This is a genomic window from Thalassolituus sp. UBA675, from assembly GCF_002297765.1.
In the GTDB taxonomy this organism is placed as follows: Bacteria; Pseudomonadota; Gammaproteobacteria; order Pseudomonadales; family Oceanobacteraceae; genus Thalassolituus.
This window is the reverse complement of the sequence record NZ_DBNJ01000004.1, coordinates 4,802-62,472: the sequence shown is the minus strand read 5'-3', so window position 1 is coordinate 62,472 and position 57,671 is coordinate 4,802. Positions and strand designations below refer to the sequence as shown.

Genomic DNA, 57,671 nt, shown 5'->3' with positions numbered 1-57,671 from the left:
GGCAATGGTGTGCTATGTCTGCGCCTGAGCGCGTCCTTTGCGGGCCGGGGAATAGGTGGCGGATGATGGATGGTTTAACAGGTGCTCCAGCCGTTGTCTGAATTGCAGATGGCGGGTCAGGTGACGGTTGTCATCGATAGTGATATCGCTTAACCAGACAGGTTGGGCGTGGTCGTGGGCACGTGCAGCAATAATCGCTTGCCGTGCCTCCTGCAATAACTGAGTGCCTGACGTGGCTTGTGACAGCGTGACGCCATTGACGGATATTTCCAGAGCCGATTTTGTGTGCGATTTAGCGCTGACTTCAATGGTTGCAGGCTCACGGGCTTCCACGGGGATACGGCGACGTTCCGCACTGAAAGACAGGGTTTCGCCATCGAGCAGCAGTTCGCTCAGGTGCAGGGGCCAGCGCTCTTGTTGCAACTCATCAGCCCAGCGTTGATTCAGTCGGCGGATGAACCTCAGTAAAGGCACCAGGGTCGAACGAATATCCGAGCCACTTTGCTCCTGATAATGCAATGATCCGTACTGGTCCATCACATAAAGAAAAACTTTACCTTTCTGGCGCCAGTACCAGACGTGCCATTGGTCGCCTTCGCCCTGTTCCAGGATCAGGCGCAGAGGGCTGCTGGGCAAAGCATGACGGTCGAGGTGCCAGCGCCGGAAGCGTGGCCGGGGACGGGCGAGGAGCTTTATCAGCGCTTTGAGATTCTCAGCGTGGTGACTGACGACCTCTCTGCGACGGTATTCAATGAGATGAAAGCTGTCTCCTGTCTGCAGCAGATAAGGCGCAGGTTTAGTCTGTGACAGGTGATCAATCAGGTCGCTGAGTAATTGCTCGAGGCGTTTCTGAATCGCCACCGATCGAACCTGGCAATGACAGTGAATACGCCATTCTGGCCAGGCTTGGGTATCAGCTTTACTGCGGAAATTGAGTACCTGCAGCATCGCCTCGTGTACGGTATCAGCGCCAGAGTAGTAACTGACCTGCCATTCTCCCCAGCTGGTGATGGTGAGAAGCTCGACCGACTGAACCAGGTTCTCGCGACTCGAGCTGAAGCCCAGAGCATCGTCACGATTGCTTATTTTCTGCATGCCTCGCCGTGACAGTGACTGCTGCGGATTAACGCCCGGATTGACGAACAAATGCCAGCGCAGAGGCGTCTGGTCACTGGTGAAGTCGATGCTCTTTTTGCCCGGCAGGGGGATCTCCATGATGTCCTGCAGCAGAGATCTGAGCTCATATTGCGTCACTGGGTTATGCGCCGGATACAGTGCAACATGGGAGTGACTGGTGAGCATGCCGTTGCGCCGGGCAAATACCAGGGCCTCTATGATTGAAGGCGTCTGCATCAGTACCGCGCTGTCGTCTCCCGGACGCCAGCTGCCGGGTATCAGTTGCCAGATGCCTTCTTTGAGGTTGAGGGTGAGCTTTTCCTCTTCCATGTCGCTGCGGATTTTAGGGTTGATGTCGATGATCTTCCCTGGCTCGGCCCTGAACGCAGCAAACAGTTGATTGCCGAGTACCCTGAGGTCGCGTTCTTTAATGTGCAGGGATTGAGCGTGTTCCTGCGAGAAGGTCGCGAGCGCCCGATAGCTGTTCAGCATCTGTGTTACCAGTGCATTGCGCTCGTTCATCACTTTACGGGCGGGCCAGCTTTGGCGACTGTCCAGCTCGTCCAGATAAGTGTAGGTCCACCCCCATTCTTTGATCTGCTCTTCAAGCGCTTTCACCCGGCGCTGTTGGCGCTGGTTACCGAGGAGTCGCGTCAATTGAACGCCTGATTTGAAGTAGAAAGCCCTGCGCATGAGGTCACGCAGGTCGCCTTCATCTTCTCCGAGGTGGGATTCAAGCCGACGTAGCATAAGAAGGTAGGGGTCGGTATTTAAGAGGTCAGCGTTCCCCTCCTGAACCTGTTTGCGGAAATCCCAGGCTAGGGGGCGGATATCAGGGTATGCCGAAGCATATTCCCGGTTGAGCAGGAGTTTCAGCAGTGACTTATATGGGTTGGTGAGTCCTTTGTTGAGCTGCCATAGTCCGGCGCCAACGAACTCACCGGCGGGTATGGTTGGCAGGCTGCCGACATCCAGCCAGTCGGCGACATCGATGAGATGGTTTTCTGTGAGTTTCGTCCAGTAGCTGTCGGCTTGATACTCCAGTGCTTCAGGCGTTAACCACCAGCGCGGGGTTTTTCCTGCGAGCCACAGGGCGCTGCGGTAGAATTCATCCAACAATAGCAGGTGTTGGCTGCTGCCGCAGTCCTCGCCATCGGCCGACTGGCTCTGACCGTCGCGGAAGTCTTTAAGGTTCATCAGAAAGAAGTGGACTTCCGTGCCTTGTGAGTCGGCCCACTTTTCAATGCGTGTGCACTTTTCCTGAAGAGCGCTGACCTGATGATCTGTCATCAATTCGTCGTGGCATAACCACACATCAAGGTCGCTGTTGCGGCTCTGGGCAACACTGCCAAGGCTACCCATGAGGAAGACGCCTTCAATGCAGCGTTGCCCCGGGTCTCTGGGGATCTGAGCACCACGGGCAAACTGGTGCAATGCTGAATGGTGCTCAAGTGTCGGAGTGTACCCTGTGATTCCGCACGGAGTGTGAGGCGCGACATAGCCGGGTAAGCGGGAACCGTTGCAGTGCAACAGAAGCGGCAGAACATCCAGCACGGCCTGCTGTCGGGGAGAGAGTTGTTCTCGCGCGGACGCCAGCTTCTGAGCGTTGAGGTCGAGAAAGTTCTGACGCCAGCGATTCAGAGTGCTCTGGTCCGGAATAGAGTTGGCCGGGTTCATCACTTACTGCACAAATTGGGTGTGTGTTTCAGTATAGATGGCCCGGCGTTTTTCGCCGTTTTACCGTTTCTGTCAGAATCAGCTGATCCGGCAGCCCTCCAGAAACACCTGTGCGACTTTACCCGAGACAGTTCGGTTCAGCAGTGGGTGGTTGTGGCCCCCGGAGGCAATTTCTGACGCTGTAAGTGTGTACTCGCCTCGCGGGTCGTACAGGACGGCATTAAAATCCGCTCCTTCCGTCAGGGATTGTGACAGCCCGAGAACATTGGCCGGTGTTAGCGACAGAGCGCGCACGAGCTGTTCGACTGTTAGCTCTTCACGGCTGACAAGCGTCATGGCTTGTGGCAGGAAAGCGTCGTATTGACTCATGCCCGGCTCAGCATCTGAAAATGGCGCTTTTTTAGCGGCAATTTCATGAGGACTATGGTTTGAGCTGATGGCCAGTTCACCACGCGCTACGGCCTGCACCAATGCCTCACGGTCACGTTCACTGCGTAACGGCGGCTGTACGTTGTAAAGACTGTCATAGCCGGTGACCGCTTCGTGGGTGTAGAGCAAATTGGCCAGCGGCGTGTCTGCGGTAACGCGTAAACCGTTTTCCAGCGCCTGCTGCAGCATACTGACACTGCGGCGGCAGGTAATCTGGCTGATATGAGCGCGTACGCCGGTCTGCTCTACCAGGAGAAGAATCTGCGCGAGGGCGATGGTTTCTGCCGTTTCTGGTATCCCCGGCAGGCCCATACGGGTCGCCACAGGGCCTTCATGCATGCAACCGCCACCGGACAGGCTGAGATCATTGGCATTCAGGAACAGGGGAATATCGTACGTTGCTGCGTATTCCATCAGGCGGCGCAGCACGTAACTGTTTTTGACCGGGCGGCGGGCGTTACTCATGGCAACCGCGCCAGCTTCTGACAATGTGTATATGCTGGCCAGTTGCTCGCCGGCAAGATCCTGTGTCATAGCGCCCAGTGGCAGTACGCGACTGAAACCGGCTTTGCTGGCTTTTTCCAGAATCAGTTTGACCACCGCGGAGGTGTCCGCGACGGGTTTAGTATCCGGCAAGCTGCAGATATGAGTGAAGCCACCGCGGGCGGCCGCTTCTGTTTCGCTGGCAATGCTGCCTTTCTGGTTGTAACCAGGTTCTGGTATGTGACCGCCAAGATCAATCAGACCGGGCATTAACCACTGACCCGTGGCATCGATCGTGTGTTCAATTTCACCGGCATCGGGTCTACGACCAAGTGTCGCAATGCGGCCATCAGCGACAAAGACATCGGTGATCTCATCTGTCTGGGTCTGAGGATTGATTACCCGCGCATTCGCAATATGCAGATATCTCATCAGGCAGGCTCCTCACTGTTCACGGGTGTTTGCTGGCCACTCATGGCCATCGCCATCACGGCCATACGAACGGCAATGCCGTAGCTGACCTGATTCAGGATGACGGACTGGTTGCCGTCGGCGACGGCGGATTCAATTTCAACACCGCGGTTGATCGGGCCCGGGTGCATGACGATGGCATCCGGCTTGGCAAATGCCAGTTTTTCTTTCGTCAGGCCGTAGAGTTTGAAAAACTCACCTTCTGATGGCAGGAGTGCGTTCTGCATACGTTCTTTCTGCAAGCGCAGCATGATCACAACGTCGCAGTCGGCAAGGCCGGCTCTCATGTCGTAATAAGGAACAGCGCCCATGCTTTCGATATCCGACGGCAGAAGTGTTCCCGGACCAATGACCCTGACCTCTGCAGCCCCTAATGTGCGCAGCGCATGAATCTGCGAGCGGGCAACCCGGGAGTGCAGAATATCACCGACGATGGCGACGATTTTGCCCTCGATATCGCCTTTGTGGCGGCGGATGGTGAGCATATCAAGCATGGCCTGAGTCGGGTGCGCGTGGCGGCCGTCACCGGCATTGATAATGGCGACGTTCGGCGTTACCTGTTCGGCAATAAAATGCGCAGCCCCTGAGTCGGAGTGACGAACGACGAACATGTCGCTGTACATAGCCTCGAGGTTCCAGAGGGTGTCCATCAAGGTTTCACCCTTAGAAGTCGCCGAGCGTGCGATATCCAGATTAAGGATATCGGCGGACAGACGTTTTGCTGCCAGTTCAAACGTTGAACGGGTCCGGGTACTGTTTTCGAAAAACAGATTCACCACGGTTTTACCGCGCAGCAATGGAACGGTTTTTACGGCACGTTCCTGCGTACTGATAAAGGAATCGGCGGTATCCAGTATTTCTGTGAGTAGCTCGCGGCTCAGGCCTTCGGTCGTCAGAAAGTGCTTCAGGCGTCCGTCTTCGGTGAGCTGGACTGTGTTGGGATCAGTCATGTGGTGTTCCTGTTCAGGCCAGAGTCAGAACTAAGGGGCGCGGGCCGGTCAGCTTGACCAGCTGGCCATCGTTTAATGCCAGAGTTGCTCCGCAGAGATCTGGCTGAATCGGTAATTCGCGTCGGCCAATATCCAGCAGGCATACCAGGGTAATACTGGCTGGGCGGCCATAATCAAAAAGCTCATTCATGGCTGCGCGTATGGTGCGGCCGCTCATAATGACGTCGTCGATGAGGATAATGTGTCGGTCTTCAATCGAATCCGGCAGCTCTGACCCCTGAACTTTCGGGTGCAGGCCGTGGCGGGTGAAGTCATCACGGTAGAAGCTGATATCGAGCGAGGCGACATCGTCGGTACATTTCAGCGTGTCGTTGAGTCGCTCGGCTACCCAGACACCACCTGTTCGGATGCCAACCAGTAACGGGTCATCGAGTTGGCGTTCGGTTATTAGCTCAGTGAGCTGCTCTGCAAGGTCCTGAGTGATTTGTTCTATATCCGGCAGATTCATCATTGCTCTCCTGCTTTCGGGTGTTCTGACATCCAGCTTTCCAGAATCAGGCAGGCAGCGAGACCGTCTACCGAGTAATCACCGAAGTTCTGGTGTCCGGATTCTTCGATGACCATACCTTTTGCTTCGTAACTGGTCAGGCGCTCGTCCTGAGTGTACGAAGGACGATGGAAACGTCCTTCCAGACGACGGGAAAATTTTGCCGCTCTTCGACTCATTTCTGAAGGGGTGCCGTCCATATTCAGTGGCAGGCCAGTGACAAAGGCGTCAGGTTGCCACTCATTAATGATGCGTTCCAGTGCGTCCCAGTCGGGCACTCCGTCTTTCGCTTTGATGGGTTCGAGCGCATTGGCACTGTCGGTCAGGCGCTGGCCGATGGCGATGCCGATGCGGCGCGTGCCGAAATCGAACCCCATGACGGAAGTAATGCGATCAGGAATCTGAGGAGAATCAGGCATGGCCCGACTCGTCACTGAGAAATTCGGCGCTGACGCCCAGCTTGCTGAGTGCGACGTCGTATAAGTCGCGCTGATCGAGACGGAACAGGAGGTCGGGGGTGGCTTCCAGGGTGAGCCAGGCATTCTCACGCAATTCTTCGTCTAACTGACCGGCACTCCATCCAGCATAACCAAGGCCAAGACTATAATTCTGCGGGCCCGTGCCTTGAGCAATCGCGCGCAGAATATCCTGCGACGAGGTCAGGTGCGTTCGTTCCGTGATGTTCATGGTAGCGCCCCAGTCACCGGTTTCTTCGTGCAGGATGAATCCTTGCTCCGGACTGACTGGTCCGCCCTGAAGAATGGTGGGTGCAATATGGCTGCGGCGATCAATGTCCAGCTGTTCACAGATGTCACTGAACTCAATGCTGGAGGGTTTGTTGAGCACAAGGCCCATGGCGCCGTCGGCGTTGTGTTCGCACAGGTAGGTCACCGTGCCACCAAACCAGGAGCCATCAAGCCCCGGCATGGCTATTAACAGGTGATTGCGGAGGCTGTTCAGTTCAAGCATCAGTTTGACCCCGACAGGTAACGATCGCCGGTGAACTGCCAGGTACGGATGATTTCCAGTCGATCCATCTCGCGCCGCATTTCGTTGGTGAAGGGGGCGAACGGAGCCGCAAGTCGCACAATGCGAGTGGCGGCCTCATCGAGCACTCTGCGGCCCGAAGACTCCAGCACTGCAAGCTCGTGAATACTGCCATCAGGATTGATGGATACCAAAATCCGCAAGCGGCAATTGTCGTAGCAGTTTTCAGCTTCCCGAGGGTAGTTGATTGCCCCCATTCGCTCGATTTTCTGACGCCACAGGTTTACGTAGTAAGCGTCAGCGGCTTTCATAGTCGAAGCTGCGGTCAAACGGTGAACCCGTGGCATACGTGCATAGAGCTGTCGCTCGGTATCCAGTTTTGCCTGCAGGCTGGCAATTTCCAGGCTGCGCTCCAGCAGAGTTTGCTGAGGGCCCTCAGGAATATCGGGTGTCGGGGCTTGCGGATCTTCTATCTGCTGCTGTTGCTTGGTGGGACTGCGTGTTGTTGATACCACCTGAGTGTGCTGGCTGTCCTGAGTGCGCGGTGCTGTTGGCATCTGCTCTTCACGAACATTTTCGCGGATATCGTTGGCGTGGAAATCGGCCTCGACATCCGTGGTCTGCATCTCAGCTTCGTCCAGGGTGCCGCTGCCCTGCTGATTTTCCTGGGCCAGAAAGTCGGCATCCTCTGGGGCTTCTTCACTGCGGTAGCCCGCGAGTGTTACGTCCAGCGTGGAGCTGAAAGCCGGACTTTCTTCGGCACTGAAGCTGATGCCCAGTACAAGCATGGCATGCACCATGAGCGCGACAAATATCGCGAACATCATGCGGTCGTTGCTTGATACGGTCTGGGCACTCATGGTCTGTCAGGGTCTCCGTCTTTGTGCGCGCAAGTCTGCTCTCACCTTCAGGAATTGTCCACACTGGAACGGCGGATTTCCAGTAGTGTATCGATCAGTTGTCCGGCGACGTCGATGCCGCTGTCGCGCGAAATTTCGCGAACACAGGTGGGGCTGGTGACGTTAATTTCTGTTAAGCAGCTACCAATGACGTCGAGGCCAACAAAATATAAGCCGCGTTTTTTAAGCTCTGGGCCAATGATGCTGGCAATGCGACGATCATCCTCCGAGAGCTCCTGTGTCACACCGCGGCCACCGGCAGCCAGATTGCCACGGGTTTCACCTTGGGCAGGAATACGGGCGAGGCTGTAGGGAACCGGCTCGCCGTTAATCATCAGGATGCGCTTGTCTCCTGAGGTGATTTCAGGGATGAATTTCTGCGCCATAATCTGTTGGGTGCCGTGAGCGGTCAGCGTTTCAATAATTACGCTAACGTTGGGGTCATCTTTTTTCAGGCGGAAAATAGAAGAGCCGCCCATGCCATCGAGAGGCTTGAATATGACGTCTTCATGTTCTTTGTGGAATGCTTTAAGCAGGTCTGCGCGGCGCGCAACAATAGTTGGCGACATCAACTCAGGGAAGGCTGTCGCAAATACTTTCTCGTTGCAGTCCCGCAGGCTCTGAGGGCGGTTGGCGACTAATACGCCTTCTTCTTCTGCGCGCTCCAGAATATAGGTACTGTAGATGAACTCGCTATCAAAGGGCGGGTCTTTGCGCATGATAATGATGTCGAGCTCGGCCAGTGGGCGATCCTCGAACTCGCCAAGGTCGGCCCACTGCTCTGGATTCATTGCTACCTTCAACGATGCCATACGACCGTAGGAACGGCCTTTCTGTATGGAGAGGTCAGCCTGCTCCATATACCAGAGTTCGCAGCCGCGCTCCTGTGCTGCATTTAGTAACGCAAGTGAAGTGTCTTTCTTGAAGTGGATCTCCTGAATGGGATCCATGATTACGCCAAGTCTGATAGTCATTGCGTCTCCGCTGCGTGGTCAGCCGCCATTCTGGCGGGAATAATTAATCGTCCGATTGTAACGTATCCTATTTGGCTTTTTCAGCGTTTTGTCTGACCTTTGTCAGCGACAGTCTGTTGCATCAGGCAGGGTTCCCGGTATGCTCTCTAGCCTGTCCGGGCGGAGTGTGATACAAAAGCGAAGCGTCCCGGTGGCCCCGGGGAAACGACTGATTTTCTGTATTCTTTCTATAGGACAGTCGGGGGCTCTTGCCGGTCTGAGGGTTGAGTCACAGAACTCTCTGGCCAATCAGAGTAAAACAACAACAGATAATTGGATGGTGAAAGGCCTGTCGTATGGACGATAATTTTCAAGATGTAAAGGTCATGGTGATTGACGACAGTAAGACGATTCGTCGTACTGCCGAAACCCTGCTTAAGAAAGTTGGTTGTGAAGTGATCACTGCCACAGACGGTTTCGATGCCCTGGCTAAAATCGCCGATACCGACCCGGATATTATTTTCGTCGATATCATGATGCCGCGCCTGGACGGATATCAGACCTGTGCCCTGATTAAAAATAATTCCAAGTTTAAGTCTACCCCGGTCATCATGTTGTCGAGCAAAGACGGCCTGTTTGATAAAGCCAAAGGTCGCATCGTCGGGTCTGATGAATACCTGACCAAACCATTCAGTAAAGAAGAGCTGCTCGGTTCTATCCGTCAGCACGCGAAATAAGTAAGGGGTAAGTAGCATGGCACGCATTCTTGTGGTGGATGACTCACCAACGGAAACCGAGGCTTTCCGGGCGGTGCTCGAGAAAAACGGCCACGAAGTGTTGAATGCAGAAAACGGAGCTGATGGTGTCGCTGTTGCTCGTCAGGAGCTTCCGGATCTCGTTTTGATGGATATTGTCATGCCTGGCCTGAACGGCTTTCAGGCAACTCGTCAATTAACCAGAAGCCCTGAAACCAAGAATATTCCTGTTGTGATTGTGACTACCAAAGATCAGGAAACTGATCGGGTCTGGGGGAAACGTCAGGGGGCTTCAGGTTATCTGGTTAAGCCCGTTTCTGAAAGCCGCCTGCTATCAGAGATCAACGCTTTGATCGGCTCAGAAGAAGGCTGAAGCCATGACACCATTTGCTCTGCTCACCGAGATGGAAAATCGCAGCCGACGCTTCGCGTCGCCACTGCCACAGCAGGTTGAAACCGTTTCGACCTGGCGCGGAATCGGATTTCTGCTGGGTAACGAGCAATACGTCGCCAACATGGCCGACGTAGTGGAAATTCTGCAGATGCCAAAAGTAACCCGGGTGCCCGGTGTGAAAAACTGGGTGCTTGGTATTGCCAACGTCCGTGGGCGCATGGTGTCTGTAATGGATCTTAATGGCCTGCTCGGTCAGCCATCACGTGGTAACTGGCGTAGTCAGCGCGTGCTGGTGATTGAGCAGGATGAATACCTTACCGGCCTGCTCGTAGATGCAGTGCTTGGTATGCAGAGTTTTCCGGTAGACCGGGAGGTACCTGTCCCTCAGGTGCCTGAAGCGCTCGCACCCTTTGTTGCGAAAGCTTTTGAACGCGATGGCAGGAATTGGCCAGTCATGGAATTTGGTGAGCTGTTGAGGTCACCTGAGTTTATGAATATCGCCGTATAAACACGGAACGGAAAATAATAACAATTTACTGGCCCGACGGGTCGGATCAGCATGCAGCGAGTTTGGAGAGGACGGCATGAGTGGAAACACAGTAAATCAGGGGAAAAAGAGTAACTTCAGTGCCATTGTACTGATGTTCGTTTTCCTGATCGGTTTCATTGGTATCACCATTGGGGTCAATATTTTGGCCACAAAGGATGAGCAGTATCTTGAGCACTCGGGCGAGCTGCGGGTTCTGTCTCAGGAGTTGGCGAAGAACGCGGTAGAGGCTGCTGGTGGTAAACCAGATGCATTTACCCAGCTGCGCCAGGCGCGCGATAACTTTGATAAGCGTTGGGGATATCTTGTCGCCGGTGATGATTCGAAGAGTCTGCCCCCTTCAGAAGATGCCTCGCAGTCGGGTGTTCAGGAAACCTGGAACAGTGTTCGTGAAGATGCTGACCAGATTATCCGCTCTGAGCAGATCGTACTTTCGGTTCACGAAGTAGCCGAGCTTCTATCTGAAACCATTCCTCAGTTGCAGGTTGAGTACGATGAGATCGTAGACATCCTGCTTGAAAGCGGCGCACCTGCCGATCAGGTTGCGGTTGCTCAGCGTCAGTCCTGGCTTGCAGAACGTATTGTACGCTCGGTAAACAAAGTACTGGCGGGTGGTGATGATGCCGTTATGGCCGCCGATGCTTTTGGTCGTGACGCCTCGCTGTTTGGTCGGGTACTGAACGGTATGATTCAGGGCAACATCGCCATGAACATTTCTCAGGTAACGAACGAAGAAGCAGTTTATGCACTGGCTGAAGTTGCTGAGCTGTTTGAATTCGTATCTGGTTCGGTGGACGAAATTCTGGAAACCTCTCCTGAACTCTTCCAGGTTCGTGAAGCCTCCGACAATATTTTCCAGAACTCTCGTGTTCTGCTTGAGCAGACATCGGTTCTGACCAATGAAATTCAGAACAATGCCGAAGAGCGGAACATGATTCAGCTTGGTGGTTATGTTCTTGCGTTTATTGCTCTCTTGTTTGCCTATATTTACTTCCGTACCGAGTCAAAGAGTGCTCGTGAGCGTGAGGAAGAAGCCCAGCTGCGGGAGCAGGATACCCGTCAGACTAACGAACAGAACCAGGTTGCGATTCTGCGTCTTCTTGACGAAATTGCTGACCTCGCAGACGGTGACCTGACAGCATCAGCGACGGTAACCGAAGACTTTACCGGTGCAATCGCCGACGCGATTAACTTCGCGATCGACCAGATGCGCGTACTGGTATCCTCGATTAATGATACTGCGGTACAGGTATCGTCGGCGGCTCAGGAAACTCAGGCGACGGCAATGCACCTCGCTGAAGCATCTGAACACCAGGCTCAGGAAATTGCCGGTGCGTCGGCAGCGATCAACGAAATGGCGGTGTCGATTGACCAGGTATCCGCCAACGCCTCTGAATCATCTGCGGTTGCGGAGCGGTCGGTTGCGATCGCGAACAAAGGCTCTGAGGTTGTACAGTCAACCATCAGTGGCATGGATAATATCCGTGAGCAGATTCAGGAAACATCTAAGCGTATTAAACGTCTGGGTGAATCCTCGCAGGAGATTGGTGACATCATCTCCCTGATTACCGACATTGCTGACCAGACCAATATTCTGTCTCTGAACGCGGCGATTCAGGCATCGATGGCGGGTGACGCCGGTCGGGGCTTCGCGGTTGTTGCTGACGAAGTACAGCGTCTGGCAGAACGTTCTGCCGCGGCGACCAAGCAGATTGAAGCGCTGGTTAAAACGATTCAGAACGACACCAACGAAGCAGTTATCTCGATGGAGCAGACGACCACCGAGGTGGTACGTGGTGCTCGTCTGGCACAGGATGCGGGTGTGGCGCTGGAAGAAATTGAAAGCGTATCGAATAACCTGGCAGAACTGATTCAGAACATCTCCAACGCGGCACGTCAGCAGGCGTCGTCTGCGGGTCATATTTCCAATACGATGAACGTCATTCAGGAAATTACGTCGCAGACTTCTGCGGGTACCACCGCGACTGCGAAGTCGATTGGTAATCTGGCGGAAATGGCGAATATGCTGCGTGAATCTGTGGCCGGCTTTAAGCTGCCAGAGACAGTGACTGACGCAGAATTTCATGAAGAAACCGAAGAAGAGCAGAGCACTCTCTGAGGGCTCTGACGCAACGGTCTGATACATGAGCCAGTCAATCCGCAATGGTCTGAGTACGGTCCCTGAACTTGACGATGTGCAGTTTAATCGTTGGCAGGGATTGTTGGAGGAGCGCACGGGGATGTTTCTGCCCCAGCAGCGTCGCTCCTTCTTACAGACCAGCCTGGGTCTGCGCATGCTGGAACTCGGCATCCGCGATTACGGCGAGTACTACGAAAAGATTCAGGACGGCCCTTCCGGCGTGATGGAGTGGTCGACTCTGGTCGACCGACTCACCGTCCAGGAAACACGTTTTTTCCGCGACCCGGATGCGTTGCAGCTGGTTGTCGAGCATATGCGTCGTCAGCGTCCGCGTTTGCAGGCTCGTGAAGAGACCATGGAGTTCTGGAGTGTTGGTTGCTCCTCGGGTGAAGAGGCCTACACCCTGGCCATGCTTGCCGAGGAAAACCTCGCTTCAACCGGCCTTAAGTACTCCATTACCGGTACGGATATCTCCACGATTGTTCTTCGTAAAGCACGTAGCGGCCGTTACCCGTTGCGAGCGCTTGAACGTATTCCGGTTGAGTACCACAACTGGGCCATTGCGCCGCTGTCTTCACAGCAGGTAGAAGTGGCCGCTCAGTTACGCCGTCGTTGCTGCTTCAGTCAGGTAAACATTCTTAATCTGAAGAACTGTCCTCTGCAGTCGCAGCATGTGATTTTCTGTCAGAACGTTCTTATTTATTTCCGTCGTTGGCGTCGGCGGGAAATTCTTGATGCTCTCGCGCAACGTCTTGCGCCGGGGGGCTTACTGGTTATCGGGCTCGGTGAAATGGTGGACTGGGAGCACCCGCTATTAGAATCGGTGCACAGTGGTCAGGTGACCGCGTTTGTCCGCAAACAATCCACATCGACAGGGGAGAGTGCAAGGCGATGAGTCAGGACTACATCGCCCTGGAATGGGTAAAAGGGGAAATTCAGGATACGCTGCAACAGGCTCAGCAGGCACTTGAAGCGTACGTTGAACATCCCGAAGACAGAAGTCGTCTGCGCTTCTGTTTAAGTTACCTGCACCAGGTGCATGGAACATTGCAGATGGTGGAGTTCTACGGAGCTGCGCTGCTGGCTGAAGAGATGGAAGCGGTTGCTCTGGCATTGACTGAGGGCTCCCTGAGTAATGAGCGGGATGGCCTTGAGGTACTGATGCAGGCCATTATTCAGTTGCCGCATTATCTTGAGCACGTGAAGGTCGGGCGTCGTGACCTGCCTGTGGTGCTGTTGCCAATCCTGAATGAACTGCGGTCTACCCGCGGTGAAAACTTCCTGTCTGAAACGTCACTGTTCACGCCTTACGTCGAGCACAACGCCCCGTTGACGGGAGCGCAGAAAAACCTGTTTACCCAACCCAATTTTTCGCCATGGCTGCGCAAAACGCGTCAGATGCTGCAGGCGGCGACTCTCCAGTTGCTGCAGGATCGCGACCCGGACCTGGCGAAACACTACATTAATAAGCTCTTCGCTAAGCTCAATAAGTCCATGGGTGGTACCCCTCAGGGGATTGTCTGGTTGCCTGCTCTGGCATTCAGTGAGTGGTTGCTGAACCAGGACAGCCTGCCAAAAAGCGCCAAGGTTCTGTTACGTCAGCTCGATCAACTTCTGAAAACCGGTCTTGATAAAGGCGTGGCGGCGATTAATCGTCCGCCCGCTGAAGAGCTGCTGAAAAATCTGTTGTTCTATGTTGCCCGCACTGATGCGCGTGGTGAAGCCATTCGTCTGGTGCAGAAGCGTTTCCGGTTGGCTGAAGCTCTGCCTAATGCGGAAGACGCGGAAGATCATGCGATGGGAGCAGGTTCGGATGCGGTATCGGGAGCATTGACTGCTCTGATAGAAGAGATTTCCACGGTCAAAGATGAGCTTGATCAGGTTGTACGTGGTTCTGCCGAACGCGAACCTGCTCTGACATCTATCCGCAGTACTGTCCGTCAGGTTGCCGATACTATGGGGATGCTGGGGTTAGGCATGCCACGCCGGGTAATGCAGGAGCAGGAAAGCGCGATAGTGGCGTTGCTTGAAGCCGAAGCCAGTGACGAGCAGGACAGTAAATTACTGGATGTCGCGGGTGCACTTCTGTACGTCGAAGCGACGTTAAACGGAATGATCCGTGATGGTGACACCACTAAGTCTGTCAGCGACAGCGCGATGTCCGACGCTCAGCGCGCTGTGCTTCGTGAAGCGCGTAATGTCCTGGAGCAGGTAAAAGACGGCGTCGTTTCTTACATAGCGCATCAGTGGTCAACCGAGAAATTGCAGGAAGTCCCGGCACTTCTGCACTCGATTGAAGGCTCATTAAATATGATTCCAATGCCGCGCGTCGCGGTATTGTTATCGAATCTCTCAACATTCGTCCAGCAGGCGCTGCTGGCCGACCGCCCAGCGCCGGAATGGGGCGTTATGGATATGGTCGCGGAAGTTCTCAGTGGTGTTGAATACTATCTTGAACGTTACTCTGACGAGTCAACGTCTACTGATATCGCGATTATTGAGCGCGCGGAAAATACGCTGAGCACGTTGATGCAGCGCTGCGGTATTGAATCTGCGGCGTCTGAAAATCTCTCTGATGTTGAGTTACCCGAAGGATTTGCGGATGAAGCCGTCGATGTTACCAGCTTCTCTGAAGCGCTCGGTCTCGACGATGAACTGATAGAAAGTAATCAGGATCTGATCTCCAATGTTGCCGAATCAGACGTGTCCGAATCCGATGAACTGCCAATTATTGAGCTCGAAGAGGATCTGGACGAAGAACAGCCGGCAGAGACTCTAAGCGAACCTGCAGATAACGCATTAAAAGACGCTGACGATGACTTCATTGATGATGAAATCATTGAAGTCTTCCTCGAGGAAGCAGAAGAAGTTACCGAGACTCTGGGCGAGTTCTGGCCTGCTTACCGTAAGAATCAGGATGACAGTGAAGCGCTGACCACCGTAAGACGTTCTTTCCATACTCTGAAAGGCAGTGGCCGCATGGTGAAAGCGGATGATGTCAGCGAACTGGCATGGTCCGTAGAAAATATGTTCAACCGCGTGCTCGATGAGACGATTTCTGTCAATGATGACATGATTGCGTTCGTCGATCGTGTGATTGAACAACTTCCCGGCCTCATTGAAGATTTCCGTGCTAAGCGTGCTGCTTCAATCGATGTTCAGCCATACATGGACTATGCCTTCGCCACGGCTGAGGGCAACCAGCCGGCGACTCTGCCGGGCTCATCTGCTGAGGACGATTCAGCAGATCCTGTGGAAGAAGCTGAATCAGACGTCGAAGCGGATACGCGTATCGTTGAGGATGGTACCGCTGAGAGTAATGACGTTGAGAGTAGTGCAGACGATGCTATCGGCGTGGTGGAAGAGCTGGCCAGCCCGGAAGCGACGCAGGATACCGATGCTCAACAAGAGGCAGAAGATCGTGCCGCACTGCTGGAAATCTTTATTGCCGAAGCTGAAGCACACCTCGCGGTTGTCGATGAGTTTGTTACCGAGTCGAATGAAACGGCGTGTGGTAACCAGATCAGCGATGCTTTGCAGCGAGCCCTGCATACTCTTAAGGGCAGTGCGCACATGGCAGAGCTGGCACCGCTTGCCGATGTCGCTTCTGTTATTGAAAAATTAACCAAAGAGCTTCGTGCTTTCCGTTTACCGAATACTCCAGAACTGGCGTCGTTGCTGAACGATGCTTCTGTGGCTCTGCGTTCTTATCTGACTGTCGATCAGCTTATGTTGCTCGAAGATATGCCAGAAGCACCCGCTTTAATCGAGCGCGCGGCTGCTATTGAAACTGAGCAGCTTCAGCCTATGTATCAGGGCGAATCGGCAGCGGGCATATCGACCGAAGCAATCAGTCACTTCCTGGCTTCTGGCATGGATTCGCTGATTGAGGCCGATGAGCTTCTGCAGACGTGGCAGGAAGAAGATAGCTCTGAGGTGCTCGACACTATTTCGGCAGATCTGTCATCAGCAGCACAGGCCGCAGAAGACGCAGGCATCCCAGCAGTGAAAGAAATGGCGCTGGCACTGCATCATTTTTATCAGGGCGCACGCAACGCGGCGGCACATCCTGAGCCAGAGTTAGTCGCTTTTATCAGCGATGCGCATGAAGAGCTGCTCAATATGATGGACTGCCTGGCGGCAGGTCAGGATCTTCCTGACGTGTCGGACACCGTTCGTCGCGTTCGTGATTGGCAGTTCCCTGAATCGCAGTTGCCTGATGAGCAAGCAGAAGAACAGCTAGATGAGCAGACAGAAGAACAGCCAGATGAATCCGCCGGGTCTCATGCTGGTGAGTCTTCCGTTGTGGAGGGGATGCTTTCTCTTAACGATGAAGAAACACCCCCGGTTCCTGAGGTTGATGAGTCCTCCCTGAGTGAGCTAGAGCAGGCCGATATCGAAGAGCAGGAAGATGACCTGATTCTGGATATCTTCCTTGAGGAAGCTGAGGAAATCACCGAAGCCATTGAGTCCATCGTACAGAAGTGGGAAAAGACCCCAGAAGACCTTCTGCCGGTTTCTGAACTTCAGCGTGAGCTGCACACCCTCAAGGGTGGTGCACGTATGGCCGAGTTGCCAGAAGTTGCTGATTTATGCCACGAGCTGGAAACACTCTATGAGCGCCTGAATGATGGGGTGATTGATCTTTCCGAAGATACATTACCGCTGGCACAAAGTGCTCACGATTTACTGTTTACACAGCTGCAATCTGTGAGGGAAGGCAAGGGCCCAGAAAATCCCGAGCGCATGATTGAGGCTCTCAAAGTGGCATCGCAGCGCAGTGGTGCTGAGTCGAGGCCTGTTCAGGATACTGCGGAAGCGGACTCGCGTGCCTATATGGTGCAGTCTGAAACCGCGGATGAGAGCGACCGTGAAATTGTCGGCATCTTCCTTGAAGAAGCTGGTGAGTTGATGGAAGCGTTGGATGAAGGCGTTGAAGCATGGCGTGCGGAGCCTTCGTCAACTCAGGGCGCAGACGAACTTCTGCGTGTGTTACACACTTTGAAAGGTGGCGCTCGCCTCGCTGGGTTATCAGTCATCGGTGACACAGCCCATAACTTCGAATCAGATATCCAGAAGGCGTTGTCGCGCAAAGCCCGCTTTGACGACACCTTCTTCATGCACCTCAATGAACGGCAGGAAAACCTGCAGTCAAAGATTGATGATGTAGCCAGCCTGCTCGACAGTGATGGCGTGCTCGTGCTCGGAGAAAAAGAGCTGGTGGTCGATGCTCCAGTGTCTGCTCAAGACGTTGTTGCAGATACCGGCGGACAGGCGGATGCCCCTGTTTCCCTGAGCGATGATCTGTCCGACGAATCACAGGCCGACACTGAAGGCGACGAGGGATCATTAGCCGTTGTACCTCTGTCCGGTAAAGAGGTTGAGATGGCGCCGGAACGCCCGGCTCCGGCGATGGCACAACAGCGAAAAGCACCTACTGAGCTGGTGAAAGTTTCAGCTGATCTGCTCGACAGCCTCGTCAACCTGGCCGGTGAGACAGCGATTGGTCGGGGGCGTCTGGAAGAGCAGGTCAGCGACTTCGCGGGGACTCTCTCAGAAATGGATCAGACGCTGGACCGGATGCGCGACCAGCTGAGACGTCTGGATATTGAAACTGAAGCTCAGGTGCTGTTCCGCCAGGAGCGTCATGGACCAGATTACGAAGACTTTGATCCTCTGGAAATGGACCGCTATTCGGCGATGCAGCAGCTTTCGCGAGCATTGATGGAATCTGCGTCCGACCTTATCGATCTGAAAGAAACCCTCTCGGGCAAAACCCGTGACGCTGAGACACTTCTGCTGCAACAAAGCCGGGTGAATACGGAGCTGCAGGAAGGCCTGATGAAGACCCGTATGGTTCCTTTCCAGCGTATGGTGCCACGCCTGCGTCGTATTGTTCGCCAGGTCAGCCTTGAACTGAATAAGCAGGTCGAGCTGCGGGTTAACAACGCCGATGGTGAAATGGACCGTACCATTCTCGAACGTATGATTTCTCCTCTTGAGCATATGGTCCGCAATGCCGTCGACCACGGTATCGAGAGTGGAGAGCAACGCCGTGCAGCCGGTAAACCCGAGAAAGGCAGCATTGAGCTGGATATCCGTCGTGACGGTGGTGATGTTGTTCTTACCCTGCGCGACGACGGTCAGGGCATTAACCTTGATGCGGTTCTGAAGAAAGCCCGTGAACGCGGCATGGTGCCAGACGGTGTTGAGCCGACTGAGCACGATATTATGCAGTTTATTCTGCAACCTGGTTTCTCTACGGCAGAGGTCATTACACAGATCTCTGGTCGTGGTGTCGGTATGGATGTCGTCAGCAGCGAAATTAAGCAGATGGGCGGCAGTGTTGAAATTCGTTCTGAAGCTGGGACAGGCAGTGAATTTGAAGTTCGTCTGCCGTTCACTGTGTCGGTCAACCGGGCACTGATGGTTCGCATCGGTGAAGACTTGTATGCCGTTCCTCTGAATAACATTCAGGGGATCGTTCGTGCTTCCGTTGCCGAGCTACAGAACCTCTATGATCTGCCTGAAGGCGAGCGCTTCTTTAATTACGCCGGTCGCGACTACCAGCTGGGGTATCTGGGAGCGATGCTCGATGAGCACTCTCATCCGAAGATCTCGGGTCAGCACATGCCGCTGCCTTTGCTTCTGGTTCGCGGTCAGGTTCCTTTTGCTTTGCAGGCTGATGCACTGCTGGGCTCGCGAGAGATCGTGGTGAAGAGCCTTGGTCCTCAGTTTGCTGGAGTACGTGATATTTCAGGTGGCACGATTCTGGGGGATGGTAGTGTTGTTATCATTCTCGATCTGCCAGCCATGATCCGTACCTATACCAGCCTTGAGTATCAGCAGGCTAAAGCGCTTGATAATAAAGCGGCTGAAGCGCGTCACGAGCAAGAGCGTCGTCTGCCTAAGGTGCTGGTTGTCGATGACTCGGTGACGGTACGTAAGGTAACGACACGTCTGCTCGAACGCCACGGCATGGAAGTATTGACCGCGAAAGACGGTATGCATGCTATGGAAGTCCTGCAGGATGTGAAACCCGATGTCATGTTGCTCGATATCGAGATGCCTCGTATGGATGGTTTTGAGGTAGCGTCACTGGTTCGTCATGATGAGCGCCTGAAAGATCTTCCGATCATCATGATTACTTCGCGTACCGGTGATAAACACCGTGAGCGAGCGAGAAGCATTGGTGTGAATGAATATATGGGTAAACCCTTCCAGGAAGAAGCGCTGCTGGAAAACATCAATGCCTTCCTGGGGCACGAGGTTTACTGAGTGGGCAGCCCAAGAGTCGCTGTGATTAACAGCGACCTTTTGCAGCAACGCATATTGGCGGAGTCACTGGAGCGGCTTGGGTTTGAGGTCGTACTGAATATCCCGGCCGCAAGAATGACCCTGGCGTTGATCAGGGAGACTCAGGCAGATGCCTGGTTAGTCACTGTTCGCGATGACGATGAAGTCTGCGGGGAAAGCTTTGATTCCTTACTGGACGGAGACGCGCCTGTTCTCGTCGGTATGGATGACGCACCGGATAACAATTGCACCAGCTTCTTACGTTGGGAAAAGAAGCTGCTTACTAAGCTACGGGACCTGACGGACACTCCGGCGCCTGCGGCTGAAGTCAGCCAGGTGCCATGGGCGCAGAAACAACACAGAGAGATTCTGCTTCCAGCAGTATTTGCGGATGACACACGCAAGCTCCCCTTGCATATATTTGTTCTGGGCGCCTCTTTGGGTGGGCCAGAGGCCGTAAAAGAGTTTCTCGACGTGCTGCCCGAAGGTTTGCCGGTCGCGTTTGTTTACGCCCAGCATATTGATGAAAGGTTCGAGCAGGCACTGTGTCAGGCGGTTGGGCGTCATTCGCTGTACCAGCTTAAGAATGTCGAAAATGCTGCGATTCTGGCCGCGGGTGAAGTGCTGATTGCACCGGTATCAACGACCTTCGACCTTGTCGGTCTGGACCGTATCAGTCTTGGGACCAGCCCCTGGGATGGCCCTTATGGACCGTCCATTGATGGTGTCATTGACGTAGTGTTTAATCACGCTCGACAACGCTTCGGCTGTATTCTGTTCAGCGGTATGGGGAGTGACGGCGCAGAGAGTATTTCAGCACTGCCGGAAGGCACCGATGTATGGGTTCAGGCCCCTGAAGGCTGTGGTAATGCCTCTATGCCCGAAAGTGCGATACACACTGGAAAAGTAACCTTCGTAGGCGATTCGTATCAGCTGGCGCTGAAGCTGGTTGAACACTTGAAAGATAAATGGATAGAGAATTATGAGCGAAAACCAGATCACCAGTGCGGATAACAAGCCTGAACAGGTGGACTGCCTGCTGGTTCCGTTAAAGGATCGCAATCTTATCCTGCCGAACGTAACGGTGGCGGAGGTTATCCCGTTTTCGCACCTGCTGACAACGAATGCCAGCACAGACTGGATTCTCGGTCGTCTGGACTGGCGTGGGACCTTGGTTCCGGCTCTGTGTTACGAACTGATGAGTGGCCAGGCTGCACCGGCACCGAATCCGGATGCACGTTTTATTATCGTCAACGGGGTAAATGCGAACCCTCAGATGCCTTTCTACGCCATTCTGGTGCAGGGTATCCCCCGCTTAATGCACGTTGGCGAAAACGATCTACAGGAAGTCGAAGCCATGGGTATGGGGCAGTTTGATAAGGTTGCCGTGACCTTCGAGGGAGTTACCGCCATGATTCCGGATCTGGACAGTGTCGAGCTTCAGGTTCAGGCGACTCTGTGATATTTAGATTGATCACGTATTAGCTACCTTAGAGATATCGTTCTGTTTCCTAATTTTCCATCTGCCTCAAAGGCTCTGCTGGCTGGTGTCACGCAGGCTCGGTTCTGGCTGTTCGTTCTTCTCGGGGTCTGTGTTGCCGCTCAGCCATGGCACCGTGGAACGGGGGTTCTGGCTTTTCAGTTGGCAATTCTGCTCAGTTGTGTTGTCGCGTTCAGAGATGCGGACTTTCTTAAACACCTCTATCGATATCGTTGGCTGGCTGGGAGCCTGGGCTCGGTCGCTCTTGTCTCTGTGTTTTCCTGGGTGTTTAGGGAATATGAGGACGCGCCTTTTCGCTCTGTGAAGCCTTACCTTACTTTAATTGCGATTATTCCGCTGATACTTGCTATGCGGACGTTGAATTTCAGGCGTAGTGAAATTTCGCTCATTGCAATTTTTGCCGGATTATCCTTAGGAGCATATGCCCTTAGTGAGGTATGCGCAGGAACTCGTGGTCGCTGGGATGCTACGGAGAATGCGGTTGAATTCGGGAATTATGCAGCGCTTATTGGTGGTCTATTGCTCATCCTCGGCACGCAACTCCATACAGTAAGGTGGAAATGGCTAATTATAGGATTGTCCTTAGCAGGATCGGTGGCAGCCCTCTATGTCTCCTACAAGAGCGGTACACGAAGCAGTGTGGGCGTAGTTCTTTTAGCCACTCTCTGTGTCTTTGGTTATATACTTTTTTCATTAAAAAACTGGGGCGTTCTTGTACTTCTCGGCGTGTGTTTTGTCTGTGCAGCTTTTACGATCTCCGAAACCGGGCGCTTCAGAGCTCTTGAAACTGAACTATCCAAGGCATTCGCAGGAGGCTATTCTTCGGGCTCTCTGGGGCAACGTCTTGAACTATGGCGGTTGAGCGGGTGTATCGCGAGTGAGTTCCCGGTTCTGGGAGTGGGTACTGGTTCATTTAAATATGCGCAGCTGGATCATTGGCCAAAGACCTGCGGTGTTGGGATTCGAGCATCAAAAGGTTATTTCAGTCAGGCTCACAGCGTTTACTTTCAAGCTTTGGCTACTATGGGATACCTGGGACTAGTAAGTCTCATGGCACTTTTTGCGATGCTAATAAGTGCCGCACTACTCAATATCCGTTCGGGCGGGCTTTTCTTAGCTTTCGTGGTCAGCTCTTTTATGGTTGCTGGAATAACTGTAGATCTGTTTTTTAAAGACTTTATGGTCGCACGGTTTGTACTTTTGACTAGTCTGTGCTTGGTCTGGTTACAGCACAACGATACCGGCGGACTCAAAGGTGTAACGTAAGGCATTCCCCTTATCTGTACGATTCTGATAGAGCGTATCCATGCCTACTGAAATGACTACGCTGTCTGACAGCAGCATTTTTGCGTTAATTAATGCGGTCGAGGTACAGCCCAGAACGTATGAATAGTGAGTTTTGCTGTATAACTCTTCTGCACAGAAAATATCTTCCTCAATAACTTTGTAGCCGTTGTTGAATTCCTGATTGCTTGATCTCGGGTGGCCAAGGTAATGAACCTGGTCAACGTTCAGTCGTTCGACCTCAAGCTTGAGGCGGTTGCTGATTGTAGTCACTTCGTGGGCTGTTGCCAGATTGAGGTCAAGAAGACGTTGTCCGATAACCAGGGCTTTCTTTTTCTTTTTAGGCTCAGCTCTGCGTTCAATGGCAATATCGATATGCCTGAGCTTATCTTCCGGGTAATTCGTTTTAATGCCAGAAAAAGAATACAAGACATCAAACAGAGGATCGTCAATTCCAATGCGGCAGCCTGAAAAGTAATGATACTTGAGATCCGGGAACGGTAAATATTTCAGATATCGTAATCTGGTTCTCAGCGATACTTTTGAGGTTTCGTCGGTTGATTCAACAATGGTGTTGAGAATGCCGTCCGGAACCATTCTGAGTCTGAGTGGCACTTGACTGAAATTGCGCTGAAGAGCATGTATCACCAGATTCTGATGAATCTGATCGATCCGGGGGGTATGGAGCAGTATTCGTGAGAAAGGTTTTGCTGAACGTAGTTTGTTGACTACGGAACTCAGGCACCGTTTAAGCTTTATGATCTTTTGCAACGTACCCGACCAGTCTCGGTCGAGGTAGGTATGGTCTACACCGCGTGCTGTGAGCTTCTGAGATAGAGATTCAGAGTAAGAGAAAACGATCACCTGTTCCGGTGACGTTATTTTTATAATTTCCAGGCTCGCGAGATACTGGAGTTCCGTCTCTATGACAAATAAAGCGATGTCGCCGTGTGTCTTCATTGATTTTGCTGTTGCCCGGTTGCTTACTTATTAATGCTTTGACAATAAAGATCAAGCTCAGTCCCTTTCAGGCTTGAAGATTCTAAGCTGTTGAGCAGGTTCCTGATAGCCTTGCGGTGTTTCTTTTCAAACACCTTACGGCGCTTGTAGCGCTTTGCCCCTGTATCAATAAACTTCAGTTCCATGGTTTCTGGATGACAAAAAATATTATCAAGGTGGAGGTCTGAATAAAGAACGGAATGCTGTTTTAACGTTTGCAGTGTGATTCTAATCTGATCGGTCAGAAGCGAGACCTGCTGGTCGTTCAGATCCTTCTGTATATCAGAGAGAGAGAGTAAACCTGATTCCGTCAGATTTTCCATCAGGTAATAGCCGATATACAAGGCGTTGCGTGGGATTGGAAAAGAAATGCCCATCTCATACACTTCCGGAGCACCAATCCCAATAGACCGTAGAAGCTGGGCACCCGTGTACTCAGTATGGGTTCTACTTCGCTTCCAGAAAACCTTAACATGTTCATGCCAGGTCCGCGCTTTCACCAGTTTCAGAACCATTGATGTCCCTGAGAGCATGCCTACTGTCGATACATGATGGTCGAGCAGGATTTCACCCAGAGTAAGTTCGCGGCCCTGTCCTGCATTGCCAGAGGTTCGTAAAAAGTGCTGTATAAGTGTCTTACTGTTGTCTCTGCGTATTCTGGTCAGCACGTTACTATTTCCAGTATTCTCTGATCCAGGGCGCTTCCTTCCATACCCCCCATGGACCGTTCATAACATCAACAGGATCGGGTTTTCCATGGAAGATGACGATTTTTGCGCCTTGCGGTAGTTGTGCATATCCTTTGGTTGTCGGAAACATGTCGAGTTTAAGAAGTATGCGGCCGATAGCTCCCCATGTGCGCTTAGCCCGTGCATTACATTGCTTCTTGAAGGAGACCACCCATTCGCGGGGCCATTCATTCATGTGCTGTGGAATGGCCTCTGCAATCCAGTCCTGGTCGCCGTGAAGTCGCTCAATAATACTTTCTTTGTTCTCCCAGAAGCGTTCCCAGACTTCTGTCTGGCTACCTATTTCCAGGCGGAATACAGAGCTGTTGAAACCTTTTTTCAGGTCTTTGATGATACGGAATGTGCCGGGTGCATAAGTGAAAAGCTCATCAATGTTTGCGGTGATCACAACATCCAGATCGAGGAAAATAGTGGTGCCTGAGATATCGAAGAGTTCGGATTTAAACAGCATCAGCTTATACCACCATCCCTTGATACCAAGATCAGGTAACATGCGGAAGTTTATTCCTTCATCGAGACCCTCGGGGTTGTCTGTGATGCAGTAGAAATTTATCGGCACTGTGGTATTACGGCGAACCATATTATGCAGACGATTCACGAATTCAGCGGGGTACTTAGAGCCCCATTTTAAGCAGACGACGTTATACATGGATCGCTATTTTAAAACTCTGACCGGTATAGAACCGGGGTGATATTTATGTAATCAGCTGGCGTTCAGCGCTTGCGTGATTACCTTAGTAGGGTGTGGATCTTCACAAATGATACCGAGGTCAAGCAGCGTGCTTTTTCTCTCTTTTGGGACTGTTAAACGGTCAATTTCCTGTTCCAGTTGTCCTGAATCATGGAGCTTAACCCAGCGTCTGTAATGGTTCCCCATTTTCGATACGCCTTTTTTCAGTAATGCCGAGCGATTTTCAATGTTTGCTACAAAAGACTCCCGGGACCTGATCGGATAGTGATAGACCGTAATTCTTTCTGACTGTTTCTGATTTAACCAGCCCCAGGCGTGCCAGGCTCTATGGTTTCCACCTTTGATTCTCAGCATGCCGGGGCTACGGACAATGACTTTACCGTGGATTTTTCCGAGCATAATAGATCGCTCGACCTCTTCCACTTCACCACCTTTCCGGTAGTTTATCGGCGAAGAGACACATAGGTTCTGTGTGAAAAAATCTGCTCCACGATCAAATGCTTCACGTTCGAAAAGTATATTTTTGCGCTGGCAGTGAATGATCGACCCTGTTTGTGTCAGCTCATCTTTCAGGTTACACCCTGGTGATGGTATCCAGAACTCATCTGCATCGTTCGCGATTGTCCAGTCAGCACCAAAATCCTTTCGCGCCATCTTCGCCATCTCGGTTTTCCAGTTACTTTGCTGGTAGTCCAGAGTAGGGCGCTCAATCACTGTAATTGGCAGGGTATTGGCGAGTGCACGAACGATTTCCAGGGTGCCATCTGTCGATCCGTTATCCATAACAACGAAACTATCCACACCTAAGGCGGCGTGGACCCGGATGTTTTCAGCAATAATGTCTGCTTCATTTTTAATGAGCAGATTCATCGACAAATGCATAGAAATGACCGTTCGCGTAAAGCGCACAATCATATCTCAGAGATTAATTTATGTACACGTCATCAACTACGCTGCATCTGGGACAGCAATGCATGCATTGTTACCGGCTTTCTCAATAGCCCCGTTCGACAGTGCCGCGAACTTTTTTTCGAGTGACTTCCAGGACTTGTTAATAAAGTATCGTGATAGCGCTGGAATCCGGATGTTAAGAGGGTTCACTCCCGGATTGCTGACTCCATCAACGATAACTAAACGCGGATGACCATTCTGGACCTGGCACATGATGTTGTTAGGGCTGAGATCCCGAACGCAGATCTGTTGTTCCAGGAGGTATTCACGCAGCTCATCCATGAGGGCTCTGATCGTATTTTCGGGAAACTCTTTATTTCGCACAGCGTTTGACAGGGTCGATGATACTTCTCCGTCATCGTTCAACATCAGTTCGCAAGCCGCACCTTCCCCGCGGCTCGTCTTGACAGTCCCCATGTAGTGCGCCAACTTCGACGTGTCTACGCCTTGCTTCATCAGATAAGCAAAGTACGCTCTCTCACGACGTGTTTGCTTCTGTGGTTTGCGTGACACTTTGATGCACTGGTTATTGATGAGTGGGTGGCGATAGCAATCCCGGTCTCGCCCCTGGCCTATCAACTCTGCTTCTGACAGATCGATAATATCCATAGAGGTACCCTTAATCTTTGCGGTTGTCATGCTATTGTCATTGTTTTATGTATTAGGTTCCAGTTTTTATAGGCCAATTGACTATTCCCTCAGCGGCACAATAGAGAGCTAATAGGCCAATTCACGAGCTTGGTCGCAATATGTATCAGGCTTCGAGCGTTGTTCCCTGAGATACTTCATTGGCAGCAACGCTGGTAACGCCAATCCGAGAAAAAAAATGCTCAAACTCGCTGGCGAGAGGTGCCTCTGGGTTTTTAATCGATATGATTTGCGCGTCGGGCCTGAGCCAGCGGCCGTTGATCAGTGTCGAAGAAAGATCTCCGATGATCGTTGCTTCAGGGGGAAGTAGGGGCAAAATCGCTTCAAACGGTATTCGATGGGGAATGACGTAGGCGCCAGTCCGGTTTTCAGCCTGCAGTATATCTGGGTTGGTGTTGCGAGGATGGTACTTGACGCCAACTATTCTGCCATCGCTGATTATCTCTGCCATCACAGAATCCATTGCATCCTTATAGCCATCTAACTTAGTGATAATTGACTCATGAGGGAGCGTAAGTACTGCACCGAGATCTTTCAATGTTTGTGGATCAGCGCCGAAGTGCTTGACCAGAAGTGAGCAGAAGTCCCGTACTGTAGGGTTATCGGTGTGGGCAGGTTGAAGAGGATGGAGTTTCTTTTGTGCCAGTAACGGGTGAACCAGATCAGGGAAAGCTGCATAGACGTCTGAAATCCATTGGGATGCACCAATGGTCGGAGGATTCTTCCACCAGAAGCCGTACGTCAGTTTTTTCAGCCAGTTATCAACAATACGATCTGAAAAGCTGGCTGAAGCCTCGCGTCCTACATACGTGAACGTGCCTTCATCCATATAGATGCCTTGCACGTCACTGCGCTTGGACTTCGCGCAATGCATTGCGTACTGAAACTCGATACGTCGATCATTCCCGGTGAAGAGTTGTCCTGGTTCGTTCCGCGTTACCCATTGCTCAAATTCCGCAAATACGCGTTTACGGTTTTCCAGTTTCGCCTTGGTGCCTTTGATATGACCCTGACTGATGCGCAATTCACTGAACGGCGAGTTATGCCAGCTCTTAATGAGATCGAAGTAAGGGTTGTTTTCTACGATAGGTTGATCAATCAACCACAGGCATGCAGGGGTGCTGGGCGTCTTACTGGCGATCGCCACCGAATTCAGAATATGTAAGGGTGTCGATGCCAGAAAGAGTTGCTGAGACATAGGTGTGTCCGATTAAACCAGATTACGCCACACACGCAGGCTGGCTTCAGACTGATTGAGGGTATAGAAGTGAATACCTGGTGCGCCGCCTTCTAACAGGCGATGGCACATTTCCGTTACCACCTCTTCACCAAATTGCTGAATAGACTCGTTGTTATCGCCGTAGGCTTCCAGTTGCTTGCGGATCCAGCGTGGAATCTCGGCGCCACAAGCGTCCGAGAAACGTGCCAGCTTGCTGTAGTTGGTGATTGGCATGATGCCCGGAATGATCGGGATATCGACGCCCATGTCACGTACACGATCAACGAAGTTGAAGTAGCTGTCGGCGTTGAAGAAGTACTGAGTGATTGCGCTGTCTGCACCAGCCTTCACTTTGTTGACGAAGTGTTCGAGGTCTTTTTCGAAGCTGGTCGCCTGAGGGTGCATCTCTGGGTAAGCCGCGACCTCAAGAGTGAAGTGATCGCCGGTTTCTTCGCGGATGAACTCGACCAGTTCGTTGGCATAGCGCAGCTCGCTGCTGGCGAGGCCGGCGCCGCTTGGCAGGTCGCCGCGCAGGGTAACAATGCGGTCGATGCCGAGGTCCTTGTATTCATTCAGCAGTGAGCGCAGATCGTCCTTACTGTCACCCACGCACGACAGGTGAGGGGCTGCAGCGATACCGCGTTCCTGAATGGCTTTGACGATGGCGTAGGTGCGGTCGCGGGTAGAGCCACCGGCACCGTAGGTCACCGAGAAAAACTCTGGATTAAAGGCAGCGAGTTCGTCGCGCACTTTCAGGAGTTTTTCTGTCCCTTCCTCGGTTTTGGTCGGGAAAAATTCAAAACTTAAGGTCGTCATCTTAACTTCTCTTGATCCGGTAGAGGCGCTGTTCGCCGCTACCTATTATCTTGTTATTGGCTATTTACTTCGCACTTATCATAGCCTCAGGAGCGTTAGCGAAGAAGCCAGATCGAGGCGGATTTGCTTCGGAACGCGCAGTGTATAAATCATACATGAGCATTTCCGGAGCAAATCCAACAAAGAGCTGGCGATGCAGCTAGCTCCGCTCAAACATTAATATTTATAGGCTTCTGGCTTATACGGGCCATCCACATCAACATTAATGTAGCTCGCTTGATCACCCGTCAGTTTAGTGATCACGCCACCGAAGCCTTCCACCATGTCTTTGGCCACTTCTTCATCCAGCTTTTTCGGCAGAACTTTCACATAGATGCTTTCTTTCTTCTCAGCTTCCATCATATCGGCGAATTTGCGCTCATACAGATAGATCTGCGCCAGTACCTGGTTGGCGAACGAGCCGTCCATGATACGTGATGGGTGACCGGTGGCGTTACCCAGGTTCACCAGACGGCCTTCAGACAGCAAGATCAGATGATCGTCTGCGGCTTCGTCACGGTACACCTTGTGTACCTGTGGCTTCACTTCTTCCCACTTCCAGTTCTCACGCATGTAAGCGGTGTCGATCTCGTTGTCGAAGTGGCCGATGTTACAGACAACGGCGCCGCTCTTCAGCTTCTGAAGCATGTTTTTGTCGCAAACGTTCACGTTACCCGTGGTCGTTACGATCAGGTCGGTTTTGCCCAGCAGGTCCGCGTCGACGCATTCCAGCGTACCGTTGTTTTCGCCGTTGATGTACGGAGAAACGACTTCGAAGCCGTCCATGCACGCTTGCATAGCACAGATAGGGTCGATCTCAGTCACTTTAACGATCATGCCTTCCTGACGCAGAGACGCGGCAGAACCTTTACCCACGTCACCGTAACCGATCACCAGTGCTTTCTTACCAGACAGCAGATGGTCGGTACCGCGCTTGATGGCATCGTTCAGAGAGTGACGACAGCCGTACTTGTTGTCGTTCTTCGCTTTGGTGACCGAGTCGTTCACGTTGATTGCAGGTACTTTTAGTTCGCCTTTTTCCAACATTTCCAGCAGACGGTGAACACCGGTCGTGGTCTCTTCAGAGATGCCGTGGATGTCATTCAGCAGTGCTGGGAAGTCGTTGTGAACCATCTCAGTCAGGTCACCACCGTCGTCCAGGATCATGTTGGCATCCCATACTTTGTCGCCGTCTTTCTCGGCAAGAATGGTCTGCTTGATGCACCACAGGAATTCTTCTTCGGTTTCACCTTTCCAGGCGAAGACTGGAATACCCGCCGCCGCGATGGCAGCAGCCGCGTGATCCTGAGTCGAGAAAATGTTGCACGAAGACCAGCGGACGTCAGCACCCAGATCCACCAGAGTCTCAATCAGAACCGCGGTCTGAATGGTCATGTGAATACAGCCCATGATCTTAGCACCGGCTAATGGCTGTGATTCTTTGTACTTACGGCGCAGCGCCATCAGGGCTGGCATTTCGCCTTCGGCGATTTTAATTTCTTTGCGGCCCCAATCGGCGAGGCTCATGTCTGCAACTTTGTAATCAGTAAACTGGGTCATGTTTTTGCCCTTTTGCTGTTACGGTCGCCGGGGAATACCAGCGACCAGAAAATAAATGAAATTAAGCGCTGTAATCAGACGCCGGCGGCGGTTTTCAGTGCATCGACCTTGTCAGTGCGCTCCCAGGTGAACGCAGTGAAGGTTTTGCTCTTCTTCTCGCCGTTTTCGGTGTACTCGTAGGTCATCTCGTAAGGCTCGCGACCAAAGTGGCCGTAAGCGGCAGTGGCCTGATACATAGGATTCAGCAGTTCCAGCTGGTTCTGGATCGCGTATGGACGCAGATCGAACACTTCGCGGATCACGCGTGCCAGTTCGATGTCGCTGATCTTGCCAGTACCGAAGGTATTCGCTGAAATAGACGTTGGCTCTGCCACGCCAATGGCGTACGACACCTGAATTTCACAACGGTCAGCCAGACCTGCAGCCACGATGTTTTTGGCAACATAACGGCCCATATAAGCCGCAGAACGGTCAACTTTCGAAGGATCTTTGCCAGAAAAGGCACCGCCACCGTGGCGTGCCATGCCGCCGTAGGTATCTACGATGATCTTACGGCCAGTCAGACCAGCATCACCCACCGGGCCACCAATCACGAAGTTACCGGTAGGGTTGATGTGGTACAGCGTACCTTCGTGTAGCCATTCCGCAGGCAGTACAGGCTTAATGATGTGCTCAAGAACTTGCTCGCGCAGATCTTCAAGGCTGATGCTTGGATCGTGCTGGGTCGACAGAACCACCGCATCAACTTTCGGCGAGTCGCCTTCCCAGTTGATAGTGACCTGAGATTTCGCATCCGGGCGCAGCCAAGGCAGAGTGCCATTACGACGCAGTTCAGACTGACGTTGTACCAGCAGGTGCGCGTAGTACACAGGCGCTGGCATCAGGTTAGGGGTTTCATTGGTTGCGTAACCGAACATCAGGCCCTGGTCGCCCGCGCCCTGATCTTCTGGTTTGGCGCGGTCAACACCCATGTTGATGTCGACAGACTGCTTACCAATGCCGTTCAGCACGGCACAGGTCGCGCCGTCGAAGCCTACATCAGAGCTGTTGTAGCCAATGCCTGTGATCACGTCGCGAACGATGTCTTCAAGGTCGACGTAGCATGAAGTTGTCAGCTCGCCAGCAACCACTGCCATACCGGTTTTAACCAGTGTCTCTACTGCAACACGCGCGTAGGGATCGCGGGCAATGATGGCGTCCAGAACCGCATCAGAAATCTGGTCGGCAACTTTGTCCGGGTGGCCTTCAGAGACGGACTCTGATGTAAAAATTGAATATTCGCTCATCTGCGACTCCTCAAAAAAATGCCCTCAGGCATGAAACAGTCGGAACTGGATCTGAAATCCGTTCCTTAAACCGGAATATTGGCTCTGGCCTTCTTTCAGTCCGGCTTCTTCGGCCCATTGACTGAGATCAGCAGGTTCAAAACCAAGCCATAAATCTCCGCAAGACTCCCGCGCCCAAACCTGTTCGTGGCGACAGAGGTCGGTAACCAAAAACGTACCGCCCGAACTCAGAAGCTGGGCGACATCGTTAAAAATATTCTTAGGTGACGGCACATGGTGCAGCACCATATTAGCCACGGCGAAGCCATAGCCACTGTTGTTTGTATCGCCTTCAACATCCTTGCGCGATTCAAGCAACGCGCGGGTGTCGCCCTGCACTAATGTCACGTTGTTCAGTTGCTCGTTCTGGCAGAAAGTTTCCGCTTTCGCTAACAGATCCGGCGAAATATCGAGCCCTGTCACACCAGCAAATCGTTCGCTCAGGGTCTGCAGGAATGCGCCCTCGCCGGGGCCAATTTCCAAAGCGTAGCCACTATTCTCATTGCTTCCCGGCAGGTAGCCCAGGGAGTCAAGAATGGTCGCCAGTGCATCGCCATACTGCTCATACGATGCAATCAGATCCTGCTGTTCGCGGAAATCATCTGCATGACGGGCAAAGAACCCGGCACAGGCTTCCGCTCGCTCTGCCAGTACACCATCAACGGCGGCATTGTTATCGCTTTCATCAAGCGACGAATCAATCGCGCGGAACAGCTCCCGCAGCCAGGTACTGAAGGTATCGTCGCCGGTATTCAGCGGACGGCGATAAAAAATACTGTTGCCCTCGCGCTGATTACTGACCAGGCCCGCCTGAGACAGCACCTTAAGGTGGTGGCTCATACTCGACTGCTTGATATCGAATATCTGACAAAGCTCCAGCACGCCAAATGCGCCTTGCCCGAGCAGTTTCATGACTCCCATACGCAGAGGGTCTCCGGCGGCCTTGGACGCCTGAGCCAGTCTGGCCAAAGTTAAATCGTTGGTAGTCAGATCGTTCATGGTTGCCAGTATAGTGATTTTAAACTCTATATCAATTTTTTTTGATATAGATCTGTATCCCTTTGTAATGGGCCATGGAGGTCGCAGTTCGTCCACATCCGACCTGTTTGGATCTGAGCAACCTTGTATTATTGACACCTGTATAGAAATTAATGCCACGTACATCAGGATGACTCGATGACGATCAATACACCGCTTACTCTTTTTACGATCAACATGTCGCACTACAGCGAAAAAATTCGCTGGCTGCTGGATTATGAGGGCATTGAGTACAACGAGGTTGCACTGACACCGGCAGTGCACACTCTGCCAATGCTGATTAAAGGTAAGCGCGCAGAAACTACGGTTCCTTTGGTTCAGCGTGCTACTACCTGCGTGCAGGACAGCCCGAGAATTGTGAATTGGCTGAATAACGAATATGGCCCACTGAAAACCTTACCTGCGCAACATGAGCAAGAGATTGTTGCGATTCAGCAGCGCTTTGATGCGATAGGTAAGCCGGTGGCTCGCTATCTGTATCTTCCCGGCTTTGCTCACGACGCCTTGATCAAAGATATCTGGACTCAGTTCGCCAAACCATGGGAAGAGGTATTCGTTCGAACTTTCTATCAGGTAATCAAACCTGTTTTCAAAGTTAAGCTGAAAATTAATAGAAAAGACGTCGCCCGTGCCGAGCAGAAAATCGATGCAGAAATCCGCTGGTTGGAGGAGCGCATTCAGCAAGGGCCATATCTGGTAGGGGATCAACTGACGGTTGCTGATATAACAGCGGCCTCTCTGCTGGCTCCGCTAGCTTGCCCTGAAGAACATCCTATCTACGGTACAGCCGAGTTCCGGGAGAAAATGGCTGGTCCTGCCCAGCAGTGGGCTGACAGTTCAGCACTTATGTGGGTCAGAGAAATATACGCGAAGCACCGAGGCGTTATCTGGGCTAAGCCTCCAGTGGCTGCCTGACGTTAAAATCTTTCGCGTTAACACTCTGTTTGCTAACGCACTGGCATGATGGTTAACTACTGGCTGTTTATACAGTTTAAGCGTTCGCCATCATGCGCCTCTTCATTGCCGAAAAACCCAGTCTTGCCCGCGCCATTGCCGAGGTTCTTCCCCGCCCACATAAAAAAGAAGAAGGCTGTATTCGTGCCGCCAATGGTGACGTCGTCAGTTGGTGTATTGGTCATTTATTAGAGCAGGCGGACCCAGAAGCCTACAATCCACTCTACAAAAAGTGGCAACTTGACCACCTGCCCATTTCGCCCGATGAGTGGCAGCTCCAGCCAAAGCCTAAAACCCGGAAGCAACTGAGCGTTTTACGTAAGCTGATTAAAGAAGCCGATCAGTTAGTGCATGCAGGAGACCCTGACCGTGAAGGCCAGCTGTTAGTGGATGAGGTGATTGATTACCTGAAAACGCCACAGACCAAGCGCCGCAATGTTCAGCGCTTACTGGTCAGTGACCTGAATCCATCGGCAATCAAGCGTGCTCTGGGCGAGCTGCGTAGCAACAGCGAGTTTATTCCCTTATCTGTTTCTGCATTGGCTCGTAGCCGGGCAGACTGGTTATACGGAATTAATCTCACACGCGCCTGGACGATCAAAGGACAGCAGGCGGGTAATCGCGGCGTACTGTCTGTTGGACGGGTACAGACACCGGTTCTCGGGTTGGTCGTCCGGCGCGATAAAGAGATCCGCGACTTCGTCAGTAAGCCCTTTTACGAGGTTCAGGCGGCCATACACCTGAGTGCTGAGCAGCCTCCCAGCTTTTTCGCTAAGTGGCAGCCTAGCGAGGCATGTCGGCCGCATCAGGATGACGAGGGGCGGGTACTGAATCCGAATCTTGCTAAGAACGTGATCGACCGGATTCGTCAGCAGCCAGCGCAGGTAAAAGCGTTTGATAAAAAACCGGGCAAGCAAAATGCATCTTTGCCCTACAACCTGTCCTCTCTACAGATCGACGCCGCAAAAGCCTTCGGTATGGCAGCGAAAACGGTACTGGATGTTTGTCAGAGCCTGTATGAAAAATACCAATTGATAACCTATCCAAGATCAGACTGCCGTTATATACCCGTTGCACATCACAGTGAAATGCCGCAAGTCTCTGCGGCTATCCAGACTGTCATTGCAGATGCTGGCGACATGCTGAAGCATACTGATGAATCCAGAAAGTCAGCCGCATTTAATGACAAAAAAGTCGGCGCACACCATGCGATTATTCCGACATCTAAAAAATACTCGGGTAACTTAAATGATGCAGAGAAAAAGATTTATCGGTTAATAGCCCGCCAGTATTTACTGCAGTTTTGTGGTGCCTTTCAGTATTCTGACACCCTCATTGAGCTTGAAATTGCTGGTGGTCGGTTCATTGCCCGTGAACGGATCACCTTGGCAGCCGGCTGGAAAGCGTTAATGCCTGCGCGTGAAAAAACATCGCCGCCATTACCTGATCTGGTGGCAGGTCAGGCCTTATGGAGCGGTGAGCCTAAGCTGGAAGAGAAGCATACTGAACCACCGAAGCATTACACAGATGCAACCTTGCTCGCGGCCATGACCGGGATTGCCCGCTACGTTGAAGACCCGGAGCTACGTAAGGTCCTTAAAGATACGGACGGGCTTGGCACTGAGGCCACACGGGCGAGCATCATAGAGCTGCTGTTTAAGCGTAAATTTCTGCAGCGACAGGGTAAGCAGATTCAGGCAACAGAGACAGGACGGCAATTGATATCAGTTCTTCCGGACGCCTGCTCGCAGCCGGATATGACTGCCTATTGGGAACGCCAGCTGAACGATATCTGCGAAGGCGAAGGAAGCTACCAAGGCTTTATGCAGCCTCTGAGCGATCGGTTAATTGAGCTGGTGGAAGCAGCAAGGTCAGCGACTATGCCCGTGATGAGATCGGGTACACAAACTGGCCAGAAAAGCCCCCGAAAAGCGACGTATCGGCGAAGGAAGAAAGGCGTTGCGAAATCTGGCCGATAGGCATATTAGTAATTTCCTATCAGGCTGAGAAATACTATCAATTTAATCCTTATCTTTGTGTTGTGTAATTTGATCACATCTCCACAGATTACGACCCAAGGAATAAGTAATGAAAAATTTTATAAATGTAATTAAAAATTCTTACGCCAATGTGAAAACTCTGGATCAAAAAGCCTCAGTAACCTGCAACTACGCCGACAACTATTACGGCGATCAGGTCTGCTTACTGATACATAAGAAGTAAGTTTCATCTGTCGGTTGCTTTGATCTCAGATCAACCGGCGGCTGCGTGCACTCTCTTCCAGTTCAGCCCGGAAGGCGGGGTGTGATATATCAATCAGAGCTCTCGCACGTTGCGGAAGTGACAAGCCTTTCAGGTCTACACAGCCAAACTCAGTAACGACAAAATGGGCATCCATTCTTGTGTCGGTCACGCATCCGCCTGATAGCTCTGGAACGATGCGGCTCAGAGTCCCTTTTCGTGCGGTCGAATGCAGCGCAATAAAGGAACGGCCGCCATGGGATGCGAATGCACCACGGACGAAATCAAGTTGACCTCCGGTGCCAGAAAACGGTGTGCCCTTTATGGATTCGGCGTTGATCTGGCCTGTGATATCAACCTCTATGGCTGAGTTAACCGAGACCATGTTCGGGTTCTTGCGAATGACTGCAGGGTTATTGACCCATGAGGCCGGGTAACCAACAACCGATGGGTTGTCGTCCATAAAGTCGTACATGGCACGGTCACCAATAGCGAGGGTGTAGACATGCTTATGCTGCATCAGCCGCTTTTCCCGACCATTGATAACGCCTTTCTGGATAAGAGCAGCGATTGCTGGAGAAAACAGTTCACTGTGTAGCCCCAGATTTTTGTGTGACCCCAGCAGGCGGGCGACGGCTGCGGGTACACCCCCGACGCCCATCTGTAACGTATCGCCATCCTGAATGTATTCTGCGACCTGCCGAGCGATCAGTTGATCGGTTTCAGACGGCTCAGGTTCGGTCACTTCAGAAAGGGCACTATCAGATTCGACAAGAGCATCAACCTCTGAGATATGTACAGAGCACTCACCAAAGGTGCGAGGCATCTTGGGGTTTACTTCAACGATGACTTTCTTGGCTTTACGGATAACCGAAGCACCATAATCTGCATTGGTACCCAGGCTGAAGTACCCGTGTTTATCCATAGGAGATACCGTTACCATAAAGCAATCAGGCTCGGTCTGCCGGGTTAAAAGGCGGCCTACCTGATGAAAGGCACATGGAACAAACTCAACCCAATGCGGATTCTGAAGTCCAGCGATGGCTTGACGGTCGTGACTGCTTAAAAACAGACACCTGGGGGTGAATTTACCTTCGAGCTCATTTTTCAACAGAGAGTCTGCCAGAGCTTCGGTGCCATGCATGTAATAGATATTGAGTGGAGGTAATTGATCGTTTGTAAAAGCCTCACCAAGAGCCTTCAATAAGGCCGGTGGCATTGCGACGCTCATTCCTAGGATCAGGTTTGTGCTGTCTTTCAGCAGACTAACGGCAGCATCAGGTAATAATCGTTTTTCATCATATTCTTTACGCCATTGCATGATTCCCTCCAGGCCTGATAAGCGAGTTGAAGTAAACATCCTCCTTCTTTATTACACCATCGTGATGTCAGAAGGCTGATCGTGAGCATTCTTCAGGTGAAACCAGACTACATTCTTGTCAAATAACAGAAGAACTACAGCCTATGGCGTCGCGAATGCTCGCCAATTCTACCCAGGGATCGAGAACCACCTCAGCCAGCACCGGGGGTGATCCCGGAAGAATTAGCGCTCATGCCAAGGAGTTCACACATAATTTACAGATCGCTCAGAAAGAGTCTGATATGTTATCGAATCATCAAGTGCAGTCACGGGAGAGTATGCATGCCGGGCATCAGGGTTCCAGACATTAAGATCACGATACAGAGATTGCGGGGTTTTAGCGCCATTTTAACGCTGGCTGTAGCGACTTTCACGTTGGTCGCTTGCGGAGGCGGCAGTGATGGCAGCTTGGGTGGTTTTATTGATGTAGGAACCTCAGAAGAAACGGCCACCATCGACATCACATTTGCACCTGGGCTTCGTGGTCCTGAAGCAGAACCCTCTGTCTCAGAACTCTCTGTTACAGATAACGATGCCATTGTGATTAACTCACGCGTTACTGGAACCGCTCTTCCCGGCGTTGCGGATACTGCGTCTGAATTTGAACTGACTTACACGCCGCTGGTGGATCGTGAGGTGCTCATTGTACTCAGTAGTACTGAAGCCCCGAACCTTGATCTCGAGGTCAGTGACAATTCTCTGAATAGCGAACAGAGCGAAAATTCAAACTCCTACGAAGTGCTGTTGATGGATGTCGATGCAGGGCGTACCTATACATTAACGGTCTCAACGCTTGCAGAAGGAGGGCAGTTTACACTTCTACTGACCGAGCCAAACCGGGCTTCTTTAGGCCTGACTGATACTGAGTATTTTGTCACTCATGAACGGCGTGGTTCTACCCTTTGTGATAGCTCTCCGGAAGGGGCTTACGTACAGCAAACCTACTGGATAATTAACTGGGCAGAGGGGTATATCTCCGACCCTGATGAAACTCTTAACTTTACCAGTGTCGACGGAAATGCCTTCAGTAGTGAGCAGACGCTGGATCTTGGCTCTGTGACAGAAAATTTCTCGTTGACGCTGGATACTAATTCTACGACGGGCGTTGTCTCGGGTAACGCCACTCAGACCCGGACATTTTCTTCTGGCGAATTTAGTCAGTGTGTTACCGAAATAGATTTTCGTGAAGGGCAGGTAAAACTGTAAATGCAGAAAGTCTCAGAGCATAAAAAAACCCCGGTTAATCCGGGGTTTTTTATTTCACTCATTTGAAAATAAAATCAGGGAAATTATTTACAAGGAGTAATCCATTCAGCATTGAATGGGTTCTTGCCCGTCACAGTATCAAAGTACATGGTCTGTAGTTTTTCGGTGACTGGGCCGCGACAACCCTTACCGATAATGCGACCATCCAGAGACTGAATCGGCAGTACTTCTGCTGCAGTGCCAGTGAAGAAGGCTTCGTCGGCAACGTAGACTTCGTCACGGGTAATGCGTTTTTCGCGTACTTCATAACCCAGAGACTGAGCCATTTCGATAATGGTCTTACGGGTAATACCATCCAGGCATGAGGTCAGTTCCGGCGTGTAAATAATGCCATCACGAACCAGGAAGAAGTTCTCACCAGAGCCTTCAGCCACATAACCTTCGTTATCCAGAAGCAGGGCTTCTTCACAACCGCTGTCGATGGCCTCACGCAGAGCCAGCATTGAGTTGATGTAGTTGCCGTTCGCTTTCGCTTTACACATGGTGATGTTCACGTGGTGGCGGGTGTAGCTTGAGGTGCGGATTTTAATGCCCTGAGTTTTGGCTTCTTCACCCATGTAAGCCGGCCATTCCCAGGCGGCAACCATGACATGAACTTTCAGGTTGTCAGCACGCAGGCCCATGCCTTCAGAGCCGTAAAACGCCATTGGTCGGATGTAAGCACTGTCGAGGTTGTTTTCACGCACTGCAGCACGCTGAGCTTCGTTCAGCTCTTCGCGGGTGTAAGGCAGTTTCATATTCAGAATGTGTGCGGAGCGGAACAGGCGGTCGGTGTGTTCCTGCAGACGGAAAATCGCCGCGCCCTGATCAGTTTCATAAGCCCGCACACCTTCAAAGACGCCCATACCGTAATGTAGGGTGTGAGTCAGTACGTGAACTTTGGCATCGCGCCAGTCGACTAACTCTCCGTCAAGCCAGATCAGACCATCACGGTCAGACATGGAAGGTAGCATAAGGACCTCACTCGTAAATGTAATGTTGTATTCGGTAATTCAGTAAACGTTCAGCAGTCTGCGCTTGCCTTGCAGTGGTTATGACTGCTCGGGTTCAAGCCAGAGTTTCCAAAGTCGGGTCACATCATTACGCCGTGCATCAAATCCGAGTGCCGACACTGAGTCGCTCTCGAGGAGCAGGGATTGTTTCTGCAATGCACGCCGGTGAGTTTCGGCTCGGTAGGACAGGTAGGTTTCCTGCAGGGTCTGACAGTCTTTTGGAGCCATCAGACCGGCCTTCGTTAAGGCATCCAGCAACCGCATGTTATCGGTGACCTGAGTAAGCTCAGGGTGCTGGTGTGACCAGGCCAGTACGCCATATTGAACCAGAAACTCGATGTCAACAATACCCCCTTCATCCTGTTTCAGGTGAAACTGCTGGCCGTTCGTATCTTTAGAGCCGAGATTATCCCTCATTTTTTGCCGCATGGCTCGCACTTCTTCGCGCAGTTCAGGAATATCTCGCTGTGATGTCAGGATTTCCTGACGGATGTCATTAAAGCTTGAGGACAGCTCACTGGACCCACTGATTACGCGTGCGCGGACCAGTGCCTGATGCTCCCAGGTCCAGGCATGATTCTGCTGATATTCTTTAAACGCTTTCAGCGACGCGACGATCATTCCTGAGTTACCTGATGGCCGCAGACGCAGGTCGACTTCGTAGAGATCGCCGGAGCGGGTCTGAGTGCTGCAGAAGTGAACCATGCGCTGACCCATACGGGTATAAAATACGCCGTTATCCAGGCTGCGTTCGCCTGTGGTGGAGCCTCCCGGGTGACCGTGATGGATAAAGACCAGATCAAGGTCCGAGCTGTAACTCAACTCAAGACCACCCACCTTGCCGTAACCTACGATGAGAAACTCGGGCGTATATACCGGCTCTTTATTCGCGTCTGTCGGATAGCCATATTTCGCGACCATCTGCTCGAAGGCCAGATTCTGAACCATGGTCATGGTGGTTTCTGCAAGGCGGGTGAGGTAGTCGCTGATCTTCATCAGAGGCAGTTTGTTCATCACTTCGCAGGCCGCCGCCCTGAGTTTGTGAGCGCGCACAAACTGGCGCGTCTGCTCCATCTGCTGTTCGAGATCATCGGCTTCGATCCGCAATAAACGGAGATGCAGCTCTTCCTGCAGCTCATGCTGGTCGGGCAGTCGGTACAGAGTTTCCGGCACAAGAAGCTCATCGAGCAGAAGCGGCGTTCGGGTAATGTATTCCGCGACCCAGCTCGATGCGGAACAGAGTTTAATCAATTGCTCCAGTGCCTGCGGGTTTTCACTGAGCAGAACAAGATAAGCTGTACGCCGAAGAACGGCTTCAAGCAGCGGAATTACTCGTTCAAGTGTTTCTTCGGTATTGTCTTGCGCCCAGACCTGCTCCAGTAACGAAGGCATCAGTGCTTCAAGACGTTCGCGGCCTATCTGCTGCATGTTGGTTACCGGGCGTGATTCACGGAAGGTATCAATGCGCTGGCGCACTGCGGATTCACCGGCGCACGGATACTGCTTAAGGAAATCTCTGGCGGCCTCTTCGTTCAGTTCGCCATGCCAGAGGTCGAGCCAGACATGGTCGGCTTCCTTGTTATCCTGCTCGTCGTCATGAGCCACAATCTGAGCAAAGTGGTGGCTGACAATGCTGCGGTGCTGATTCAATAAGGTAATGAAGGCTTCCCAGTCGTCGCATTGCATTGAGACTGCTATGCGAGCCTGATCGGTTGGGTCGGTGGGCAGTTCCTGCGTCTGCTCATCCCGTAAGCTCTGAATTGCGTGTTCGGTATCACGTAGGAAGAAGTAAGCGCTTTTCAGCTCTTCGGTAGCACCGGACGGCAGATAGCCCTCTGCGGCGAGAATATCCAGCACATCGACGAGTTCACGTATCTGAAGATGTTTTTCCTGGCCGCCACGAATCAGCTGAAATGCCTGTACGATAAATTCGACTTCGCGGATGCCGCCCGGGCCCAGCTTCACATTGTTATTAAGGCCACGTCTGCGTACTTCAGCATTGATCATGGCTTTCATTGAGCGCAGCGATTCGAAAGCACTGAAATCAACATAAACCCGGTAGGTAAAGGGTCTTAAAATATCGAGAAGCTCCTGTGCTTCCGGACTGTCTTCGCCCGTCATTACCCGGGCTTTCACCATGGCGTAGCGTTCCCAGTCGCGTCCCTGGCTTTGGTAATACTCGTCGATAGAGGCAAAGTTCATGACCAGAGGGCCACTCTGACCGTAGGGGCGCAGGCGCATATCAGTACGGAAAACAAAGCCATCGACGGTTTGTTTATCAAGCGCCTGAATCAGCTTCTGGCCAAGCTTAATAAAGAATTCCTGATTGCTGATGACCTTCGGGCCGGTCGTATTGCCACTCTCGGGGTAAGCAAAAATAAGATCGATATCTGAGCTGAGGTTGAGCTCCCAGCCGCCCAGCTTGCCCATGCCTATGACAAGAAGATGTTGTTGCTCCCCGGATTCTTTACCGACAGGCTGGCCATGACGGGATTCGAGTAACGGCGACAGGAACTGGATACTACGGATGACGCAGACGTCCGCGAGTTGAGAAAGAGCTCGTGTCGTCTCCAGTGTACTGGCTTTTTTCAATGCATCCCGCCAGATGATATGTACCATGGCGCGACGCCGTAGTTTGCGCAGTGCAGCGTGCCAGTCATCTTCGGATTCAGCACCCCGGGCCAAAGTATCAAGCCACTCGTTTAACTTTTTACTGTTGATCTGAGCGTTGATGGAACCGTCAATAATGGCATGACATAGATGTTCATGGTCTCGTGGGAAAGCGTCTGCGACATAGTCGCTCAGAGTCAGAACGGTTTGCAGTGCCGTCTGATGTTCGGGAGTTAAACCGCTGAAAAACTCCTGCCATTGCAATCCCATTCGCTCTGCCAGAGAGACGAGTTGAGGCTCTGTTGCCTGCCAGTGGGATAGGAGTGCATCGGGGAGCATATTCATTAACCTGTGTTGGTGTCTTACTGGTTGTCTAGGTAGTTGCCTGTGAATTAACTGTAGCGGGTAATGTGTGCCTGTGAACAGTGATCTTATGATCAGGTTGATTATAGGACGAGGTTGATTACAGGAATAGACAGTCGCATTCGGGAACCCGATACTGTCGGCAGGGTCGATATAGCCTCTTTAACTGTCTTTTGTCAGACCTGTTCGCAGTTTTACATTTGTTATCAGATATCATCGCCACATTTCGCGATCGTACGTTTTACCGGAGCTTTCGAACGGATGTCAGGGAAACCTACCAAAAAAACAACAGTGAAAAAGTCAGCAGCAAAGAAAGAAGTGTCTAAAAAACCTGTCGCCGGAAAGCAGCGGCGCTGGAAAGCGACACTCTTAGGCTTGTTCTCCGTATCGCTGGTGATTTTCGGTGCCTGGATGATTTATCTGGATGCCGAAGTGCGCCGGGCATTTGATGGTAAAAAATGGGCACTACCAGCCAAGGTGTATGCGCGCCCACTCGCCCTGTATCCGGGGTTACTGCTGTCGCCACAGCAGCTTCAGGCCGAATTGCAGTGGTCGGACTACAGGCAGAGTAGGGCCGCCGACCGGCCAGGCACCTATCAGAGGACGGGGAATACCTGGCGTATTTATCGGCGCGGCTTTCCCTTCTGGGATGGCCCCGAGCCAAGTCGGGTTATTGAAGTAACGTTAGCCTCCGGGCGTGTCGAAAAGGTCTCTGATGAGCAGAGTGCCAAGGCTCTGGTACGTCTTGAGCCTCAGTACATCGGCGGTATTTTCCCTGTTCACAATGAGGATCGGGAGCTCGTCCGGCTTGAAGATGTTCCACCGGTGCTCGTGGCGGCATTGATCATTACTGAAGATAAACGCTTCTTTGAACACTGGGGAATTTCTCCCACAGGCATTGCCCGGGCCATGGTCGCGAACGTCAACGCTGGCCGTATGGTTCAGGGTGGCTCAACGCTCACTCAGCAGTTGGTAAAGAACTTTTTTCTTACTAATGAACGATCCCTGAGTCGCAAGATTCAGGAAGCCTTTATGTCACTGTTGCTTGAGCTGCATTACGACAAAGAAGAAATTTTAGAGGCCTACATCAACGAGGTTTATCTCGGGCAGTCCGGGCGTCGCAGCATTCATGGTTTTGGTCTGGCCTCGCGTTTCTATTTCGGCAAACCTTTGCGAGAGCTCGACAACGCAGAGATTGCGACTCTGGTCGGACTGGTGAAAGGGGCGTCCTACTATAATCCCCGTCGAAACCCTCAGCGCTCGAAAGATCGTCGTGATTTAATTCTTGGCCTGATGGCTGAAAGTCAGGTCATTACTGAAGCGGAAAGCCTGCGCGCCAAACGAACCCCATTATTAACTGCCTCACCTAAGCGTGCGGGGCAGCGTGAATACCCTGCGTTTCTTGAACTGGCTAAACAGCAGCTTCAGCAGGATTATCGCCTGCAGGATTTGCAATCAGAGGGCTTGCGTATATTTACAACGCTCGACCCCTGGGTTCAGAGCGCGGTTGAAAGTTCGGCTGAAGCCCATCTCTCGTCATTAGAAACGCGTTCTCCGCGACTTAAAGGCAAGTTGGAAACCGCAGCTGTGATCACCAGCGTCGATGGTGGCGAAATTCGCGCCTTGCTCGGTGGGCGCGACGCGTCTTTCTTTGGTTTTAACCGCGCATTGAATGCGAAGAGAGCGGTTGGCTCTCTTGCTAAACCTGCGGTTTATTTAGCGGCATTACGTAGCGGTGAGTATCACTGGGGCACCCTGATTGATGACAGCCCAGTTACGGTAGAAGGGCAGGATGGGAGCCTCTGGCAGCCTCAGAATTACGATAAGAAAAGTCACGGTATGCTGCCAATGCAGGAGACTCTGCAGCGTTCTCTGAATCAGGCGACGGCACGCTTAGGAATGACGGTTGGTCTGGATAAGGTCGTCGATGAACTGGTCCGCTTAGGTATCCGGGATGATCTGCCTCCTTACCCGTCTTTGTTGCTGGGCGCTATGTCGCTGTCTCCCTTCGAAATGACCCAGATGTACCAGACGATTGCCTCTGAGGGCTTCCTGATGCCACTGCGCACCATTGATGCAGTGACCACCGCAGAGGGAGATATGCTTTCCTCTTATGCAATTCGTGGTCAGCAGGTATATGACCCGGTGACGATGGAGTGGCTCACGTCAGGCCTCAAGGCCGTCGTGAGTGAAGGCACCGCCCGACGGCTTAATGACCTGCCGCAACCGCTTGCAGGTAAGACGGGCACGAGTGATGAGCAGCGGGATGCGTGGTATGCCGGCTTTGATAATCGCCATCTTGGCGTGATCTGGGTAGGTATGGATGACAACGGACCTATGCCATTTACCGGCAGCAGTGGCGCACTGCCCATCTGGCAGGAATCGTTCAGGCGGATGGGGACAGAGCCGCTGACGCCTTCGCGCAGTCTGGTTGATATCCCGGTGAACCCTCAGGGTCAATTACTCGAAGACGGATGTTCTGGTAAGGTATATAACTTTCCCGCATCGTGGCAGACAACAAAACGACTTGCCTGCGAATCCGGGGTTCAGAGTATTGGTAAAGGGATTCGCTCATGGTTCGAACGATTGTTTTGATCGCAGTAGTTGGCTTTCTAACGGCGTGTGCGAGCACATCAACGCAGGATGGCCCCACGGAAAACTACGGACAGTATCAGGGGGGTACTGATCATCCCGCCGTAAAAATGTTGTTTGGTCAGGCAGATGATGCAGCTAAGGCAGGCAACTGGAGCGCTGCGCTGACGTACCTTGATCAGGCACGACGCATTGAGCCGAGAAATCCCTATGTGCTCTACCGTCAGGCGAAAACATACGCAGCGGCGGGCGACAATGCACGCGCTCGTCAATTACTGGAAAGAGCCCGTGTCTTTGCCGACGATGAGGATGAAATGCTGAGTTATCTCCTCTACGAGCTGGAATTTCAGTTATAAAGAAACGGCCACATAATAGTGGCCGTTTTTTATGGTGTGAGAGATCTAGTGCGTCTTAAAGTTGGCCAGTAAACCAGCAAGCTTACCAGCCATGCTCGATAGCTGCCCCGTTTTCGCCTTCGAGGCCTGAGCCAGTCCCAAGTTCGAGTCCCCGATTTCGCGGATCGAAATAATGTTGCCATTGACCTCGTTGACCGCCAGGTTCTGCTCGCGAATAGCTTGAGCAATTTGTTGATTCATCGTACTCATAGATTCTACCGCTGATTTAATCAGTCGTAGCTGCTCATCGATATGACCTATCTGGCTGACGCTTTCGCCAACACCGCTCAGTGATGTTTCCATTGCGCTCACCGCCTCACCCGAGCCCTTCTGCAACTGTTCAATCATTCGCTGAATCTCTTCCGTACTCTCATGAGTACGTGATGCCAGGGTACGGACTTCATCCGCAACAACCGCGAAGCCGCGACCCTGCTCACCTGCACGGGCAGCTTCAATAGCGGCATTCAGTGCTAAAAGATTCGTTTGTTCCGCAATGCCCTGAATTACAGATAACACAGAGCCGATATTGTTACTTTCTGAGTCCAAGTTCTCGATAACAGTGTTAGCGGTTTTAATATTTTGCTCTAAACGCTCAATGCTGGTGCGGGCTGCACGAATTTCTTTATCGCTGGCCGCTGAGACTTCGGTTGCAGATGTCGCAGACTTGGCGGCTTCATCTGAAAAGCGATTTATCTCCTCCATCGCACTGGTCATTTCCTGAGTGGCGGAAGCAATTAGATCTGTTTCGTCGCTTTGCTTGCTGGACCCTGACTCGACAGTTTTGCATGACTTATCGAAATCATCACTGATCCCCGAAATTTCATAAGACAGTTCACGGGCTTCATTGACGAGTTCATTGATCTGAGCAAAAAAGGTGTTAAAGGTATGTCCGAAGGCAGACTGAGGTTTATCCAGTTGATAGGAAAGATCAATCTGACCTTCTTTCTGCAGATGCTCTCCAATACTGAGCAACTCAACACTCTGAAGGAATTCTGCCCAGCTCTTACGGGAAAGATATACGAGAACGCCCGCCTCAAATACGACGAAGGCAGCGTGTAAAAGTACGATCTCCAGGCCGGTAGTCATATCGAGTCCCGGATGGTACTCAAATATATAAACGCCGGAACCCATTTCCTGGAGGTAGTTAAATACCAGGTGATGAATTGCGATCACGGCCGCCGCAGTAATGATAGTAAGCTGGTCGCGGTAATAAAGAAGCGCAGCAAGCAGAGCAAAGATACCAAAATGCATTTCAATCAAACCATGAGCCTGATGAATATGCAGTGCCGAGAAAACCATCAGTGATGCCGCAAATGAAATGCGTGTTAAGCGATGGCCGGGCATGGCCTTGCTGATCATTGCAGGCACAGCAACGGCGGGTACACCGACCAGAAAGGCCTCCGCCCAGGTGCTATTCCAGCTGGCCAGACCGAACGATAGCGCGAGCAATGCCAAGCTCAGGGTGAGGAAAAACCGGTCCGCATCCCGATAGAATTTATTTATTGCAGGAGGTTGGCTCATAGCAGTAACCACATTCTCTATATTGGTATCTGCTATTGAGTGTAGACAAGGCCCAGCAACTTGCTAATCGCAATATTGACCGAACCATTAACAAAGCTGGCTAATTTTTATACAGGTATTGTGCGATAGATAACCTTCAGTTATGCAATCGCAGCTTAACTTCTATTGCCCGACCTCGCGCTGGCGAATATGAAGGTTGGCCTGATAAATCAGAATGGTGAGGGGAATAGAAAGGTAGGCGAGATCTGGGGTCAACTTCAGGCTCTCGAACGAAATGCTCTCGTTCGTGTGAAGCAGATAACCCACCACTGCGGCTCCCCACAGTGCGGCTATGATAAGCTTTGGCGCTAACAACTGATGTGGCTTGAGTGCCCAGACTAATAGAGAAAGCGCGCCGATAAGTGCGCTAATTGTCGGTATATATTCCGCAACATCGCTGCGACGTGCCAGCTCAAAAATGACACACAATACTAGAAGAATACGCCCCCAGATCACTCGGTCCCAGTAGCAATTTTCACCGGCTCCGGCGACCTGGGCTGCCTGCACGGTACGTACGAGAACGATCAATGGAAACGCTGCATACCAGGCCAGGCCGTACAGAAGCGTTCCGGCTGCATCGTTGCCCGTGACTGCGCTGAATATCTCCCCGCCAGCGGCAATGCCAATGATGAGGCCCGCAGCAAAGTCCGCAGCCTTCTCCCCGGACCATTCGGTCCCGGGGACAGGGCGTGCGCACCAACAGAAGAGCGCAGAGATCAGTAATAGGACGGTGTTCTCAATCACAGGGTCGCCATCACCCGATCAGCGGCAGCGATGGTGTCGTCGATATCCTGCTCGGTATGCGCAATGGACATAAAGCCCGCTTCGAATGAAGACGGCGCGAGGTATACCCCTTCTTTCAGCATGCCATGGAAGAATTTATTAAAACGCTCGCCATCGCAGTGGTCAGCCACGTCACGGAAGCCGTTAATTTCGTTCAACTCGGTGAAGAACAGGCCAAACATAGAGCCCGCGCTGGTGGAGGTGAATGGAATGCCATGCTTATCCGCCGCGGCTTTGAAACCATCCAGCATCTGTTTTACCCGTGCGGTCAGCTGGTCGTAGAACCCAGGTTTCTGGATGGCTTTCAGCATCGCCAGACCGGCGGCCATCGCCAGTGGGTTGCCAGAAAGAGTCCCCGCCTGATACACAGGGCCGAGAGGCGCCAGGTATTCCATGATTTCGCGCTTACCACCAAAGGCACCAACGGGCAGACCGCCACCAATGACTTTACCCAGACAGGTCATGTCGGGAGTAATGCCATAATATTGTTGCGCACCGCCCAGTGATACACGGAAGCCGCTCATCACTTCGTCAAAAATAAGCACAATGCCATGCACAGTGCAGAGCTCGCGTAACCCCTGGAGGAATGACTTCGATGGAGGAATGCAGTTCATGTTACCGGCAACGGGTTCGATGATGACGCACGCAATTTCGTCACCCATTTTCGCGAAGCATTCTTTAACGCTATCGAGGTCGTTGTAGTTCAGGGTAATGGTGTTTTCTGCAACGCCTGCAGGAACACCGGGAGACGTCGGAACGCCTAAAGTCAGCATGCCGGAGCCCGCTTTCACCAGCAGTGAATCAGCATGGCCGTGATAGCAGCCCTCAAATTTCACCAGTTTATCGCGGCCGGTAAATCCTCGAGCCAGACGAATTGCGCTCATGGTGGCTTCGGTGCCTGAGTTAACCATGCGCACCATGTCCATCGACGGGATCAGTTTGCAGACTTCGTCAGCCATCTCAATTTCAATATGGGTTGGCGCACCAAAGCTCAGGCCCTTATCCATACGTGCACGTACGGCATCAAGAATTTCATCCGCAGAATGGCCAAGAATCATTGGCCCCCAGCTACCCACGTAATCGATATAACGGTTGTTGTCGGCATCGAACACATACGCCCCTTTGGCGTGATCAAAAAAGATCGGTGTACCACCGACACCTTTGAATGCACGTACCGGAGAATTTACACCGCCCGGGATGTGTTTCTGAGCAGCTTCGAACAACGCTTCCGACTGGGAAATAGAATAAGTCATAACAATACCTTGGAATTAAAACGGGCGGACGACGACGAGAATGACGACGCCGAGCAGAATAAATACCGGAACTTCGTTAAACCAGCGGTAGAACACATGGCTGCGAGTGTTCCGGTCTTCTTTGAATACTTTTAACAGTTGGCCGCAATAGAAGTGGTATACAACGAGCAAGGCGACCAGTGTGAGTTTTGCGTGCATCCAGCCCTGGCTGAAATAAAAGCTGGTGTTCATCGATAACATCCAGATGCCCAGGGCGATGACGACCACCATGGATGGCGTCATGATTCCGCGATAGAGCTTACGCTCCATAACTTTGAAACGCTCGCGGGATATCTCATCACTGGCATCAGCGTGATACACAAACAGGCGCGGTAAGTAGAAAATCGCCGCAAACCAGGTCACAACAGCGATGATGTGGAAGGCTTTCAGCCATAGGAAAGTCATGAATCAGGCCCCTTGTGCCGGACGATACTGGTAGTAGCTTTCGATGTCTTCGCGCGAAACGATACCTGCGAACTGATGACGGCGCTCATCGCGATACACTATCAGCCATTGTAATTGATGTGACTGCATCTGGTCTAAGGCGTCCTGCAGATTCGCTTTTAACGAAATGCGGGCGGCCGCCTGTCGGTCAGCCGGGATGGTAAACAGGTCAATGGTTTCTGCATCAGGGTCAGTTTCGAGTGCTTCGGCGATAGCGGCTGGTCGTATCAAGGTGTCTTCACCAGCAATCAGGAGCCAGCTCGGATCACGTTGCAGAATAAACCCAGCGGCTTCCCGACCGACTTTCCGTTGCACCTCTACAACGGAGGTCTGCATCGCTTGAGCAACCCAGGTGTTGCGCAGCATCTGCCGTACAGGGCTTGGTGCCTGGTATTGAGCGTTGCCTCCGAGCTGTACCTGAAATACCGAGGGTAGCCGGAATACTTCGCTGACTACTAAGCTGGCGATCACAACGGACAGCATACCGGGCATGATGATATTGGGGTTAGCTGTCAGCTCAAGCAGGGCAACGAGCGCTGCCAATGGTGCTCTGAGTACCGCCCCCATCATGGCGCCCATCCCCAACATTGTGTAAAAGCCAATTGAGAGGGGGTAGTCAGGCACCAGCCAGACAGAGAGCTGCCCCATTAACCCGCCAAGCGCTGCTCCGATAAAAAGTACCGGCCCGATAAGGCCGGCGGGAAAGCTGACGGCAGCAGCCCAGCCAGATAGAAACATCTTGGCCAGCAACAGAAGCAGGAGGGTGGTGAACACGACTTTACCATTCAGGGCGTCGTTAACTGTGTCGTAGCCAATACCAAGAATTTCAGGCAGCCACCAACTGATCGCCAGCGTCGCGATTGTTAAACCGCCCCAGCGTAAAACAAGCGGGAGATGCCCGAGGCGCTGTAGTAATTTAACCAGGTAAATGTAGCCAGTGGCCACCAGTCCGGCGACAACACCAAGCAACATGATGTAGGGGACTTCCCATAAAGAGGTGAGATTAAGCGCCGGAACATCAAACGCAGTTTCATGCCCAAATACCGCGCGGCTGACGATGGCTCCGCTAACGGAGGCGAGGATGATCGGAATAAAACCGCGGATGCTGTACTCCAGAAGTACAACCTCCATAGCAAAAATGACTCCTGCCATCGGTGTATTAAAAGAAGCGGAAATCGCACTGGCGACGCCAGCCGCCGCGAGAATACGTAAGCGATGATGGGCTAATTCGGTGTGTTGTCCGATCTGACTTCCCGTGCCTGCACCTATGTGAATCGCCGGTCCTTCACGGCCAACACTGTGTCCGCTGACCAAAGCAATCACTGCAGAAATCCACTGCAGAATAATGTTGCGGGCGGGCATGTATCCCTGATGTCGCTCCATCCTAAGCAGAACGTGGGTTACGCCCATACTGCGCCGTTCTTGTGGAACCCAATAAAACAACAGAATCAGCAGGGCGCCGCCACCTAGAAGAAGCAGTGAACGCACTTCCTGCGACATGCCTTCGAAATTCTCGGCGGAGCCAATCGGAAAGAAAGCGACGAGGGGAAGCTCAATTGCCAGGCGGAAGAGTGTAATCAGGCCTGCACTGACAAGTCCGGTTAATAGCGCCAGGCCAGCTAATCCAATCTGGTTGTCAGACAGTGTGATCATGTTTTGCCAGAGTTGGCGTAACGGGGTCACTATTGACGGTTCCTTTCTGGCCTTATGGTGTGAAGAGTGCGGAATACCCGCTATTATACTCATCTTTGCGGCACGGCTGGAAACACCCTCCGGGCGCCGCTTTCCTGCGCCATAAAATACTCTTTGTTCAATAGCATTCTGTGGCGGAGGCATACAAGAGCACTACTAGACTACTTCGGAGATTGTCTGTGATTAAGGTTGGCATCGTTGGCGGCACTGGGTATACCGGTGTAGAACTGTTGCGTATTCTCGTGCACCACCCAGAAACTGAGTTGAAAGTGATTACATCGCGCAGTGAAGAGGGTGTCCGGGTCGATGATATGTACCCTAATCTCCGCGGGTATACCGACCTCGCCTTTACCGTACCAGATGCCGATGCGCTGGGTGAATGTGACGTCGTATTTTTTGCAACGCCTCATGGTGTTGCGCATGCTCTTGCAGAAGAAGTGCTGAACTCAGGTGCTCGCGTTGTCGATTTGTCTGCGGATTTCCGTTTAAAAGACGTCCCGACATGGGAAAAATGGTACGGCCAGGAGCATGGCGCACCGGGTATTCTCCCAGAAGCTGTATACGGTTTGCCTGAGGTCTATCGGAGTGACATCAGCAAAGCACGCCTTGTTGCTTGTCCCGGTTGCTACCCAACGTCTGTCGAACTGGGTTTGATACCACTGATTGAGCAGGGACTGATCGAAGACCAGCTACTGATCGCTGACTGTAAAACGGGCGTTAGTGGTGCCGGGCGCGGTGCGAAAGTCGGTTCGCTGTTTGCAGAAACGGCCGACAGCTTTATGGCTTACGGCACATCCGGACACCGTCACCTGCCAGAAATACGTCAGGAGCTGAAAGCGGCTGCGGGTGGAAAAGACATTAACATCACTTTCACGCCTCACCTCGCGCCTATGATCCGCGGGATTCTTGCGACTCTTTACGCCCAGGTGCCGGAGCAGAAGATCGAAGATCTGCAGAAAATCTACGAAGAGCGATATGCCAACGAGCCATTCGTCGATGTACTTCCTGCTGGCAGTCAGCCAGCGACCAGAAGCGTGAAGGGCAGCAATGTGTGTCGCCTGGCACTGCATTATCACGAAGATACCGGTCAGGTCATCGTGCTGTCTGCGATTGATAATCTTGTTAAAGGTTCATCCGGCCAGGCGGTGCAATGTATGAATATTATGTTTGGTCTTGAAGAAAACATGGGCCTGCAACATGTTGCTCTGATGCCTTAACGAGCGTTTCTGGAGGTAGAGCATGGCAGTAGTTGAAGGCAGTGTTCAGGATGAGTTGGTCATTGTTCGCCGGGCGAAAGGGTATCGCTTCCGGCGGGCTTTCTGGCTCGCCATTCTTATTCTGATGACCGCAGGTGGCGGTTACCTTTACGGGTACTTCGATAGCTATACGCAGATGAAGGTACTCAAAGAAGAAAATGGTTACCTTAAAGACGGTTTGCGCACCAGTGAGAAAACCATTGAAGATTTAAGTCAGCGCGTGGCAGTGCTCGAGAAGGGCGGCGAAGTTGACCGGCAAGCTGCGGATGGTTTCCGTGAAACCGTAAAAAGTCTGAAGGATCAGGTTTCCGTGCTTGAGCAGGAAGTTGCGTTCTACAAGGGTATCATGGCGCCCGGTAGCGCCGATAAAGGCTTACGTATCAGCCGGATTGACCTCGATGCAATTAGTGCAAATCAGTACAGCTATGCCGTTATGATGACTCAGGTTGTCGATAACACGAATTATGTTCAGGGTGAGGTCGCAGTCAATGTGATTGGTTTGCGATCCGGCGAGCAGGAAGTTATCGCCCTCCGGGATCTGGATGAAAATATCAGTGAACTGGGTATACCATTCCGCTTCCGTTATTTTCAGGAACTCAAAGGTGTGTTGAATCTGCCAGATGGTTTTATCCCACAACAGCTACAGGTAGTTATGCAGTCACGCGGGCAGAACTCACAAAGGGTAGAAGAAACCCGAAACTGGAATTCCGAGGGAGAGGCCTGATGTTCAGTGCTAAGACCAACAACCATATAGATTTTGATACAGTGATTTCGGCTCGCACTGAAATCCGCGGTGATATCGCAGTGAAAGGCGCCATTCAGATCGATGGTGTCCTGAAGGGCAACCTGATAGCCGAGCCGGGCTCTAAGGCGTCGGTACGTATTAGCGATAAGGGGCGTGTTGAAGGGCGGATTACCGCACCTAATGTGATCGTCAATGGTGAGGTATGTGGAGATATCCATGCCTATGACTATATTGAATTGGCGAAAAAAGCCCGCATTACAGGCAATGTCCACTACGCATCAATGGAAATGGTATTAGGGGCGCAGGTGAATGGCCAATTGATTCATGGCTCCGGTTCAGCTAAAGCTGGCGCTGGCGTTTCTCAGACAGAAATGGCAAAAGTTGACTAAATCACTCGGTTAAGCAGATAATCCTACAAGACTTATCCAAGACATCTTTTCCAAGGTAATTATGACAGCAGTTCAGCAGGCCGCGCCGATTGAGTTGACGCAAGCGGCGGAAGAAAAAATTCGTGACCTTCTCGAAGATGAGGGTGATGATGAGCTGTGCCTGAGGGTGTTTGTGACTGGTGGTGGTTGTTCAGGTTTCCAGTACGGTTTCACCTTTGATGATGAACAGGCAGAGGATGATGCCCTCATCGGAAAAGAAGGCGTACGGGTACTTGTAGACTCACTAAGCTACGGTTACCTCGTTGGGTCAGTGCTTGACTATCAGGAAGGACTGGAAGGGTCGCGTTTTGCGGTGTCGAACCCGGGCGCTTCTTCTACATGTGGTTGTGGTTCGTCATTCGCAATCTGACTTGATACGCATCAGGGAGGTTCCCATGCGAATTGTATTAACTGCTTTACTAGCCTCATATTCTTTATCCAGTCTCGCTAACGAAGGTCTTCAGGAAACAACGTCTGCACCAGCCATCGATAATTCAGTGGTTGCTCCTGTTGAAGCTGTACAGGAAGGTGACGTTACAGCCGAGGTAATCCCTGCATCTACAGAGGGCATTCCGGCATTGTTCCAGGCCCGGATACAGGAACACTCTGCAGACGAAATGCTCGCTTTACTCCAGCGTGCAGAAAAAATTGCCTCAGGGCAGGATGTTTACCGCACTCGAGAGCCTGTAATGCTGGTTTTGTCGGGGGATGAAATCGAACTTTTCAAACGCGACAACTATCGCGACAACAAAGCTCTGGTTGATCTTGCTGCGCGTCTGGATGCTTTTAATATCATTGATGTCAAAGTCTGCCGTCACTGGACGGGCCAGCGAGGTATAGAACTGACCGACCTGCCCCCCTTCATCGAGGGCGTATCATCAGCCGATCAGGAAAATAAACGTCTTGAAAGTGCGGGTTACGCTTATTTCTGATTATTTTTGCCCGTACTCGCCGGGTAAATCCCACCAAGAATTCTCTCTCCCTGAGCACCGGTGACCGCAGGAAGGTTGCCACTCAGGTGATTTAACGTTCTCCAGCCTAGCCAGGCGAAAGCGATAGCTTCCATCCAGTCAGGGTGTACCCCAACAGCTTCTGTTGACTGAATATTCATCTGAGGCAGGTTGGCTCGGATGCGGTTCATCAGGTGACTGTTTTTCAGCCCTCCACCACAAACATAAAGATCCTGAAGTTCAGGCGCATAACGCTTGATTGCGCTACTTATGCTGGTGGCTGTCAGCTCTGCGAGCGTGGCAAGAACATTATCAGCGGGATACTGTTCGGGAATCTGAAGCTGCTTCAGGTTGAACAGCTCACGGCCAGTGCTTTTGGGGGGCTCTTCCGAAAAATAGGGATGCTGCAACCACTCTTCCAGTAAGTCAGAAATAACCACCCCCCTGGCTGCAGAGCTTCCTTCTGCATCACAGCTGCAACCTGTCATGGCCTTGCAGTATTCATCCATTAATGCGTTCCCTGGGCCAGTGTCAAACCCAAGAGTTTTATTCGGGTCCGGGTTTACCAGGGTCAGGTTGGCGATGCCGCCGATGTTGAGTACGCCGCATGGTTGATGCGCTTGCATCGCAACCTGATGAAATGCGGGTACGAGAGGAGCCCCCTCGCCGCCAGCCGCAATGTCCCTGCGGCGAAAGTCAGCAACGCAGGTAATGCCTGTGTACTCGGCGAGCCATGAGGGGTCGCCAATCTGCCAACTGAATCCGTCCGGTTGAGGTCTGTGGCGTAGAGTGTGGCCATGACTGCCGATAAGGCTGATGTCAGTGGAGGAGAGCGTATTCTTCTCTAACAGCGTAACGACAGCTTGCACGCCATATTGGGCGATTAAGCGGTCGGCATCCATGATGAGTTCAGCGCTGAGAGTCTCACTGATGGCTAACGCCTTAAAGAAATCCGATACTTCGTCTGGGTAATCAATGCACAAGGCATCAACCATCGTCACTTTGTCCGGTGTGATCTCCACGAGACAAGCATCCATGCCATCGGCACTGGTGCCTGACATCAGGCCAATACAAAGAGTCATTGAAAGTCCCCGTCTGTGCTTGAAGACACACTGAAGTCTTTCAACCAGCTGGTCAGCTTATTGGACTCCTTCATAAACGCCGCTTTTTCCGACGATTTAATAGATTCTGCTTTTGGCAGTCTTACCCGCAATGAGTCTCTGTGGACGCCATCGACCAGGAATTCGTAGTGCAGGTGCGGCCCTGTTGAGGCGCCCGTGGTTCCGACATAACCAATGATCTGGCCTTGTTTCACGTAGCGGCCGACCCGAACGCCACGCCCGAATTTACTCATGTGTGCGTACTTGGTCTGGTAGCGTTGACCGTGCTGGATGACGACGACATTACCGTAGCCGCCATTGCGACTGGCGAAGGTTACCTTGCCATCACCTGCAGCTTTGATCGGCGTCCCCGTCGGTGCTGCGTAGTCGGTTCCCCGATGGGCCCGGATTGTATTCAGAATCGGATGTTTACGGTTCGGGTTAAATCGAGAACTGATGCGGAAATAGTCAATCGGGTTACGCAGGAAGGCCTTACGCATGCTCGTGCCTTCCGGGGTAAAGTAGTTCGCTTGACCGTCGCTGTCGACATAGCGAACAGCTGTAAGCTCGCGATCCCGGTTATTAAACTGTGCGATCAGAATATCGCCGTAGCCAATCTGCTCGCCATCCAGCTGAACCTCTTCGAAGATGAGACTGAAAGAGTCGCCTTTACGGATATCGAGCGCGAAGTCGATATCCCAGCCAAAGATAGCCGCCAGTTGATAGAGAATTTGGTCAGGAACTCCCGCCTGAGAGCCGTCGTAGTAAAGAGAGTTGTCTATGGTCGCGGAGGCAAAGCGAGGGATGTAATCTGCCGTTCGTTCAATAAGCTCATATGAGAGACTACCATCATCTTCGCGGGCGAGAGAGTGTCTTGCGAGTGGAGACAGGATAATCTCCAGCTTCGAAATTTTATTTTCGGCCGTCCGAACCCAGCGCACAGTCTGACCGACTTTGAGATTGATAACATCCCGGGGAACTGCTGCTGCAATATCGATAACATCAACAGCACTGAGGTTCTCCCTATCAAACAGAACCGAGAGGCTGTCACCGCTTTTCACTGTGGTCTCTTCCCAGTCGGGTTCAGGCACAGGAGGTGGTGTGTCGGGTTCTGAGACCTCGGGAAGGTCAATAACAAACGTCTGTTGTTTGGTTGACTCACCGGAATCCGGGAGAAGAACCAAAATGAGTAGCAGCAGAATACCGAGCCCGGCACCAATCAGGTGACGTAACGGGAAATACTGTAGTTGCCCGGGCAGAGCCATCTTATTATCGAATCCTCGTATGCATTTCGCAGGAAAGTGTAAACAATCACTGAGCATTTTACCCGGTGAACTTGATTTTGCACCTTGATCAGGTATGTTCAGCTCCCTTTCCGACAACCCTAATGTGAAGATAGATCCCATGACAGCCGCACTTATTGCTGACCTGAAAGAGCGTGGTCTGCTGAACCAGATCACCGCTGAAGACGAATTTAATGAACACCTAAACGGCGGATCTCGCGTTCTTTATTGCGGTTTTGACCCGACAGCAGACAGTCTTCATCTCGGACACTTAGTCCCTCTTCTGGTTCTTCGTCGCTTTCAGGATGCGGGGCATAAGCCCATCGCATTGGTAGGTGGGGCGACGGGATTGATCGGTGATCCAAGCTTTAAGGCCGCTGAACGTCAGCTCAATACCGCAGACATTGTGGCTGGGTGGGCCGATAAGATTCGTGGCCAGGTCAGTCAGTTCATCGCCTTTGACGGTGTTGAGAACCCAGCCGTTGTTGTGAATAACCTTGACTGGGCAGGTGAGATGAACGTACTCGACTTCCTTCGTGATGTCGGTAAGCACTTCTCTGTAAATGCCATGATCAATAAAGAGTCGGTGCAGCAGCGCCTGAATAGAGAAGGGGCGGGGATCTCGTTCACCGAGTTTTCGTATGCGTTGCTTCAAGGGATGGATTTCGCTGAACTGAATCGACGTTACGACTGCACCCTGCAGATTGGTGGTTCCGACCAGTGGGGTAATATCGTTGGTGGTATCGACCTTTCCCGTCGTCAGAATGGCGCGCAGACGTTTGGTCTCACTGTTCCACTCGTAACCAAATCTGACGGTACAAAATTCGGTAAGACAGAATCGGGCGCTGTATGGCTGGATCCTTCTAAAACCTCGCCTTATGCCTTCTACCAGTTCTGGATG

Annotated in this window: 49 protein-coding genes (1 of these 49 cut by a window edge); 21 read left to right on the top strand and 28 right to left on the bottom strand. The window is 52.1% G+C overall.

Annotated elements, in window-relative coordinates; translation table 11 throughout:
- Positions 1 to 12: 12 nt before the first annotated feature.
- From B3007_RS01825 to gshB, 8 genes are all read right to left on the bottom strand, one after another.
- Entirely contained in the window at positions 13 to 2,793 is a 2,781-nt protein-coding gene (locus B3007_RS01825) for a class I adenylate cyclase (RefSeq protein WP_301376662.1), read from the bottom strand.
- Positions 2,794 to 2,871: 78 nt separating this feature from the next.
- Positions 2,872 to 4,137 carry a dihydroorotase gene (locus tag B3007_RS01820; protein WP_301376661.1) on the bottom strand — a complete coding sequence of 422 codons (1,266 nt, stop codon included), beginning with the start codon at positions 4,135 to 4,137 and terminating at the stop codon, positions 2,872 to 2,874.
- Complete coding sequence (locus tag B3007_RS01815; protein WP_297531734.1) at positions 4,137 to 5,126, bottom strand: aspartate carbamoyltransferase catalytic subunit; 990 nt, start codon at positions 5,124 to 5,126, stop codon at positions 4,137 to 4,139. Before B3007_RS01815 ends, B3007_RS01820 begins: the two co-directional genes overlap by 1 nt.
- 13 nt (positions 5,127 to 5,139) lie before the next feature.
- Complete coding sequence (pyrR, locus tag B3007_RS01810; protein WP_301376690.1) at positions 5,140 to 5,634, bottom strand: bifunctional pyr operon transcriptional regulator/uracil phosphoribosyltransferase PyrR; 495 nt, start codon at positions 5,632 to 5,634, stop codon at positions 5,140 to 5,142.
- On the bottom strand, positions 5,634 to 6,092 hold the full coding sequence (gene ruvX / locus B3007_RS01805) for a Holliday junction resolvase RuvX (protein ID WP_068442969.1): 459 nt from the start codon (positions 6,090 to 6,092) through the stop codon (positions 5,634 to 5,636). The genes pyrR and ruvX overlap by 1 nt, the downstream gene beginning before the upstream one ends.
- Positions 6,085 to 6,642, bottom strand: a complete 558-nt coding sequence (locus tag B3007_RS01800) for a YqgE/AlgH family protein (RefSeq protein ID WP_068442966.1) — start codon at positions 6,640 to 6,642, stop codon at positions 6,085 to 6,087. Before B3007_RS01800 ends, ruvX begins: the two co-directional genes overlap by 8 nt.
- Positions 6,642 to 7,520, bottom strand: coding sequence for an energy transducer TonB (locus tag B3007_RS01795; RefSeq protein WP_068442963.1), 879 nt, complete (start codon positions 7,518 to 7,520; stop codon positions 6,642 to 6,644). The genes B3007_RS01800 and B3007_RS01795 overlap by 1 nt, the downstream gene beginning before the upstream one ends.
- A gap of 47 nt (positions 7,521 to 7,567) precedes the next feature.
- Positions 7,568 to 8,533, bottom strand: a complete 966-nt coding sequence (gshB, locus tag B3007_RS01790; RefSeq protein WP_301376660.1) for a glutathione synthase — start codon at positions 8,531 to 8,533, stop codon at positions 7,568 to 7,570.
- Positions 8,534 to 8,868: 335 nt separating this feature from the next.
- Between gshB and pilG the strand changes: the two genes are divergently transcribed.
- From pilG to B3007_RS01745, 9 genes are all read left to right on the top strand, one after another.
- Positions 8,869 to 9,249 carry a twitching motility response regulator PilG gene (pilG, locus tag B3007_RS01785; protein WP_068442958.1) on the top strand — a complete coding sequence of 127 codons (381 nt, stop codon included), beginning with the start codon at positions 8,869 to 8,871 and terminating at the stop codon, positions 9,247 to 9,249.
- A gap of 16 nt (positions 9,250 to 9,265) precedes the next feature.
- Positions 9,266 to 9,640, top strand: a complete 375-nt coding sequence (gene pilH, locus B3007_RS01780) for a twitching motility response regulator PilH (protein ID WP_068442955.1) — start codon at positions 9,266 to 9,268, stop codon at positions 9,638 to 9,640.
- A 4-nt stretch (positions 9,641 to 9,644) separates the two neighbouring features.
- On the top strand, positions 9,645 to 10,169 hold the full coding sequence (locus B3007_RS01775) for a chemotaxis protein CheW (RefSeq protein ID WP_301376659.1): 525 nt from the start codon (positions 9,645 to 9,647) through the stop codon (positions 10,167 to 10,169).
- Between the two features lie 76 nt (positions 10,170 to 10,245).
- Entirely contained in the window at positions 10,246 to 12,327 is a 2,082-nt protein-coding gene (locus B3007_RS01770; RefSeq protein ID WP_414716210.1) for a methyl-accepting chemotaxis protein, read from the top strand.
- A gap of 25 nt (positions 12,328 to 12,352) precedes the next feature.
- The gene (locus B3007_RS01765) at positions 12,353 to 13,243 is read left to right on the top strand and encodes a CheR family methyltransferase (RefSeq protein ID WP_068442950.1); all 891 of its coding nucleotides are present in this window, start codon (positions 12,353 to 12,355) and stop codon (positions 13,241 to 13,243) included.
- Positions 13,240 to 19,626 (top strand): Hpt domain-containing protein, encoded by a 6,387-nt coding sequence (locus B3007_RS01760; RefSeq protein ID WP_301376658.1) that lies wholly within the window; start codon positions 13,240 to 13,242, stop codon positions 19,624 to 19,626. The genes B3007_RS01765 and B3007_RS01760 overlap by 4 nt, the downstream gene beginning before the upstream one ends.
- 21 nt (positions 19,627 to 19,647) lie before the next feature.
- Positions 19,648 to 20,658 (top strand): chemotaxis protein CheB, encoded by a 1,011-nt coding sequence (locus tag B3007_RS01755; protein WP_301376657.1) that lies wholly within the window; start codon positions 19,648 to 19,650, stop codon positions 20,656 to 20,658.
- Entirely contained in the window at positions 20,627 to 21,106 is a 480-nt protein-coding gene (locus tag B3007_RS01750; RefSeq protein WP_076516779.1) for a chemotaxis protein CheW, read from the top strand. Before B3007_RS01755 ends, B3007_RS01750 begins: the two co-directional genes overlap by 32 nt.
- Positions 21,107 to 21,286: 180 nt before the next feature.
- Positions 21,287 to 22,411, top strand: a complete 1,125-nt coding sequence (locus B3007_RS01745; protein ID WP_301376656.1) for an O-antigen ligase family protein — start codon at positions 21,287 to 21,289, stop codon at positions 22,409 to 22,411.
- On the opposite strand, the gene B3007_RS01740 is transcribed toward B3007_RS01745, so the two are convergent.
- From B3007_RS01740 to B3007_RS01695, 10 genes are all read right to left on the bottom strand, one after another.
- Entirely contained in the window at positions 22,370 to 23,389 is a 1,020-nt protein-coding gene (locus tag B3007_RS01740; protein ID WP_076516775.1) for a polysialyltransferase family glycosyltransferase, read from the bottom strand. The genes B3007_RS01745 and B3007_RS01740 overlap by 42 nt on opposite strands.
- Before the next feature lie 23 nt (positions 23,390 to 23,412).
- Positions 23,413 to 23,943, bottom strand: a complete 531-nt coding sequence (locus tag B3007_RS01735) for a hypothetical protein (protein WP_139325847.1) — start codon at positions 23,941 to 23,943, stop codon at positions 23,413 to 23,415.
- Between the two features lie 157 nt (positions 23,944 to 24,100).
- Positions 24,101 to 24,775, bottom strand: a complete 675-nt coding sequence (locus tag B3007_RS01730) for a hypothetical protein (RefSeq protein WP_301376655.1) — start codon at positions 24,773 to 24,775, stop codon at positions 24,101 to 24,103.
- Positions 24,776 to 24,880: 105 nt separating this feature from the next.
- Positions 24,881 to 25,738, bottom strand: coding sequence for a glycosyltransferase family 2 protein (locus B3007_RS01725; protein WP_301391078.1), 858 nt, complete (start codon positions 25,736 to 25,738; stop codon positions 24,881 to 24,883).
- Positions 25,739 to 25,816: 78 nt separating this feature from the next.
- Positions 25,817 to 26,458, bottom strand: a complete 642-nt coding sequence (locus B3007_RS01720) for a YrbL family protein (protein ID WP_301376653.1) — start codon at positions 26,456 to 26,458, stop codon at positions 25,817 to 25,819.
- A 115-nt stretch (positions 26,459 to 26,573) separates the two neighbouring features.
- Positions 26,574 to 27,665: a polysialyltransferase family glycosyltransferase gene (locus B3007_RS01715; RefSeq protein ID WP_301376652.1), complete on the bottom strand. Its 1,092-nt coding sequence runs from the start codon at positions 27,663 to 27,665 to the stop codon at positions 26,574 to 26,576.
- A gap of 12 nt (positions 27,666 to 27,677) precedes the next feature.
- Positions 27,678 to 28,502: a methylenetetrahydrofolate reductase [NAD(P)H] gene (metF, locus tag B3007_RS01710; RefSeq protein ID WP_301376651.1), complete on the bottom strand. Its 825-nt coding sequence runs from the start codon at positions 28,500 to 28,502 to the stop codon at positions 27,678 to 27,680.
- 216 nt (positions 28,503 to 28,718) lie between these two features.
- Positions 28,719 to 30,101, bottom strand: coding sequence for an adenosylhomocysteinase (ahcY, locus tag B3007_RS01705; RefSeq protein ID WP_301376650.1), 1,383 nt, complete (start codon positions 30,099 to 30,101; stop codon positions 28,719 to 28,721).
- A 74-nt stretch (positions 30,102 to 30,175) separates the two neighbouring features.
- On the bottom strand, positions 30,176 to 31,387 hold the full coding sequence (gene metK / locus B3007_RS01700) for a methionine adenosyltransferase (protein WP_301376649.1): 1,212 nt from the start codon (positions 31,385 to 31,387) through the stop codon (positions 30,176 to 30,178).
- A 24-nt stretch (positions 31,388 to 31,411) separates the two neighbouring features.
- The gene (locus tag B3007_RS01695) at positions 31,412 to 32,425 is read right to left on the bottom strand and encodes a metalloregulator ArsR/SmtB family transcription factor (RefSeq protein WP_068439797.1); all 1,014 of its coding nucleotides are present in this window, start codon (positions 32,423 to 32,425) and stop codon (positions 31,412 to 31,414) included.
- Between the two features lie 177 nt (positions 32,426 to 32,602).
- Between B3007_RS01695 and B3007_RS01690 the strand changes: the two genes are divergently transcribed.
- The 3 genes from B3007_RS01690 (at position 32,603) to B3007_RS01680 (ending at position 35,641) form a co-directional block, all read left to right on the top strand.
- Positions 32,603 to 33,379, top strand: a complete 777-nt coding sequence (locus tag B3007_RS01690) for a glutathione S-transferase family protein (protein ID WP_068438963.1) — start codon at positions 32,603 to 32,605, stop codon at positions 33,377 to 33,379.
- Between the two features lie 92 nt (positions 33,380 to 33,471).
- The gene (locus B3007_RS01685) at positions 33,472 to 35,397 is read left to right on the top strand and encodes a DNA topoisomerase III (RefSeq protein WP_301376648.1); all 1,926 of its coding nucleotides are present in this window, start codon (positions 33,472 to 33,474) and stop codon (positions 35,395 to 35,397) included.
- A 109-nt stretch (positions 35,398 to 35,506) separates the two neighbouring features.
- On the top strand, positions 35,507 to 35,641 hold the full coding sequence (locus B3007_RS01680; protein ID WP_301376647.1) for a hypothetical protein: 135 nt from the start codon (positions 35,507 to 35,509) through the stop codon (positions 35,639 to 35,641).
- 25 nt (positions 35,642 to 35,666) lie between these two features.
- On the opposite strand, the gene B3007_RS01675 is transcribed toward B3007_RS01680, so the two are convergent.
- On the bottom strand, positions 35,667 to 36,980 hold the full coding sequence (locus tag B3007_RS01675) for an acetyl-CoA hydrolase/transferase family protein (RefSeq protein WP_301376646.1): 1,314 nt from the start codon (positions 36,978 to 36,980) through the stop codon (positions 35,667 to 35,669).
- A 321-nt stretch (positions 36,981 to 37,301) separates the two neighbouring features.
- On the opposite strand from B3007_RS01675, the gene B3007_RS01670 reads away from it, so the two are divergent.
- Entirely contained in the window at positions 37,302 to 38,225 is a 924-nt protein-coding gene (locus tag B3007_RS01670; RefSeq protein WP_301376645.1) for a hypothetical protein, read from the top strand.
- Between the two features lie 83 nt (positions 38,226 to 38,308).
- Here B3007_RS01670 and B3007_RS01665 read toward each other — a convergent pair whose 3' ends face one another.
- Positions 38,309 to 39,238 (bottom strand): branched-chain amino acid transaminase, encoded by a 930-nt coding sequence (locus tag B3007_RS01665; RefSeq protein ID WP_273091845.1) that lies wholly within the window; start codon positions 39,236 to 39,238, stop codon positions 38,309 to 38,311.
- Between the two features lie 78 nt (positions 39,239 to 39,316).
- On the bottom strand, positions 39,317 to 42,226 hold the full coding sequence (gene glnE / locus B3007_RS01660; protein WP_301376644.1) for a bifunctional [glutamate--ammonia ligase]-adenylyl-L-tyrosine phosphorylase/[glutamate--ammonia-ligase] adenylyltransferase: 2,910 nt from the start codon (positions 42,224 to 42,226) through the stop codon (positions 39,317 to 39,319).
- 315 nt (positions 42,227 to 42,541) lie between these two features.
- On the opposite strand from glnE, the gene mrcB reads away from it, so the two are divergent.
- Together mrcB and B3007_RS01650 are read left to right on the top strand one after the other, a co-directional pair.
- On the top strand, positions 42,542 to 44,845 hold the full coding sequence (gene mrcB, locus B3007_RS01655) for a penicillin-binding protein 1B (protein WP_301392200.1): 2,304 nt from the start codon (positions 42,542 to 42,544) through the stop codon (positions 44,843 to 44,845).
- Positions 44,824 to 45,198 (top strand): tetratricopeptide repeat protein, encoded by a 375-nt coding sequence (locus B3007_RS01650; RefSeq protein ID WP_297530818.1) that lies wholly within the window; start codon positions 44,824 to 44,826, stop codon positions 45,196 to 45,198. The genes mrcB and B3007_RS01650 overlap by 22 nt, the downstream gene beginning before the upstream one ends.
- Before the next feature lie 45 nt (positions 45,199 to 45,243).
- Here the strand turns inward: B3007_RS01650 and B3007_RS01645 are convergent, their stop codons facing one another.
- From B3007_RS01645 to B3007_RS01625, 5 genes are all read right to left on the bottom strand, one after another.
- The gene (locus B3007_RS01645; protein ID WP_301376642.1) at positions 45,244 to 46,758 is read right to left on the bottom strand and encodes a methyl-accepting chemotaxis protein; all 1,515 of its coding nucleotides are present in this window, start codon (positions 46,756 to 46,758) and stop codon (positions 45,244 to 45,246) included.
- A 162-nt stretch (positions 46,759 to 46,920) separates the two neighbouring features.
- Positions 46,921 to 47,541: a hypothetical protein gene (locus B3007_RS01640; protein WP_301376641.1), complete on the bottom strand. Its 621-nt coding sequence runs from the start codon at positions 47,539 to 47,541 to the stop codon at positions 46,921 to 46,923.
- On the bottom strand, positions 47,538 to 48,833 hold the full coding sequence (hemL, locus tag B3007_RS01635; RefSeq protein WP_301376640.1) for a glutamate-1-semialdehyde 2,1-aminomutase: 1,296 nt from the start codon (positions 48,831 to 48,833) through the stop codon (positions 47,538 to 47,540). The genes B3007_RS01640 and hemL overlap by 4 nt, the downstream gene beginning before the upstream one ends.
- A 15-nt stretch (positions 48,834 to 48,848) precedes the next feature.
- On the bottom strand, positions 48,849 to 49,277 hold the full coding sequence (hemJ, locus tag B3007_RS01630; protein WP_068435644.1) for a protoporphyrinogen oxidase HemJ: 429 nt from the start codon (positions 49,275 to 49,277) through the stop codon (positions 48,849 to 48,851).
- 3 nt (positions 49,278 to 49,280) lie between these two features.
- Positions 49,281 to 50,999, bottom strand: a complete 1,719-nt coding sequence (locus tag B3007_RS01625) for a chloride channel protein (protein WP_301376639.1) — start codon at positions 50,997 to 50,999, stop codon at positions 49,281 to 49,283.
- Positions 51,000 to 51,187: 188 nt separating this feature from the next.
- Here B3007_RS01625 and argC point away from each other — a divergent pair, with 188 nt between their 5' ends.
- The 5 genes from argC (at position 51,188) to B3007_RS01600 (ending at position 54,369) form a co-directional block, all read left to right on the top strand.
- A complete protein-coding gene (argC, locus tag B3007_RS01620) occupies positions 51,188 to 52,225 on the top strand; it encodes an N-acetyl-gamma-glutamyl-phosphate reductase (protein ID WP_301376638.1) in 1,038 nt (345 codons plus the stop codon).
- A 22-nt stretch (positions 52,226 to 52,247) separates the two neighbouring features.
- Positions 52,248 to 52,988, top strand: coding sequence for a DUF6776 family protein (locus tag B3007_RS01615; protein WP_068444725.1), 741 nt, complete (start codon positions 52,248 to 52,250; stop codon positions 52,986 to 52,988).
- On the top strand, positions 52,988 to 53,398 hold the full coding sequence (locus B3007_RS01610) for a bactofilin family protein (protein WP_301376637.1): 411 nt from the start codon (positions 52,988 to 52,990) through the stop codon (positions 53,396 to 53,398). The genes B3007_RS01615 and B3007_RS01610 overlap by 1 nt, the downstream gene beginning before the upstream one ends.
- A gap of 61 nt (positions 53,399 to 53,459) precedes the next feature.
- Positions 53,460 to 53,807, top strand: a complete 348-nt coding sequence (gene erpA / locus B3007_RS01605) for an iron-sulfur cluster insertion protein ErpA (RefSeq protein ID WP_068444719.1) — start codon at positions 53,460 to 53,462, stop codon at positions 53,805 to 53,807.
- A gap of 25 nt (positions 53,808 to 53,832) precedes the next feature.
- Positions 53,833 to 54,369 carry a hypothetical protein gene (locus tag B3007_RS01600; protein ID WP_301376636.1) on the top strand — a complete coding sequence of 179 codons (537 nt, stop codon included), beginning with the start codon at positions 53,833 to 53,835 and terminating at the stop codon, positions 54,367 to 54,369.
- Here the strand turns inward: B3007_RS01600 and B3007_RS01595 are convergent.
- On the bottom strand, positions 54,360 to 55,469 hold the full coding sequence (locus tag B3007_RS01595; RefSeq protein ID WP_301376635.1) for an anhydro-N-acetylmuramic acid kinase: 1,110 nt from the start codon (positions 55,467 to 55,469) through the stop codon (positions 54,360 to 54,362). The genes B3007_RS01600 and B3007_RS01595 overlap by 10 nt on opposite strands.
- Complete coding sequence (locus B3007_RS01590; protein WP_301376634.1) at positions 55,466 to 56,752, bottom strand: M23 family metallopeptidase; 1,287 nt, start codon at positions 56,750 to 56,752, stop codon at positions 55,466 to 55,468. Before B3007_RS01590 ends, B3007_RS01595 begins: the two co-directional genes overlap by 4 nt.
- A gap of 139 nt (positions 56,753 to 56,891) precedes the next feature.
- Here B3007_RS01590 and tyrS point away from each other — a divergent pair, with 139 nt between their 5' ends.
- Positions 56,892 to 57,671, top strand: the 5' portion of a protein-coding gene (gene tyrS / locus B3007_RS01585; RefSeq protein WP_301376633.1) for a tyrosine--tRNA ligase. It continues 519 nt past the right edge of the window; 780 of the gene's 1,299 nt are visible here — the first part of the coding sequence; its start codon is at positions 56,892 to 56,894; the stop codon falls past the right edge of the window.

Bases quoted from the DNA above. Each gene is read 5' to 3' on its own strand.
- B3007_RS01825 (WP_301376662.1), bottom strand. From the start codon at position 2,793: ATGAACCCGGCCAACTCTATTCCGGACCAGAGCACTCTGAATCGCTGG.
- B3007_RS01820 (WP_301376661.1), bottom strand. From the start codon at position 4,137: ATGAGATATCTGCATATTGCGAATGCGCGGGTAATCAATCCTCAGACC.
- B3007_RS01815 (WP_297531734.1), bottom strand. From the start codon at position 5,126: ATGACTGATCCCAACACAGTCCAGCTCACCGAAGACGGACGCCTGAAG.
- pyrR (WP_301376690.1), bottom strand. From the start codon at position 5,634: ATGAATCTGCCGGATATAGAACAAATCACTCAGGACCTTGCAGAGCAG.
- ruvX (WP_068442969.1), bottom strand. From the start codon at position 6,092: ATGCCTGATTCTCCTCAGATTCCTGATCGCATTACTTCCGTCATGGGG.
- B3007_RS01800 (WP_068442966.1), bottom strand. From the start codon at position 6,642: ATGCTTGAACTGAACAGCCTCCGCAATCACCTGTTAATAGCCATGCCG.
- B3007_RS01795 (WP_068442963.1), bottom strand. From the start codon at position 7,520: ATGAGTGCCCAGACCGTATCAAGCAACGACCGCATGATGTTCGCGATA.
- gshB (WP_301376660.1), bottom strand. From the start codon at position 8,533: ATGACTATCAGACTTGGCGTAATCATGGATCCCATTCAGGAGATCCAC.
- pilG (WP_068442958.1), top strand. From the start codon at position 8,869: ATGGACGATAATTTTCAAGATGTAAAGGTCATGGTGATTGACGACAGT.
- pilH (WP_068442955.1), top strand. From the start codon at position 9,266: ATGGCACGCATTCTTGTGGTGGATGACTCACCAACGGAAACCGAGGCT.
- B3007_RS01775 (WP_301376659.1), top strand. From the start codon at position 9,645: ATGACACCATTTGCTCTGCTCACCGAGATGGAAAATCGCAGCCGACGC.
- B3007_RS01770 (WP_414716210.1), top strand. From the start codon at position 10,246: ATGAGTGGAAACACAGTAAATCAGGGGAAAAAGAGTAACTTCAGTGCC.
- B3007_RS01765 (WP_068442950.1), top strand. From the start codon at position 12,353: ATGAGCCAGTCAATCCGCAATGGTCTGAGTACGGTCCCTGAACTTGAC.
- B3007_RS01760 (WP_301376658.1), top strand. From the start codon at position 13,240: ATGAGTCAGGACTACATCGCCCTGGAATGGGTAAAAGGGGAAATTCAG.
- B3007_RS01750 (WP_076516779.1), top strand. From the start codon at position 20,627: ATGAGCGAAAACCAGATCACCAGTGCGGATAACAAGCCTGAACAGGTG.
- B3007_RS01740 (WP_076516775.1), bottom strand. From the start codon at position 23,389: ATGAAGACACACGGCGACATCGCTTTATTTGTCATAGAGACGGAACTC.
- B3007_RS01735 (WP_139325847.1), bottom strand. From the start codon at position 23,943: ATGGTTCTGAAACTGGTGAAAGCGCGGACCTGGCATGAACATGTTAAG.
- B3007_RS01725 (WP_301391078.1), bottom strand. From the start codon at position 25,738: ATGAATCTGCTCATTAAAAATGAAGCAGACATTATTGCTGAAAACATC.
- B3007_RS01720 (WP_301376653.1), bottom strand. From the start codon at position 26,458: ATGACAACCGCAAAGATTAAGGGTACCTCTATGGATATTATCGATCTG.
- B3007_RS01715 (WP_301376652.1), bottom strand. From the start codon at position 27,665: ATGTCTCAGCAACTCTTTCTGGCATCGACACCCTTACATATTCTGAAT.
- metF (WP_301376651.1), bottom strand. From the start codon at position 28,502: ATGACGACCTTAAGTTTTGAATTTTTCCCGACCAAAACCGAGGAAGGG.
- ahcY (WP_301376650.1), bottom strand. From the start codon at position 30,101: ATGACCCAGTTTACTGATTACAAAGTTGCAGACATGAGCCTCGCCGAT.
- metK (WP_301376649.1), bottom strand. From the start codon at position 31,387: ATGAGCGAATATTCAATTTTTACATCAGAGTCCGTCTCTGAAGGCCAC.
- B3007_RS01695 (WP_068439797.1), bottom strand. From the start codon at position 32,425: ATGAACGATCTGACTACCAACGATTTAACTTTGGCCAGACTGGCTCAG.
- B3007_RS01690 (WP_068438963.1), top strand. From the start codon at position 32,603: ATGACGATCAATACACCGCTTACTCTTTTTACGATCAACATGTCGCAC.
- B3007_RS01685 (WP_301376648.1), top strand. From the start codon at position 33,472: ATGCGCCTCTTCATTGCCGAAAAACCCAGTCTTGCCCGCGCCATTGCC.
- B3007_RS01680 (WP_301376647.1), top strand. From the start codon at position 35,507: ATGAAAAATTTTATAAATGTAATTAAAAATTCTTACGCCAATGTGAAA.
- B3007_RS01675 (WP_301376646.1), bottom strand. From the start codon at position 36,980: ATGCAATGGCGTAAAGAATATGATGAAAAACGATTATTACCTGATGCT.
- B3007_RS01670 (WP_301376645.1), top strand. From the start codon at position 37,302: ATGCCGGGCATCAGGGTTCCAGACATTAAGATCACGATACAGAGATTG.
- B3007_RS01665 (WP_273091845.1), bottom strand. From the start codon at position 39,238: ATGCTACCTTCCATGTCTGACCGTGATGGTCTGATCTGGCTTGACGGA.
- glnE (WP_301376644.1), bottom strand. From the start codon at position 42,226: ATGCTCCCCGATGCACTCCTATCCCACTGGCAGGCAACAGAGCCTCAA.
- B3007_RS01650 (WP_297530818.1), top strand. From the start codon at position 44,824: ATGGTTCGAACGATTGTTTTGATCGCAGTAGTTGGCTTTCTAACGGCG.
- B3007_RS01645 (WP_301376642.1), bottom strand. From the start codon at position 46,758: ATGAGCCAACCTCCTGCAATAAATAAATTCTATCGGGATGCGGACCGG.
- hemL (WP_301376640.1), bottom strand. From the start codon at position 48,833: ATGACTTATTCTATTTCCCAGTCGGAAGCGTTGTTCGAAGCTGCTCAG.
- hemJ (WP_068435644.1), bottom strand. From the start codon at position 49,277: ATGACTTTCCTATGGCTGAAAGCCTTCCACATCATCGCTGTTGTGACC.
- B3007_RS01615 (WP_068444725.1), top strand. From the start codon at position 52,248: ATGGCAGTAGTTGAAGGCAGTGTTCAGGATGAGTTGGTCATTGTTCGC.
- B3007_RS01610 (WP_301376637.1), top strand. From the start codon at position 52,988: ATGTTCAGTGCTAAGACCAACAACCATATAGATTTTGATACAGTGATT.
- erpA (WP_068444719.1), top strand. From the start codon at position 53,460: ATGACAGCAGTTCAGCAGGCCGCGCCGATTGAGTTGACGCAAGCGGCG.
- B3007_RS01600 (WP_301376636.1), top strand. From the start codon at position 53,833: ATGCGAATTGTATTAACTGCTTTACTAGCCTCATATTCTTTATCCAGT.
- B3007_RS01595 (WP_301376635.1), bottom strand. From the start codon at position 55,469: ATGACTCTTTGTATTGGCCTGATGTCAGGCACCAGTGCCGATGGCATG.
- B3007_RS01590 (WP_301376634.1), bottom strand. From the start codon at position 56,752: ATGGCTCTGCCCGGGCAACTACAGTATTTCCCGTTACGTCACCTGATT.